This window comes from Xanthomonas sp. A1809 (genome assembly GCF_017746015.1).
In the GTDB taxonomy this organism is placed as follows: domain Bacteria; phylum Pseudomonadota; class Gammaproteobacteria; order Xanthomonadales; family Xanthomonadaceae; genus Xanthomonas; species Xanthomonas euvesicatoria.
In genome coordinates, this window is the sequence record NZ_JAGHWZ010000002.1 from 2,278 (window position 1) to 59,325 (window position 57,048).

Here is a 57,048-nt window from a genome sequence, read left to right on the forward strand (position 1 = left end):
GGCATGAGCGCCAGTGCGCTGCGATATTGCCCGCGCGAAGATCGCAACGTCGAACTGCACGAACGCATCTGTGCGTTGGCGCATCGCCATCGCCGTTATGGTGTGGGGATGATCTATCTCAAATTACGACAGGAAGGACGCATCGTGAACTACAAGCGTGTGGAGCGGTTGTACCGCGAGCAGCAGCTGCAGGTCCGGCGCCGCAAGCGCAAAAAGGTGCTGATAGGAGAGCGTCAGCCGCTGCTGCGGCCATCGCAGGCCAATCAGGTGTGGTCGATGGATTTCGTGTTCGACCGCAGCGCCGAAGGCCGAGTGATCAAGTGTCTGGTGATCGTGGACGATGCAACCCACGAAGCGATCGCCATCGAGGTGGAGCGCGCAATCTCGGGCCATGGCGTGACACGCGTGCTGGATCGGCTGGCGCACAGTCGCGGCTTGCCACAGGTGATCCGCACAGATAACGGCAAGGAGTTTTGCGGCAAAGCGATGGTGGCCTGGGCACATGCGCGTGGCGTGCAGTTACGGCTGATCCAGCCTGGCAAGCCAAACCAGAACGCCTACGTCGAATCGTTCAATGGCCGGCTGCGCGACGAATGCCTCAACGAGCACTGGTTCCCAACCCTGCTGCATGCGCGTACCGAGATCGAACGCTGGCGACGCGAATACAACGAGGAGCGACCCAAGAAGGCCATTGGCGGCACGACGCCATCTGCGTATGCCCAACAGCTGGCCAACACCGATATCATCAACCCCGGACTCTAAACCCGGCCGCTACTCAGAGCGGGGGGACGTCGCTGCCTCGACGAGGTGCGCGAAGCCGCCCACTGGTGGATGATCGACTATAACGAAGCAAGATCCCATGATTCCCTTGGCGGAATGACCCCGGTCGAGTACCGCAACAAGTACGCCGAAAGCTCTACTTTTGAAGTGCCTGCTTGACGGGGGAGCTTACGCAGGGTGGTAAGGAAATTCCACTGCCCTGGCAGTGTTAAGGTTGTTGGCGTCGACGGAAATTGGCAATGAACACAGATTGGTTTAAAGAGAACTTCTTATCTTTTATGAAAGGTTGCGAATTTATCTACAGTGAATTCAAGAATGGTGATTTCGGAGATCTTCAGAGAGTGGAGGTTGAAAGTTTTAACAAAATGGGGGCAGTTGAATTTTGGTCCTCAGGCTGGGTAGGAATTGATCTTGTCGATTGCGTTTCTGGAACCCAAGAAATCAGTGTGCTGCTTTCTCCGGAACAGCGAGATCTCGTTGATGGTGAGTTAAGAAGATTTTCCGACCTGATGGCGCGACGCTGACCAACGCTGATGCGAGGCTACAGCAGTCATGACCCAAGATCGTTTCAAAAAATCGCAATGGTTCGGCCTTCTCGGCTGGTTGGTGCTTTGCTATGCCGCAGCCGCGCTGGGCGCAACTGCATCGATCCAGGCCGCCAGCTTTTATGCGCAGCTGCAGCGGCCGGCATGGGCGCCGCCGGGGTGGTTGTTCGGGCCGGTGTGGATGGCGCTGTACGGGATGATGGCGCTGTCGGCGTGGTTGGTGTGGCTCCGTGGGCGATGGGCTGGCGCGCGTGTGGCGCTGACACTTTTCCTGGTGCAGCTGGCGCTCAACGGGCTGTGGAGTTGGTTGTTCTTTGCATTGCACTTGGGAGCGTGGGCGTTTGCGGACATCGTGGCGCTGTGGCTGGTGCTGGCGGCGACCATCGGTGTGTTTGGGAAGAGGCAAGCTTCGGCGGCGTGGTTGTTGGTGCCATATCTGGCGTGGGTGAGCTTTGCGGCGGCGCTCAATTTTTCGGTCTGGCAACTCAACCCTCGGGTGCTTGGCTGATCTGCGCTGCTGACCTTGGTTCGCACCGATTCGGGGTTGCGATAGCGACGATCTGTTGCTTGATGCGAAGTTGTCTGTTGCTTGATGCGACGTGCTGCCTGCAGCGATGTGATGCATCGAGTGCTGGCCATCCAGTCAGCCTATCGCGTCGGCCGAGCACACGACTCGAGCAATGAAGGTTAGAAAGCTGCGCAGCATGGCTCTGCAAGGCCGATCCAAAAGTTTCCATAGCAATCAATTGCTTGCACGCACAGTGCTTAAATCCCTGAGCAAAAAGGATTTCTGTTCCGTGCGCCCAACGCATGCGCCTGCCCATTCACGCAATGCTTGACAGGCCTCGGCCCGGTGATGTCTTTTGCATGCATGGGTAACGCCTCCGCCACCGCTTCGCTTCTCTGCCAGCCGCTACTGCGGGCAGGTGCGGGCGTGGCCGGCATTACCACCATCATTACCACCGCCACCATTCGCCCGGTGCGGTCCGTCGTCTTCGCGTAACTTCCGAAAACAACGGCCCCGCACCCGGATCAGGATGCGGGGGCTTCCCTCTCTCATCCGATGCGGACGGGGCCTCCCCCCAACGAGGTCTGTCTATGTCATCGCCCGCTGTTTCGTTCGAACCCGCTGCTGTTCTTGCGTCCTCTGCGCGCACTGTCGTGCACAAATTTGGCGGCACCTCGGTGGCCGATGCCGAGCGCTATCGGCATGTGGCGCAGCTGCTGCTTGCACGCAACGAGACGGTGCAGGTCACCGTGGTCTCGGCAATGAAGGGCGTCACCGATGCCTTGATCGAACTGGCCGAACTGGCGGCGAAAAATCGCCCCGAATGGCGCGAGCGGTGGCACGAAACACGCGCACGCCATCGCGGTGCGGCAGTGGCGTTGCTCGGCGAGCATTCCGGGCCAACGGTGGAGTGGCTGGACGAGCGCTTCGAACATCTGTCGCAGATCCTCGGCGCGCTTGCGGTCATCGGCGAATTGCCGCGCGAAGTGCTCGACCGCGTGCAGGGCCTGGGCGAGGTGTATTCGGCGCAGCTGCTGGGCGATCACTTCCGCGCGATCGGCGAGGACTGCGCGGTGCTGGACGCGCGCGACGTGCTGGTGGTCAATCGCGGCGAACTGGGTGTGGATGTGGACTGGGAGGCGAGTGCGCAACGTCTGGCAACCTGGCGGCAGGCGCATCCGCAAACGCGCGTGGTGGTCACCGGATTCGTGGCGCGCGACCGCGCCGATCGCATCACCACGCTGGGCCGCAACGGCAGCGATTATTCGGGTGCCATCTTTGCCGCGTTGTTCGATGCCGACGAACTGCATATCTGGACCGACGTGGACGGCGTGCTGTCGGCCGACCCGCGCGTCGTGCCTGAAGCGGTGCAACTGGAAACGCTGAGCTACGACGAGGCCTGCGAGCTGGCGTACTTCGGCGCGAAGGTAGTGCATCCGCAAACGATGTCGCCGGCGATCGAACGCGGCCTGCCGATCATCATCCGCAACACCTTCCAGCCCGAGCATCCCGGCACGCGCATCACTGCCAGCAGTGCGGTGAGCGGGCCGATCAAGGGGCTGACGTTGAGCCCGGATCTGGCGGTGCTGAATCTGGAAGGCACCGGTCTGATCGGGGTGCCGGGCACGGCCGAGCGCGTGTTTGCAGCGCTGCGCACCGCGCAGGTGTCGGTGGTGATGATCTCGCAAGGTTCCTCGGAACATTCGATCTGCTGCGTGGTCAAGCAGCGCGAGTCCGAGCGTGCACGCAATGCATTGCTGCAGGCGTTCGCGCATGAACTCACGGTCGGCCAGGTGCAGCGCGTGCAGCTGACCACCGGCATCAGCGTGCTGGCAGCGGTGGGCGATGGTATGGCCGGCCAGCCGGGTGTGGCGGCACGGCTGTTCGAATCGTTGGGCCGCGCGCAAGTCAATATCCTGGCGATTGCGCAGGGCTCATCGGAACGCAACATCTCGGTGGCCATCGATGCGGCGCACGCCACCAAGGCCTTGCGGGCGGCACATGCAGGTTTCTGGTTGTCGCCGCAGACGTTCTCTGTGGGCGTGATCGGGCCGGGCAATGTGGGCGCAGCGCTGTTGGATCAATTGCGCACTGCGCAGCCACAGTTGCTGGGCAAGGCCAATCTGGATCTGCGCCTGCGTGCGGTGGTCTCACGCGGTCGCATGCTGCTGGACGAACGCGGGCTGGTCGGCGACTGGCGCGATGCGTTTGCATCTGCCGCCACGCCCACCGATCTGGAACGCTTCACCACGCATCTGCTGTCTGCGCATCTGCCGCATGCGGTGATCATCGATTGCAGCGGCAGCGCCGAAGTGGCCGACCGTTATGCGGGCTGGCTGGCCGCCGGCATCCATGTGGTCACGCCGAACAAGCAGGCCGGTTCCGGCCCGCTGGCGCGTTATGAGGCGATCCGCACCGCGGCCGATGCCAGTGGGGCGCGCTTCCGTTATGAAGCCACCGTGGGCGCCGGGTTGCCGGTGATCACCACGCTGCGCGACCTGGTCGATACCGGCGATGCAGTCACCTCCATCGAAGGCATCTTCTCCGGCACATTGGCGTGGTTGTTCAATAAATACGACGGCAGCGTGCCGTTCGCCGAACTGGTGACGCAGGCGCGTGGCATGGGCTACACAGAACCGGATCCGCGCGACGATCTGTCCGGCGTGGACGTGGCGCGCAAGTTGGTGATCCTGGCGCGCGAAGCAGGGCGCTCCATCAGCCTGGAAGATGTGCAGGTTGAAAGCCTGGTGCCGGAAGGGCTGCGTCAGGCCAGCGTGGACGATTTCATGGCGCGGCTCTCCGAAGTGGATGCGGTGTTCGCGCAGCGCCTGCGCGATGCGCGTGCGCGCGGCAACGTGCTGCGCTATGTGGCGCAGCTGCCGCCGGACCGCGCGCCCAGCGTGGGCCTGGTGGAATTGCCCGCCGATCACGCCTTCGCCAATCTGCGCCTCACCGACAATGTGGTGCAGTTCACCACGCGTCGCTACTGCGAGAACCCGCTGGTGGTGCAAGGCCCGGGCGCGGGGCCGGAAGTGACCGCGGCAGGCGTGTTCGCCGATCTGCTGCGCGTGGCGGCGGGCGAGGGCGCGCGGCTATGACGCAGACTGTTGTCAGCCATGCCGGCGTGAGCCAGGCAGCGGTGGCGCAGGCGCATCGCTGCGATCGCGCATCTTTGGACAAACACGGCTTGCACGAAGCGCGCGCCTTCGCACCAGCATCGGTTGCCAATGTCGCGGTGGGATTCGATCTGCTCGGCTATCCGATCGATGGCATCGGCGACACCGTGACCGTGCGCCGTATCGAAGCGCCGGTGGTGCGCATAGCTGCGATTCGCGGCACGACGGTGGCGCTGCCCCTGGATGCCGAGCGCAACACTGCAGGCGCTGCACTCATTTCGCTACGTGCCGCCTTGCAGCTGCCTTATGGGTTCGAAGTCGAGATCGACAAAGGCATCGCGCTGAGCTCGGGCATGGGCGGGTCTGCCGCGTCATGCGTCGCGGCCCTGGTTGCGGCAAACGCGCTACTGGCCTCGCCATTGGATCACCACCAGCTCTACCAATACGCGCTCGATGGCGAAGCGGTAGCCAGCGGCAGCCGCCACGGCGACAATCTGGGGCCGCTGTTTGTAGGTGGTTTGGTGTTGTGCACGCTGGAACGCCTGGTGCCAATCGCGGTGCCACCCGCTTGGCATAGCCTGCTGGTGCATCCGGACGCAGTGCTGGAAACGCGGCGCGCGCGCGAAGCCTTGGCGGGCAATTATCAATTGCGCGAGTTCGTCGCGCAGAGCACCAATCTGGCGTTGGTGTTGGCCGGTTGCCATGCCGGCGATCCAGACCTGGTACGCGCAGGCCTGCGTGATGTCCTGATCGAACCGCGTCGCGCCCCATTGATCGCCGGCTTCGCAGACGCCAAACAGGCAGCGCTGGACCACAACGCCCTCGGCGCCAGCATTTCCGGCGCCGGGCCAAGTGTGTTTGCCTGGTTTGAATCGCGTGCCGCTGCAGAGGCTGCGGCAACCGCAGTGCAGGCCGGGTTTGCGGCTGCAGGGTTCGATAGCCAGGCCTGGGTCTCGCCGATCGCAAGTCCTGCGGCGCGGTTGCTCGGATGAATCGGGACGCATGCACTGCAAACGCGCCGCAGGCAGCAGGCAGCAGGTCTGGCCTGCAGCTCGCCAGGCGCTGTTTAGTCGACGACGACTTCGCTGATCTGCATCACCGGGGTCAGGTCGGTGTAGTTGGCGATGTCGCCCAGGATCTCCGCCGCATGCGGCCCGAAGCTGGCATTGAAGGCTTCCTGCGACGCGCAAAAGATGTGGCACATCCCGATGAACGCCGGCGGGCTGCCGGCCTCGCCGCCGCTGATGCCTTTGTCCACCGTATATTTCAAACAGGCCGGCCCCATGCGCGCGCTCACCAGCGGCATGTGCTGGTCGCGGTAGTAGGCGTGATCGAAGCGGGCGCCTTCGCGGTACGGATACATCACACTGACCTTGATCATCTGCCGACTCCACGGAAGGGTGCGCGCAGCATAGCCCCGCGCCATCGACCGTGCGCACCCCTTCGGCCAAATGCCGGCGCAGCCCGACGCCCGGCTCCGTCACACGCGGCACCGCTTGTCATGGGTACCGCCCAGCCTTCGCTTTATCTGGAGTCATGCTGATGTTTATCTCCACCCGTGGCGGTGCCCCTGCCGCAAGCCTGAGCCAGGCCATCGCCGCCGGGCTGGCGCCCGATGGCGGCCTCTACGTGCCGCAGACCCTGCCGCCTGCGCGTACGCTGGTTGCGGCCGCCGGCCTGGCCGACACCGCCACTGCGCTATTGCAGCCATTTTTCGAGGGCGACGCACTGGCCGCCGAACTGCCTGCCATCTGTGCTGAAGCCTTCGATTTCCCGGCGCCGTTGGTGGCGCTGGGTACGCCGGGCGATTACGCACTGGAGCTGTTCCATGGGCCCACCGCCGCGTTCAAGGATTTCGGTGCGCGCTTCCTGGCCGCCTGCCTGACCCGCCTGCGCCGTGCCGAAGATCGCCCGCTCACCATCCTGGTCGCCACCTCCGGCGACACCGGTGCCGCCGTGGCCGCCGCGTTCCATCGCCAGCCCGGCCTGCGCGTGGTAGTGCTGTATCCGGACGGCCGCGTGTCGCCGCGGCAGGCGCATCAATTGGGGTGTTTCGGCGACAACATCCAGGCCCTGCGCGTGGCCGGCTCGTTCGACGACTGCCAGGCAATGGTCAAGCAGGCCTTGAACGATGCCGCATTGCAGGCGCAGGTGCCGCTGAGTTCGGCCAACAGCATCAGTCTGGGCCGGTTGCTGCCGCAGATGAGTTACTACGCACATGCCGCGCTGGAGCACCATGCAGCCTCGGGCAGCGCGCTCAACCTGGTCGTGCCTACCGGTAACCTGGGCAACGCGCTGGCGGCGATCATCGCGCGCGCACTCGGGGTGCCATTGGGCCGCATCGCGCTGGCGTCCAACGCCAATCACGTGCTGCCGGACTATTTCGCGGGAGATGCCTACGCACCGCAGCCCAGCGTAGCCACGCTCGCCAATGCGATGGACGTGGGCGCGCCGAGCAATTTCGAGCGGCTGCGTTGGCTCTATAACGGCGACGATGCCGCCTTGCGCGAGGAATTCCGGGCCTTGTCGGTGGACGATGCGGCGATTCGCAACACTGTGCAGCAGCGCTTCGCCCGCTACGGCGAGGTGCATTGCCCGCATACCGCCACCGCGGTGCATGTGCTCGAACAACTGCGTGCCGAAGGCGCGGAGGGCGGCACTGGCGACTGGGCGGTAGCGGCCACCGCGCATCCGGCCAAGTTCGAGGGGGTGGTGGAGCCATTGATCGGCCGCGCGGTGGAGGTTCCGCCGGCGCTGGCCGCGCTGCTGCAGCGCCCGGCGCGTGCCGAAGCACTGGCGCCGGACTACGCAGCCCTTCGGCAGCGCTTGCTTGCCGATGCCGCCTGACCCAACGCGTTCAGACACCGGGGTTGGAAAGTGGCCCGCATGCGGCTATTTCTAGCCGGGTGCGGCCCCGTCGTGGCGCCGCGTCCGCTGTGGGTTGTTGCATGTCTTATCGAATGATCGCCGTTGCCGGCTTCTTGTGCGGGTGGGCAGCGGCTGGTGCGGCCAGTGCGGCCGATGCATTGGCTGGATCACCGGTCGCGCCACTGGGCGCTCCGCGTGTGGGTCTGGTCGAGGCGCTGGCGCGCCAGGCGCCGTCGCTGGACCGTCAGGTGCTGGCCCTGGCCACCGAGGCGCTGCAATGCGCCCGCCAGAGCCAGCAGGTGGGTGCCGAACGGGTGCTCAGCGTCATCGACTACAGCCGCCCCTCGACCGAGCGCCGGCTCTGGGTGTTCGATTTGGACAAGCAGCGCCTGTTGTATCGCGAATGGGTCGCGCACGGACGCAATACCGGCGAGAACCTGGCGGCGAAGTTCTCCAATGACGATGGCAGCTTCCAGTCCAGCCTGGGCGCGTTCACCGCGCAGGAGTCGTACACAGGGCACAACGGTTACTCGTTGCGGCTCAAGGGTCTGGAGCCGGGATTCAACGACCACGCGCGCGATCGCGCCATCGTGATCCACGGCGCGCCCTATGTCAGCGAAGCCGTCATCCGCAGCCAGGGCCGGCTCGGCCGCAGCCTGGGCTGCCCGGCGGTGCGGCCAGCGGTGGCCAAGCAGTTGATCGATACCTTGCGCGACGGTGCGTTCGTGTTTGCCTACTACCCGGACCGGGCCTGGCTGCGCCAGTCGCGGCTGCTGAGTAGTGGCTGTGGCGGTGCGGCAGCGCGTGCAGTGGCCGGGCGCTGAGTGATCGCGCGTCACCGACCCGGCCGACTGCGTCGACAGGCACGCACCGACGCATCAATGAAATCCATCAATCAGCCGCCAACCCTTACACCGTATCGCCGGCCAGGCGGCGCAGTGCGGCGTAATCCAGGATCTGCACCAGCTGCAGTTGCGGTAGCGCGATCAACTGCTGCTGCCGCAGCTTGGTGAAGGTGCGGCTCACCGTTTCCACGGTCAGCCCCAGATGGTCGGCAATATCGCCGCGGCTCATCGGCAGCGCCACGGTGTCGCCGCTGGCGCCGGGCTGGGTGGAGCGAGCGGCCAGCCGCAGCAGGAAATGCGCCAGCCGTTCGCTCGGTTGCAGGCGTGCCAGCAGCAGGCCGGTGTCCTGCGCTGCAGCCAGCTCCATGCTGGCACGTTGCAGCAGCTTGCGTTCCAGCTGCGGGTAGCGCTCGCGTAGCTGGCGCATTTGCGCCATCGGCGTGCGGCACACCCGGCTGTCGACGATGGCTTCGATATCGTGGCGGTGCTGCGCGGTTTCGGTGAGCCCGACGTAGTCGCCGGGCAGCACGAAGCCGGTGATCTGGCGGCGCCCGTCGGCCAGCGTGCGCACCATGCGCAACGCACCGGAGGTCACGGTATAGACGTTGTGCCGGGTCTCGCCCGCACGCACCAGGGTGCTGCCGGGCGCGTAGGCCGCCGCGTGGGTGACCTGGTCCAGCGCGTCCATCTCCTGCGCCGACAGCGCCGCACAAATGGCCCGGCCGCGCACGGCGCAAAGGGCGCAATCTGAGTTGGGCGTGCCACTGGCGGATGCCGTGCTGGGCGCCGGGCAGGTCGCGCTGGGGTCGGAAAGCTGCCGGTACATGGGCCATGCACTGCTGGGACGCATTGAATGATACGCCATGCGGTCAGCGCGGCCGCCCAGCCGGTAGAATTGTGCGTTCGCCACATTGTCCTGCAGGAGTTTCGCTCGTGATCAAGCCCCGTACGCCGCCCGGCATCATGGAATTGCTGCCGCGCGAGCAGATCGCGTTCCAGCGCATGCTGGACGTCATCCGCCGCAACTACGAGCGGTTCGGGTTCCTGCCGGTCGAGACCCCGGTGTTCGAGCTGTCGGATGTGCTGCTGACCAAATCCGGCGGCGAAACCGAGCGCCAGGTGTATTTCGTGCAGTCCACCGGCGCGCTGGCCAATGCTGCTGCGGCAGCCGATGCGGGCGCCGAGAACGGTGGCCTGCCCGAGCTCGCGCTGCGCTTCGACCTGACCGTGCCGCTGGCGCGCTACGTCGCCGAGCATGAGCACGAGCTGAGCTTCCCGTTCCGGCGCTACCAGATGCAGCGCGTGTATCGCGGCGAACGTGCGCAACGCGGGCGCTTCCGTGAGTTCTACCAGTGCGATATCGACGTCATTGGCAAGGATGCGCTGAGCATCCGCTACGACGCCGAAGTGCTGGCGGTGATCCATGCGGTGTTCGCCGAGCTGGGCATCGGCGATTTCAAGGTGCAGTTGAACAACCGCAAGCTGCTGCGCGGCTTCTTCGAAAGCCTGGGCGTGGCTGAGGGCGAGTTGCAGCTTGCCGTGCTGCGCGAAGTCGACAAGATCGACAAGCGTGGCGCCGACTATGTGCGCGACACGCTGGTGGGCGAGGGCTTCGGCATCGCCGCCGAGCAGGTGGCCAAGATCCTCGCCTTCGTGGCGGTGCGCTCTAACGGGCATGCCGATGCGCTGGCGCAGTTGCAGGCGCTGGAAGCCTCGGTCGGGGCCAGCGCGACGCTGGGCGAGGGCATCGCCGAGTTGCGCGAAGTACTGGAGCTGGTCAAGGCGCTAGGCGTGCCCGAGAGCGCGTACTGCCTGAATTTCTCCATCGCGCGGGGGCTGGATTACTACACCGGCACCGTCTACGAAACCACGCTGACCGACCACCCGCAGATCGGCTCGATCTGTTCGGGCGGCCGTTACGAGAGCCTGGCCAGCCACTACACCAAGTCCAAGCTGCCGGGCGTGGGCATTTCGATCGGCCTGACCCGCCTGTTCTGGCAGCTGCGCGAGGCCGGCCTGATCCAGGGCATCGCCGAAAGCAGCGTGCAGGCGATGGTGGCGCTGATGGACGAGACCCGCCTGGACGACGCGCTGGATATCGCGCGCCGGCTGCGCATCGGTGGCATCAACACCGAGGTGCAGATGGAGCCGAAGAAGGTCGGCAAGCAGTTCCAGTATGCGGCTCGTGCCGGCATCCGCTTCGTGGTGCTGGCCGGCGACGACGAACTGGCACGCGGCGTGGTGGCGGTGAAAGACCTGGTGCGAGAGCAGCAGTTCGACGTCGCCCGCGATGAGCTGGCCAGCACCTTGCAGGTGGAACTGGAACAGGCCAGGGCAATGCTGGTGGCTGGCGGCGTCCAGGGCGACTGATATCGTCAGTTTGAAGACGTCACAGGCTTGGTGACCATTTCGCCCGCGACCCATGTGCCGTAGCGCAGAACGCGCCCACTGACATCAGATGTCAGTGGGCGTTTTCGTAACAGGCAGGTGGGCGAGCAGTTTCTCCATGAATGCTTCAATGCGGTCGACTTGTCCCGAGGCAGGGCTTGCGTTAATGTACTAACACGCTATTACATTAACGCAATGAAACAACGACCTGCCCCCCGCGAGAACACCGATGTTGCCGCATCTCTGACGATGCTGGCCGATGCGCTGGCATGCCTGCGCGCGCCCGAGGCGGTCGAATCGTTTCTGCGTGACCTCTGCACGCCTGCCGAGCTGGAAGCCATGGCCGACCGCTGGCGGGTGGTGCCGCTGCTGGTCAAGGGCGTGCCGTATCGCGAAATCCATGAGCTGACCCAGGTCAGCGTCACCACCATCGGGCGCGTTGCGCGCACCCTGGACCACGGTGCCGGCGGCTATGCCGCGGCCTTGCGCGAGCAGTCTTCGCGCCCTGACGCCTCCCATTGAGAGAACGAGATGAGTGCTTCCACGGCAGCGCCGGCACGTGACCGGCTGCGTATCGCCATCCAGAAGAGCGGCCGCCTGGCCGAGCCGGCGCGCAGCCTGCTGGCCGCCTGCGGGCTGAGCTGGCGGCAGAGCCGCGACAAGCTGTTCTGCTACGGCGAATCGTTGCCGGTGGACCTGCTGCTGGTGCGCGACGACGACATCCCCGGCCTGATCGCCGATGGCGTCTGCGATCTGGGCATCGTCGGCCAGAACGAACTGGAAGAGCAGGCCGCCGAGCGTCGCCGCAACGGCTTGCCGGCTGCCTATCACGCCGTGCGTGGGGTCGGCTTCGGCCAGTGCCGCCTGATGCTCGCCGTGCCGGAAGAATGGGACTGGCACGGCGTGGGGCAACTGGCGGGCAAGCGTATCGCCACCAGCTACCCGGCGATCCTGGCCGATTGGCTGGAGCGGCAGGGCATCGACGCGACGGTGGTGGAGTTGTCCGGTTCGGTGGAAATCGCACCGCGCCTGGGCACTGCCGATCTGATCTGCGATCTGGTCTCCAGCGGCGCCACCCTGGCCGCCAACCAGCTCAAGCCGGTCGAGCTGGTGATGGAAAGCGAAGCGGTGCTGGCCGGCGCGGTGCGCGAGCCGGCCGATGCGCGTGCCGGCCTGCTGGCAATGCTGCTGCGGCGCATGGACGGCGTACTCAAATTGCGCGACAGCAAGCTGCTGATGTTCCGCGCCGAGCAGACCAATGTCGATGCGCTGCGCCGCCTGCTGCCCGATGCCGACCCGCTGGTGCAGTTGCCCGATGATGGCAACGGCGCGCTGCGCTTGCAGACCATGTGCCATGGCGCGGTGACCTGGCAGCGCCTGGAAGAACTCGAACGCGCAGGTGCGCAAGGCTTGATGGTGTTGACGGTGGAGCGCTCGCTGGCATGAAGATTCTCGATTGGTCCCAACTCGACGGTGCCGCGCGAACCGATGCACTGACCCGCCCGGTGCAGACCGTGGCCACGCAGACGCGCGACGCGGTGGCTGCATTGATTGCCGATGTGCGTGCACGCGGCGATGCCGCCTTGCGCGAGATCACCGCGCGTTTCGATGGCGTATCGCTGGAGAGCTTCGCCGTGGGCGAAGCCGACTTCGCTGCCGCCGAAGCGGCCGTGGCGCCGGAGCTGCGCCAGGCCATGCAGGATGCGGTCGCACGCATCGACGCCTTCCACCGCGCCGGCATGAGCGAGGGCTATGCGGTGGAAACCGCGCCCGGCGTGGTGTGCGAAAAGATCGTGCGGCCGATCGGACGTGTGGGTCTGTACGTGCCGGCAGGCAGCGCGCCGTTGCCATCAACCGCCTTGATGCTGGGTGTGCCGGCGCGTCTGGCCGGATGCCGCGAGGTGGTGTTGTGCACGCCGCCGCGCAAGGACGGCAGCGTGGACCCGGCGGTGCTGGTGGCCGCGCAACTCACCGGCGTGCGCCGCGTGTTCAAGCTCGGTGGCGCGCAGGCGATCGCGGCGATGGCGTATGGCACCGAGTCGGTACCCAGTTGCGACAAGCTGTTCGGCCCGGGCAATAGCTATGTCACCGAAGCCAAGCAGCAGGTGGCCCAGTCCGGAGCGGCGGCGATCGACATGCCGGCCGGCCCCTCGGAGGTCTTGGTGATCGCCGATGCGGGCGCGCAGCCGGCCTTCGTGGCTGCTGATCTGTTGTCGCAGGCCGAACACGGGCCCGATTCGCAGGTGCTCTTGCTCTCCGACAGCGACGCATTGATCGATGCGGTGCAAGCGCAGCTGGAAGTTCAGCTGGCGCAGCTGTCGCGTGCCGACATCGCGCGCCAGGCGCTGGCGCAATCGCGGCTGATCAAGGTGCAGGCGCTGGATGAGGCGTTTGCGATCAGCAATCGCTATGCGCCGGAGCACCTGATTCTTGCGCTGCGCGAACCGCGCGCGTGGCTGGCGCAAGTCGAAGCGGCCGGTTCGGTGTTTCTTGGCGATTACACGCCCGAAGCGCTTGGCGACTACTGCAGCGGCACCAATCATGTGCTGCCGACCAGCGGTGCGGCGCGCGCCTACAGCGGCGTGAGTGTGGCCAGCTTCCAGAACATGGTCAGCGTGCAGGCAGCCAGCAAGGCCGGCATCGACGGCATCGGTCAATGCGCATTGATCCTCGCCCGCGCCGAGGGGCTGGATGCGCATGCCAACGCGGTGGCGCTGCGCATGGGAGTGGCGGCATGAGCGCGTCGTCGATTCTGGATCTGGTACGCGAAGATCTGCGTGCATTTGCGGGCTATTCGTCGGCGCGCACCAGTGCGTTGCAGGGCGATGTGTGGCTCAACGCCAACGAGTCCGCGTGGGCGAATCCCGCCGATGCCGACGCCAGCACGCGGCGCTATCCCGACCCGCAACCCCAGGGCCTGCGCAGCGCGCTTGCGGCGCTGTACGGTTGCGCGCCGGAGCAGCTGTTGATCGGCCGCGGCAGCGACGAGGCGATCGATCTGCTGGTACGCGGCCTGTGCGTGCCAGGGCGCGATGCAGTGCTGGTGACGCCGCCGGTATTCGGCATGTACGCGGTGTGCGCGCGGTTGCAGAACGCACCCTTGGTGGACGTGCCGCTGGTCGATGGGCCAGATGGTTTCCGTGCAGATATCCCTGCAATAGTGGCGAGGGCATTGGCCTCGAACGCCAAGCTGGTGTTTCTGTGTTCGCCATCCAATCCCGCTGGTTCGGCCATTGCGCTAGACCAGATCGAACAAGCGCTGCAGGCCTTGCAAGGCAAGGCGCTGGTGGTGGTGGACGAGGCATATGGCGAATTTTCCGATGTGCCTTCGGCGGTCGGTCTGCTCGGGCGTTACGACAATCTCGCGGTGTTGCGTACGCTTTCCAAGGCGCATGCGCTGGCGGCGGCGCGTATCGGCACGCTGATCGCCAATGCCGAGTTGATTGCCCTGCTGCGCCGCTGCCAAGCGCCGTACCCGGTGCCCACACCCTGTGCGGCCATGGCCGAGCAGGCCTTGTCTGCGCCGGCGCTGGAGGTGACCCGCCGGCGTATCGCCGAGGTGCGCAGTGAGCGCGAGCGCGTGCACGAGGCGCTCGCGCAGCTGGCCGGTGTGCGGCAGGTCTATCCCTCGCAAGGCAACTTCTTGTTGGTGCGTTTCGATGATGCCGAGGCGGCGTTCCAGGCGTTGCTCGATGCCGGTGTGGTGGTGCGCGATCAACGCGCAGTGCCGCGCCTGGCCGACGCGCTGCGCATCACGCTGGGCACGCACGAACAGAACCAACGCGTGCTGAGCGCGCTGCAACGCACGCAGGAGGCCGTCGCATGACCCCGATTCTTTTTGTCGACCGCGACGGCACGCTGATCACCGAGCCGGCCGACTACCAGATCGACGCGTACGAGAAACTGCGCTTTGTCGATCACGTGATTCCGGCGATGCTCAAGCTGCGCGATGCCGGCTATCAGTTCGTCATTGTCAGCAACCAGGATGGGCTGGGCAGCGAGAGCTACCCACGCGCGTCCTTCGACGGCCCGAACAACCTGATGCTGCAGATCTTCGCCAGCCAGGGCATCGAATTCCGCGACGTGCTGATCGATTGCAGCTGGCCTGCCGACAATGCGCCCACGCGCAAGCCCGGTATCGGCCTGATGGTGCCGTATCTGCAGGACCGCAGCATCGATTGGGCGCGCTCGGCGATGGTGGGCGACCGCATCACCGACATCCAGTTCGCGCACAACCTCAACATTCGCGGGTTTCAGCTGCGCACCGACGAGTTCGGCGGCGAGTGGGACTGGCCCGGCATCGCCCATGAACTGGCCGACGCACCGCGTCGCGCGGTGGTCCAGCGCAACACCAAGGAAACCAGGATTCGCGTCGAACTGGATCTGGATCGCGTGGCCGAACCGAAGACCGCCACCGGTCTGCCGTTCTTCGACCACATGCTGGAACAAATCGGCAAGCACGGCGGCTTTGCGCTGGAGATCCGGGCCGAAGGCGATCTGCATATCGATGAGCACCACACCATCGAAGACACCGGCCTTGCGCTGGGTCAGGCGCTGCGTGAAGCGCTGGGCGACAAGCGTGGCATCGGCCGCTATGGCTTCGATCCGGAAAGCAGCCCCTGGCGCGTCGCCGGCGACAAGGCGCAGCATGGCTTCACGTTGCCGATGGACGAAACCATCGCAAGCGCGGCGCTGGATTTCAGCGGCCGGCCGTATTTCGTCTTCGACGGCGAGTTCAAGCGCGAGCGCGTCGGCGACATGCCGACCGAGCTGGTGCCGCATTTTTTCCGCTCGATCTGCGATGCGTCCGGCTTGAATCTGCATCTGACCGTGCGCGGTGAGAACGATCACCACAAGGTGGAAGCCTGCTTCAAGGCCCTGGCGCGTGCATTACGCCAGGCGATCCGCCGCGAAGGCACCGCGTTGCCGACCACCAAGGGTGCGCTATGACCGATGTTGCGTTGATCGATGCCGGTGGCGCCAACCTGGGCTCGGTGCGCTATGCATTGGAGCGCTTGGGCGTGGACGCACGCGTGGTGCGCGATGCGGCAGGTCTGCACAGCGCACAGCGCGTGATCCTGCCCGGCGTCGGTGCGGCGCCAGAAGCGATGTCGCGTCTGCGCACGCAGGGCTTGGTCGAGCCGTTGCGCGCGCTGCAGGTGCCGTTGATCGGTATCTGCCTGGGGATGCAACTGCTGTTCGAACATTCCGAAGAAGGCGATGTCGAGTGCCTGGGCCTGCTGCCGGGCATCGTACGGCATATGACGCCGGCACTCGGTATCCGTGTGCCGCACATGGGGTGGAACCAGCTGGTGCCGATGCGCGAATCCGCGTTGCTGGCCGGTCTGCCCGAGCGCGCAAGTGCGTATTTCGTGCATGGTTACGCTGCGCCGGTGACCGCCGACACCGTGGCCGCCTGCGATCACGGCGGGTTGTTCACTGCCGTCGTGCAGAACGGGCTGCGCTGCGGCGCGCAATTTCACCCTGAGCGTTCGGCCGACACCGGTGCACGCATCCTGCGCAATTTTCTTGAGATGAGCTTCCCATGAGTTTCACCGTTTACCCGGCGCTGGATATCCGCAACGGCCGCGTGGTGCGCCTGCTGCAAGGCGATTACGCGCGCGAGACGCAGTACGGCGACGACGTGCTGCCGCGTGCGCAGGCGTTCGCCGATGCCGGTGCGCAGTGGATGCATCTGGTCGATCTGGATGCGGCCAAGGCGGGCGGCTACACCTTGGCCGGCACGCTCGGCGAGATCGCGCGTGCCACCGGCTTGCGCGTGCAGACCGGCGGCGGTGTGCGCTCGCGCGAGGATGTGGCGCGCATTCTCGATGCCGGCGCCGCACGCGTGGTGATCGGCTCGTTGGCAGTGCGCAACAGCGAGATGGTGGTTGGCTGGCTGCAGGAATTCGGTGCCGACCGCCTGACCATTGCACTGGACACGCGCCAGGATGCCAATGGCATCTGGCAGTTGCCGGTGCACGGCTGGACCGAAACTGCAGACGCTACGCTGGATCAATTGGCCGTGCGCTACGCGCAGGCCGGGCTGCAGCATCTGCTGTGCACCGACATCGCGCGCGACGGCATGCTGTCCGGTCCCAATATGGCGCTGTATGCGCATCTGCGCGCGCTGACGCCGCAGTTGCAGGTGCAGGTCTCCGGTGGCGCGCGCAATCTTGCCGATGTCGCCGCGGCCAAGGCCGCAGGCTGCGCCGGCATCGTGCTCGGCAAGGCGCTGCTCGAAGGGCATCTGGATCTCGAAGAGGCACTGGCATGCTGAGCCGTCGCATCATTCCGTGCCTGGACGTGCGCGATGGCCGCGTGGTCAAGGGCGTCAAGTTCCGCGACCACATCGACATGGGCGACATTGTCGAGCTGGCCTTGCGCTACCGTGCGCAGGGCGCCGACGAACTGGTGTTCTACGACATCGGTGCCAGCCCGGAAGGGCGTTCGGTCGACTACACCTGGGTCGAGCGAGTTGCACGGCTGATCGATATTCCGTTCTGCGTGGCCGGAGGTATCGGCGATGTGGAAACGGCCCGAGCGGTATTGCATGCCGGCGCCGACAAGATTTCCATCAACTCGCCCGCGTTAGGCCGCCCGCAATTGATTTCCGAACTGGCCGATGCCTTTGGCGTGCAATGTGTCGTGGTCGGCATCGATTCGATTCGTGAGGAAGATGGTCAATGGCGCGTGCGTCGCTACACCGGTGATCCGAGCAAGACCCAGGCGTTGCCGATGCGTACGCTGGACTGGGTGGCCGAAGCGCAGCGACTCGGCGCGGGCGAGATCGTGCTCAATTGCATGGATAACGACGGCGTGCGCCGCGGTTACGATATCGCCCAACTGCGCCAGGTGCGTGCGTTGTGCCGGGTGCCTCTGATCGCTTCCGGCGGTGCAGGCGAGATGCAGCACTTTGCCGACGTCTTCGACCAGGCCGATGTGGATGGCGCACTGGCCGCCAGCGTGTTTCACAGCGGCGCGATTCCGATCCCGGAACTCAAGCGATTCTTGCGCGCGCAACAGATCGAGGTACGCGATGGGCAGTGACGAAGTGGCGACGGGCGACGCGCTCGCAAGCCTGGATTGGAGCAAGGGCGATGGCCTGTTGCCGGTAATCGTGCAGGACGCCGACACCCTGCGCGTGCTGATGCTGGGCTACATGAATGCCGAAGCCTTGGCCGTCACCCGGCAGCGCGGTGACGTCACGTTCTTCAGCCGCAGCAAGCAGCGCTTGTGGACCAAGGGTGAGAGTTCGGGAAATGTGTTGCGCGTGGTGTCGATCCAGACCGACTGCGACGCCGACACATTGCTGGTGCAGGCGCGCCCGCATGGTCCGACCTGTCACCTGGGCCGCACCAGCTGTTTCCCGTCTGCGCCCGGGCAGTTCCTGGGTAGCCTGGATGCCCTGGTGGCCGAGCGCGAGCGCGAGCGGCCGCACGGTAGCTACACCACCAAGCTGTTCGAACAAGGCATCCGCCGCATCGCGCAGAAGGTGGGCGAGGAGGGCGTGGAAACCGCGCTGGCCGGCGTGGTGCAGGACGATGACGCGTTGCTCGGCGAATCGGCCGATCTGCTCTATCACCTGATCGTGCTGCTGCGCGCACGTGGGCTGGGCCTTGGCGATGCGGTGGCGTTGCTGGAATCGCGGCATCAATAACGCAGCCGCTTAGCAACGCGCCCGGGCGCAACGGTCGTTATTGGGAACGCCCGTAGCGTCCGGGTGCGCTCCTACGGATATGCGGTCATGCCTTCCAACCTGCGTACTCGCGCTGTGCGCCTGGCGATGGCATGTACAATTTCCGCGGATCTTCGCGCGGGAAAACGCATGCAACCTCGCTTCGCTTTGTTGGCACTGGGCTTGCTCGCGGGAAGCGCATACGCGCGCGACACCGCGGTCGATGGCATCGTCTACGAAGAACGCGACGGGCGCGCCGGCCGCAGCGCCGATGAGCCGGGGGTGGCCGATGTGGCGGTTTCCAATGGCGAGCAGATCGTGCGTACCGATGCGCAGGGCCGCTACCGCCTGCCGGTACGCGACGGGCAGGCGGTATTCGTGATCAAGCCTGGCGACCGCCGCTTTTTGCCCGCCGCCGATGGCCTGCCTGCATTCTGGCGCCACTACGCACCGCGTGGCTCGGCCAAGCATCAATACGGCGGTGTCGCCGCGACCGGCCGCAACACGCACAACTGGGATTTCGCGCTGACGCCACGCGCAGACACCGCGGCCGATGGCTTCCAGATGCTGGTGTTTGCCGACAGCCAGACCGCCAGCCTTGCCGACGTTGGCTACTACCAGCGCGACATCGTGGAACCGATCATCGGCAAGACCACCGCCAGGCTGGGCACCACACTGGGGGACATCGTCAGCGACGATCTGAGCTTGTATCCGGCCTTGAACAAGGTCACCACGCAGCTGGGCGTGCCGTGGTTCCATGTGCCGGGCAACCACGATCTCAACCTGGACGCGCACGACGATGCGCAGTCGCTCGACAGCTGGCACGCAGTCTACGGCCCGGACACCTATGCGGTGGAAGAAGCCAATGCCAGCTTCGTGTTCCTGGACGATGTGATCTATACGCCCGGCGGCAGGCAGGCCTACATCGGTGGCCTGCGCGACGATCAATTCGCGTTCCTGCAGAATTACCTGGCGCAGCTGCCACGCGACCGACTATTGGTGCTGGGCATGCATATCCACCTGTTCGATGCAGTGCCGGGGCAGGAAACCTTTCGGCATGCCGATCGCCGCCGCCTGTTCGCATTGCTGAAAGAGTTTCCGCACGTGTTGGTGCTCAGTGGTCATAGCCACACCCAGCGCCAGGTGGATCACGGTGCCGACGAGGGCTGGCAGGGTGCACGACCGCTGCACGAATACAACGTGGGTGCGGCCTGCGGTGCGTTCTGGTCGGGTGCCAAGGATGCCGACGGCATTCCCGATGCGACGATGAGCGATGGCACTCCCAATGGCTATGCGGTGCTGCAGGTTGCGCCCAGCGGCAGCTACACGCTGGCTTATCACGCTGCGCGCGCGGCCGACGATGCGCAATTGCTGCTGCACGCGCCCAAGGTACTGCGCAAGGGCGCGTATGCGGCGTGGGGCGTCTACGCCAATGTTTTCATGGGCCAGGACGACACCTTGGTCGAGATGCGCATCGATAACGGCCCATGGCAGCCGATGAAGCGGGTAGAGCGTGGCGATCCGCGTGTGCTGGCAGAGAATGTGCGTGATGATGCGGCCGACGCGTTGCGCGGTTACGACCGCTCGCCGGAGGCCACGCCGTCTACGCATCTCTGGCGCGGTGCATTGCCGACCACCCTGGCGGTGGGCGAACACACCGTCCAGGTGCGCGCAAACCTACCCACCGGGCAGTACAACGCCAGCACCGTGTACCGCCTGCAAACTGCTGAGCCCTGAGGCGGTTAACGATGTCGGTCGTCCAACGCCGCCCTTCTGGCACCGGGAGAGGGTGCCCCAAAGGGATGGATGAGGGTGCACACAGTGCCTGACATCGCCCAATACTGGGGTTGGGGTATCTGGCGCCAAGAAAATCTAGATCGCACCAAGCGATTGCTGGTGACGTTGTGTAGCGGCTCTTGAGCAACGATACGGAACCATGTCGTCGTGATCTCGGCACGGACAGAAGCGCGGCTGCGATAGCGCGACGGTCAAGCATGTGTCAGCTGCGCAGCAGTCTCCTGATCGCCACAAACACAAACGCCTCCACAAGGGAGGCGTTTTGGGATCCGGGCTGGCAGGCGTTGGCGCGCTGGCGAAGATCGTGCTGGCTGGCGGTTGCTGGCTGGCTGGCTGGCTGGCCGGGCGAGTGTAGCGAGGCCCGGTTGGTGCTGACGAAATGAGAATTAGTCTCAGCACCCGCTCTGGGTTATCGATTGGATGCTGCAGGTGCAGCTGGGAGCGTGCTTGAGGGCTTTGCGGTTGCCGGGGTATTCGAACGCGGCACGTCGCTCACCGGCGCAGCGTCCGCTGAGTCGGTTGAATCCACGCCCTGGTCCGACGCGGCATCCATCTCCACCGGCGGATACGGATACGCCACCGCCGGCCCCAGATGCACGCCCGCACGCCAACGCGCCAGCACTGGCGCGATGCGCTTGCCCAGCGATTGCTGCGGCAACGAGGGGAGCTCGCCTTCCTGCTTCTCGCGTGCGGTGATGGCGGCCTTGGCAATGTCGAATGCGGCCAGCGGGTCGTCGCTCTGGTTCATCGCATCGATCAACCATGCCTGCCCAAAATAGGTGGCGTTGGAGGTATTGCCGCAGCCGAACGAGGGCCGGTCGGCACGCGCAGCGGTGAGGATCAGCGTTTGCGGCGAACGCAGTGCGGGAATGAAACCTCCCGAATAGCAGGCCGACAGCACGATGATGCGATTGTCGATGCCGGCATCGTCCAGCGCCTGGCGCAGATCCTGCGGGCTGATGAAATCCTCTTCCTTGTCGTCGACCTGCACGTACAGGCTGTGATCTTCGGTACCGTGGGTGGTGACGAACAGCAACAGCGCGTCTTCCTTGCGATCCATGCGCTTGCCGATCGCGGCCAGCGTGTCGTAGAGATTGTCGTAGGTTGCCAGCGGAGCGTATGGATGCTCGCCCAGATTGTCCGGGTTGTTGACCAGCGTGACCACGCGCCCGCGCGCATCGAAGCGTTGCTCGAACAGCTGTTTGAGGTAGAGCGTCTCGTTGCGGAAGACATCGTCGCTGGCATCGCCGGCAAAACCGACTACGTACAGATCGGTGACGCCGGGGCGCTGCGGTTGCAACGCTTTCAATGCGTGCGCCAGAGCGGCCTGATCGACCGGATCGCCTGCATCGTGGCTCTCGGCAGGCTGGGCCTGCAGCGCAGCACCAGCGTCCGGATGGCAGCCGGCCATCAACGCCACCACGACGATCAGCGTGGAAAGTCGTCGCCATACTGCATGTGGTGCGAAAGGGGAAGGCAGCGACATGGCGCGCGCAGAAGTCCAGGAAAGACGGGTGGGGTGGCCGAGCGCGGTGCCCGCAGTGCAGGCCATTATCCCGTCAGATAGCTGCATGCGGCGCGTCGCAGCCGGAGCATATCAGCGGCCTGCGCGGCGCCAACCACCGATTGCGCTCAAACGGCAACGAGCGCAATCGGCTTGCAGATCGTGCTTACAGCACCAACTGGCTAAAACTCTCCACGCGCTGGTGACTGCCGACATCGTCGGCCGAACGCGGCGTGGGATAGTCCTCCCGGCGGTCCAGAAGCGCGGTGCGCATGCCGGCACGTTTGGCGGCATCGAGCTCTTCGATCACATCCGACAGGAACAGGATCTCCGGTCCCGGCACGCCAATGCGCTCGGCGATGCGGCGGTAGCTGGCGCTTTCGCGCTTGGGGCCGACTTCGGTGTCGAACCAGTCGGTGATCAGTCCGCTCAGGTCGCCCGCGTCGCTGTGCGCGAAGAACAGTTTCTGCGCCGGCACCGAGCCGGACGAATATACGTACAGCGGAATGCCCGCCGCGTGCCAGGCTTTCAACTGGATCGCCGCATCGGCGTAGATATGCGCAGTGAAGTCGGCCGTCTTGTAGCCGTCGCCCCAGATCAGGCCCTGCAAGGCCTTGAGCGCGGTGTGCTTGCGGTCCTCGTCGATCCAGGTCTGCAGCGTGGTGATCAGCACCTCGTCCGGCACGTCCTCGCCGATTTCATCGGCCACCTGGTTGAGCCAATGGCGCACCTGCGGATGATTGCCGTGTTCGCGCACGTAGGCCGGCATGGCGCGGCGCGCATACGGGAACAAGACGTCCTTGACGAACGAAATGCTGCTGGTCGTACCTTCGATATCGGTGAGGATCGCTTGCGGTCGTGTCATCGTCAGCTGGCCTTGTGAGGTTTCTCGGGGGCGTAGCGGGGGAATTGTTTGGCGATTTCGGTGCCGGTGAAATGTCCGACCCAGCCGTCCGGCTCGGTGAAGAAGCGGATCGCCACAAAGTGCGGCTCCGGCCCCATGTCGAACCAGTGCAGGGTGCCGTCAGGCACGGCAATCAGGTCGTCCTTGACGCATTCGATCTCATAAACCTTGGCATCGACGTGCAGCGTGAACAGGCCTGAGCCGGCGACGAAGAACCGTACCTCGTCTTCCTTGTGGAAGTGCTCGTCCAGAAACTTGGCGCGCATTTCTTCGCGCTTGGGGTTGTCCGGCGCGATGCTGACCACGTCCACGGTCTTGAAGCCGCGCTCGGCGCTGATGCGATCGATATCGGCACGGTAGGCGTCCATCACCTGCTCGGGCGTGGCGCCCGGTTCGACCGGCGCGCTGGCATGCCAGCGTTCGAAGGTCACGCCAATCTTCTGCAACTGAGCGGCGATCGCATCGCCGTCGCGGCTATCGAACTCGGGAGTGGCGGGATTGGTGTCGGCAAAGATACGCAGTCGGCTCATGGCGGTCTGGCTCACGAATGGGGGACGGACAGTACTCAGCGCGTGCCGCGCAGTTTCAGCAGTTCGAGTTCGCAATGCAGCAGGAATTCGAACGCTTCCAGGTGACGACGTGCCTCGGCCATGTTGCGGCCCCAGGCATACAGGCCGTGTCCTTCGATGAGATACCCCCACATGCCCTGTTTGTCCAGCAAGGCATCGACCTGCGCGGCCAGCACCTGCATGTCCTGGGTATTGGCGAACACCGGCACTTCCACTGCGGTTTCGTGGGTGGTGTTGCCATCGAAGGCCTTGAGCAATTCGTAGCCTTCGAGCCGAATCACACCGCTGCCTGCATACAGGCGGGAGGCAATCGTCTGCACCGGCGAGTGCGTATGCAGCACGCAACCGATCTCCGGGAACCGGCGATACAGCTGGGTGTGCAGCAGGGTTTCGGCAGACGGGCGCAACGGGCGGCCGACGGCCAGGCCATCGAAGTCCACCACCATGATGTCTTCTTCGACCAGGCGACCCTTGTCGCGGCCGGAGACGGTGATGGCCGCGTGCTGTTCGTCCAGACGGTGGGAGAAATTGCTGCTGGTCGCAGGCGTCCAGCCGGCATGGGCCAGCTCGCGGATATTGGCGATCAGCAGGTGCGCCAGCTCGTGCAGACGCGTGGTGCTGTAGGGCAGGGGGGCAGTGGTCGCATTCATGGACCTATTCTACTGCGCCCCCGGTGCATGGGCAGGTGCAGCGCAGCAGGCATCGTCCTGCCGCGCCAGACGCCCGATCATGCGTGGGCTCAGCGGCCGTCGCGCAGACGGCTGTGGCGATACCCATAGCCGAAGTAGATCACCAGCCCGACCAGCGTCCACAGGCCCATCAGCATCCAGTTGTGCAGCGTCATCGCCGACAGCAGCGCAAGGCAGCTCAACACGCCGGCGCTGCAGATCAGCCAGGCGGCCGGCATGCGGAACGGACGCGGCAGTTCCGGGTGCGTGCGACGCAGGATCAGCACGCCGGCGCAGACCGCCGCGAAGGCGATCAGCGTACCCATCGACGTCAATTCGCCCAGCACATCCAGCGGGAACACCGCTGCCAGCAGCGCGATGCCGACACCGGTGATGACGGTATTGACATGCGGGGTGCGGTACTTGGGGTGGATGCGGGTGAAGATCGAGGGCAGCAGGCCATCGCGCGCAATGATCATGAAGATGCGCGGCTGCCCGATGATCATCACCAGCACCACCGATGACAGCCCGATCAACGCGCCCACTTCCACGACCACGCGCAACCAGGTCAGCTGCGGATGCGCCGCCACCGCGGTCACCACCGGCTCGTCGGTGCCGAGCAGGGTGTACGGCACCAAGCCGGTCATGACCGCCGCCATCGCGATGTAGAGCACGGTGCAGATCACCAGCGACAGGATCATGCCGATCGGCAGGTCGCGTTGCGGGCGATGCGATTCCTGCGCCGCCACCGACACCGCTTCGAAGCCGATATAGGCGAAGAACACCATCGCTGCGCCGCGCAGCACGCCTTCCATGCCGTACTTGCCCGGGCCTTCGTTGGCCGGGATGAACGGGTGCCAGTTGGAGGTGTCCACGTATTTCCAGCCCACCGCGATCACCAGCAGGATCAAGCCCGTCTTGAGGATCACCATGGCCATGTTCATTGCCGACGACTTGCGGATGCCGACATAGCACAGCCAGGTCAGCAGCAGCACGATCCCGGCCGCCGGCAGGTTGGCGATCGCCCCGGTGGGTTGCAATTTGCCATCCAGCGGCGCGCTGACGAATGCGGCCGGCAGGTGGATGTCGAAATGCTCGAGCAGGCTCAAGAAGTAGCCGGTCCAGCTGACCGCCACTGCCGAGGCGGACACGCCGTATTCCAGCACCAGCATCCAGCCGATGAACCACGCGGCCAGCTCGCCGAAGGTGGCGTAGGTGTAGGTGTAGGCGCTGCCGGAGACCGGCACCATCGCAGCGAATTCGGCGTAGGCCATCGCACAGAACGCACAGCACACCGCTGCGAGCACGAACGAGAGCATGATCGCCGGGCCGGCATGGTCGGCCGCCGCCTGGCCGGTGATGACGAAGATGCCGCCGCCGATCACCGCGCCGATTCCCAGGGCGGTCAGCCCCCAGGGGCCAAGCGCGCGTTGCAGGCCCAGCCCGTCGGCCGCCTCATGGCTGGCGTGCGGGTGTTTGGTGGCCCAAAGTTGTTTGAACATGAAGCGGTTCCGGCTTGGCGCTACGCGCGGTCATTGAACAAGAAGACCGGCGTCGCGCGCCGGTCTTGAGAGAAGCTTAGGCCCGTTTCGCGAGGCGACTGTGGTGGATGCCGTAGCCGAAGTAGATCGCCAGGCCAATCACGGTCCAGCCCACGAACACCTTCCAGTGTTCCTGGAAGGCCTGGAAGAACAGGAACAGACAGGCCAACGCGCCCAGGGGACAGATCACCATCGCCAGCGGCACCCGGAACGGGCGCGGCAGGTCGGGCTTGGTGAAGCGCAGCACCAGCACGCCGGCGCAGACCGTGGCGAAGGCGAGCAGGGTACCCATCGAGACGAGTTCGCCCAGCACGTTCAACGGGATCACCCCGGCCAGCAGCGCGGCGACCACGCCCACGAACAGCGTGCCGACGTAAGGCGTGCGGAATTTCGGGTGCACCTTGCCGAACAGCTTGGGCATCAGCCCATCCTTGGCCATGGTGTAGAAGATGCGCGGCTGCGCCATCAGCATCACCAGCACCACCGACGACAAGCCGGCAATGGCACCGATTTCCACCGCGGTCTTGAGCCAGGTCAGTTGCGGGTGGGCTTCCAGCGCGGTGGCCACCGGCTTGGCGGTGCCGAGCTGGGTATAGGGCAGCAGGCCGGTCAGCACCGCGCAGACGATGATGTAGATGACGGTGCAGATGGCCAACGACACCAGGATGCCGATCGGCATGTTCTTCTGCGGATCCTTGGTTTCGCCGGCCGAGGTGGAAACCGCGTCGAAGCCGATGTAGGAGAAGAACACGATGGACGCGGCGCGAAATACCCCGTCCCAGCCGAACTGGCCAGGGCCGGTGTTTTCCGGGATGAAGGGGTGCCAGTTCGCCGGGTCGATATAGGAAATGCCAAAGCCCACGAACAGGCAGATCACCACGACCTTGATCGCCACCACGATCGCGTTGGCGAACGCCGACTGGGTGACGCCGACGTAGCACAGGATGCTCACCGCCGCGACGATCAGCACGGCCGGCAGGTTGACCACATTCCCGGAGCTGACAAAGCCGTGGCCGTTCCAGGCCAGCGGCGCACCCGCCAACTCTGCGGGGAACGGCACCCCCAGGGTGCCGGTGATGAAGCTGATCAGGTAGGCAGACCAGCCGACGGCAACGCTGGACCCGGCGAACAGGTATTCCAGCACCAGACACCAGCCGATGAACCAGGCGATGCCTTCGCCGAGCGTGGCGTATGAATACGAATAGGCGCTGCCGGAGACCGGCATCATCGCGGCGAATTCGGCGTAGCACAGGCCGGCGAAGGCGCAGGCGATACCGGCGAACACGAACGACAGCATCACCGCCGGGCCGGCGTGATTGGCCGCGGCCTGGCCGGTCAGCACGAAGATGCCGGCGCCGATCACCGCGCCGATACCGAGCATGATCAGATGCTTGGCTGTGAGGGTCCGCTGCAGCGTCGCTTCGCCTTGCAGGCTGCCTTCGACCGGTTCGCCTGCATCGACGTGGCCAGCGGGCTCGATCGGTTTGACCCTCAACAGAGACTTCAGCATTCGGTACATCCCTAAGTGGCAAAGCTTGAAGGCGCGGGCGCCCGGACGAATTGGTGCGCCGCATCCCGGTGGGACAGGCAAGCGGCCTACCTTGCCAAAGCTACACGCTCACGACAAGCGCGTACGCAGCATGAATGGCGATAATGGCCGCCTGGCCCGCACCGGGCGACCGAGAACGACAGATGGTGGATGCAACCCTGCAGCAACAACTGGCGGCGTACCGCCTGCGTTGGCCGGAGGAGGCCGCGCTGGCCGAGCAGTTCGCGCAATTGCTGGACGATGCCACCGACCCGTTCGTGCGCGAGCGTGTCGAAGGTCATTTCACTGGCTCGGCGTGGGTGGTTAGCGCCGACGGCACACGCACCTTGCTGACCCATCACCGCAAGCTGCAGCGTTGGCTGCAGCTGGGCGGGCACGCCGATGGCGACCGCGATCTGGCGCAGGTGGCATTACGTGAAGCGGAGGAGGAATCCGGACTCGTCGGCTTGCGGCTGGCCGACGGAGAGTTGTTCGATCTGGACCGTCACTGGATTCCGGCGCGCGGGGATGTGGCGGGGCATTGGCACTTCGATGCGCGCTACGTGGTGCTGGCCGGTGCGGACGAGGCGTTCAAGGTCAGCGAAGAATCGCTGGCGCTGGCCTGGCGCCCGATCGCCGAGCTGCTTGCCGATCCCGAGCTCGATCCATCGCTGCGGCGGATGGCGGAAAAGTGGCTGGCGAGCCGGGCGTGGTGATTCAGGATTCGGGATTGGCAGAAGCGGTGGGCCGGCGCCCATCCACCTAGCGGGCCATGTCTGCTCCCACAGCGTGGTTGGACCGATGAACCCACCGGCTGCGGCGAACCGCTGTTACCAATGCCGAATCCCGATTCCCAAATCCCGCTCAATACAGGACCCGCGTCCGCAAGGTGCCGGTGATCTGTCCCAGCTCGTCCTTCAGCACGCCGGCAAGCTCCTCGCTGGCGCTGACATCGATGACCACATAGCCCACCTTGGGGTCGGTGCGCAGGAACTGGCCGTCGATGTTGACGTTATGGCGCGAGAACAATTCGTTGATCTGCGACAGCACGCCCGGCACGTTGCGATGGATGTGCAACAACCGCAGGCTTTCAGCGTGCTCGGGCAGGGTGACCTCCGGAAAGTTCACTGCCGACAAGGTGCTGCCATTGTCGCTATAGCGCACCAGTTTGGCGGCGACCTCGATCCCGATGTTGTCCTGCGCCTCCAGCGTGCTGCCGCCCACGTGCGGGGTCAGGATCACATTGTCGTGCGCGGTGAGCGGCGATTCGAACGCATCGCCATTGCCCTTGGGCTCGATTGGAAAGACATCCACCGCCGCGCCGCCGATGTGGCCGGAGGTGAGCGCCGCATCCAGCGCGTCGATGTCGATGACGGTGCCACGCGAGGCGTTGATGAGATGCGCCCCGGGTTTCATGCGGGCGATTTCAGGCGCGCCGATCATGTCCTTGGTCGACGGGGTTTCCGGCACGTGCAAGGTGACCACGTCCGAGCGCGCCAGCAGGTCGTCCAGGTCGATGGCCGCGCGTGCGTTGCCCAACGACAGCTTGGTTTCGATATCGTGGAAGATCACCTGCATGCCCAGCGCTTCGGCCAGCACGCCGACCTGGGTGCCGATATGCCCGTAGCCGACGATGCCCAGCACCTTGCCGCGCGTTTCGTGGCTGCCGGCGGCCGACTTGGACCAGCCGCCGCGATGGCATTGCGCGTTCTTCTGCGGAATGCCACGCAGCAACAGGATCGCTTCGGCGATGACCAGTTCGGCCACGCTGCGGGTATTGGAGTAGGGCGCGTTGAACACCGGGATGCCGGCCAGCTCGGCCGCGTCCAGGTCCACCTGGTTGGTACCGATGCAGAAGCAGCCGACTGCGATCAGGCGCTTGGCATGCGCCAGCACCTCGGCGCTCAGCTGGGTGCGTGAGCGGATGCCCACAATGTGTGCGTCGGCGATGCGGGCGATCAACTCGTCTTCCGGCAGCGATTTGGCGTGCAGTTCGATCTGCGAGTAGCCGGCGGCGCGGAACACGTCCACGGCGGTCGGGCTGATGCCTTCCAGCAACAGCACGCGGATGTCCTGCTTGGGAAACGAGGTTTTCTTCGGCGACATGGGGGAACGCAATGCAGCAATCGGGCCGGCAACTATGCCAGATGGGGTGCGCGATTGGGTGGGCGCGATGTGGTGTTCGCACCGGCGAAGCCCTTGCGGCGCAACGGTTTCAGCTGAATCCAACGCTGCGTCGGCCGTGAGTGCGCCGGCTGGACGATGCAGGCCGGCGCTGGCACGCTGTGCGGTTCCTACCGCAGCGCCGCGTGCCATGACCGATCCCCGCCTCCTTTCGTTGCAACAGGCCGTGCCTGCGTTGCGTGTGAAGACCGACCCGGCCGACCTGGAGCATTACGGGCGCGACTGGACACGCCGCTGGACGCCGAACCCACTCGCGATCGCCTTGCCGGGCTCGGTGGAGGAAGTGCAGGCGGTCGTGCGTTGGGCAAATGCGCAAGGCGTGGCGGTGGTGCCGTCGGGCGGGCGCACGGGCTTGTCCGGCGGCGCAGTGGCGGCCAACGGCGAATTGGTGTTGAGCCTGGAGCGTTTGAACAAACCGCTGGATTTCAACGCAGTGGATCGCACGCTCACCGTGCAGGCCGGCATGCCGCTGGAAGCGGTGCACAACGCCGCGCGCGAGCATGGGCTGGTGTACCCCGTAGATTTTGCGGCGCGCGGTTCGTGTTCGATCGGCGGCAATATCGCCACCAATGCCGGCGGCATCCGGGTGATCCGCTACGGCAATACGCGCGAATGGGTGGCCGGGTTGAAGGTGGTCACCGGTGGCGGCGAGTTGCTGGAACTCAACAACGCGCTGGTCAAAAATTCCAGCGGCTACGACTTCCGCCATCTGATGATCGGCTCCGAAGGCACGCTCGGCATCGTGGTCGAAGCCACGCTGCGGCTGACCGACCCGCCGCCGCCCAGCAACGTGATGTTGCTTGCGTTGCCCTCGTTCGAAGTGCTGATGCAGGTGTTTGCCGCGTTTCGCGCGCAGTTGCGCCTGGAGGCGTTCGAATTTTTCACCGATCGCGCGCTGGAACATGTGCTTGCGCATGGCGCGCAGGCGCCGTTCGCTGAGGTTCACCCGTATTACGTGGTCACCGAATTCGCCGCAGGCGATGAGGCGCAGGAGGCGGCTGCGATGGCGGCCTTCGAGACCTGCATGGAGCAGGGCTGGGTCAGCGATGGCGTGATCAGCCAGAGCGATGCACAGGCCGCGCAACTGTGGCGCCTGCGCGAGGGCATCACCGAAGCGCTGGCGCGCTACACGCCGTACAAGAACGACGTGTCGGTGCGCATCTCGGCGATGCCGGCGTTCCTGGCCGAAACCCAGGCGTTGCTGCACGATGCGTATCCGCATTTCGATGTGGTGTGGTTCGGCCATATCGGCGATGGCAACCTGCACATCAACGTGCTCAAGCCCGATGGCACCAGCCAGGTCGATTTCGTTGCGGCCTGCGATCAGGTCACCAAGTTGCTGGCGCAGGCCCTGCAGCGTTTCGACGGCAGCATTTCCGCCGAACACGGCATCGGCCTGGTCAAGAAGGCCTATCTGTGGAGCACGCGCTCTGCCGAGGAAATCGCCCTCATGCGCGGCATCAAACATGTGCTCGATCCTCATCTTTTGCTGAATCCCGGCAAGCTGTTCGAGATGCATGACGCACCTGCCAACACGCCCGCCGGTTAGTCTTCCCGCACCTTCACACGGAATCGATCAGCCCATGATGCGCTCCCTCGTGTTCTGCGCTTTGACGCTGCTGCCGCTGGCAGCGTTCGCATCCAGCCTGGCCGGGACGTCGGCAGGTGCCTCGTCGGCTGGCTCGTCCAATTCGTCCGGCAGCAGCTCCGGCGACGACAAGGTGGTGGCCGACGCCCGCGAAGATGCGGCCGGTTTTGTTGCCAGCGATGGCGTCATCCGTGGTGCGCGTCTGGAAGCGGCGTTGCTGCAGTTGCGTAGCCGTAGCGACGCTGCGCGGCTGGCCAGCGACCTGGAGCTGGCGCAGTCCATTCTGGCCCGGTGAGTCTGCGCCGGCGGTGCGGCTGGCTGCTGCTGGCCGCCTTGGTCGCACCGCAGGCGCAGGCCGAATTGTTGGTCGAGGTGGTTCGCTCGGACTTGCCTGCGGCGGAGATCGAAGCAAGCAACGCGCTGGTGCAGTTGGTCGCACGGCGATTGCCGCAGGGCTGGACGCAGCGGATGGCCGCCCCGATCCAGCTGCAATGGCGCACCGATCTGCCGGCGCAGGTACACGGCCGTGCAATCGGCAATCGCATCCTGCTCGATCGCGCGCTGCTGCAGGCGTGGAGCGCGCAATCCGACGACGCACGTTCCGATCAAAACGCAGCTGCCACGCGCGCGGCGATGGCAGCGCTCATACACGAACTTGCGCATGTGTTCGATCGCGGCGCACGCAGCGCGTGGTCGCGCGATCGGCGCCTGCGCGACCTTGCCGGCTGGCAGGTGCGGCCGTGGCGGGTGGGGCGCAGCGACAATCGGTTCAGCGACCGCAGCCCGGACGAATACGAACGCCGCAGCCCGGCCGAGTTCGTTGCGGTCAATTTCGAGCATTACGTGCTGGACGCCGACTACACCTGCCGGCGCCCTGCGCTGGCGGCCTGGTTTGCGCAACGCATCGGTCCGCCGCAGGGTGTTACGCCCTGCGAGACCGCGCTGCCGTACCTGCAGGCCGACAACGACGCCGGTGCGATGTCGTTGCTGACGCTGGATCCGGCTCGCGTGTACGCGGTGGACTATCTGCTTGCCGAGGGTAACGAGCAGCCGATGAGCCGCTGGGGCCATAGCATGTTGCGCCTGGTGATCTGCGCACCCGGCCGTGCGCCGGGCCCCGCATGCCGGTTGGATCTGCAATACCACCGCGTGCTGTCGTTCCGCGCGTTCGTGGGCGATGTGCAGATTTCCAGCTGGCGCGGGCTCACGGGTTCGTACCCGTCGCGGCTGTTCGTGCTGCCGTTGAACCAGGTCGTGGACGAATACACCAAGGTGGAATTGCGCGCCCTGTCGTCGGTGCCGCTGGCCCTGACGCCCGACGAGGTCGCGGCCCTGCTCGAGCGCGCCGCGCAGGTGCATTGGAGTTACGACGGGCGCTATTACTTCATCGGCAACAACTGCGCGGTGGAAACCTACAAGTTGCTGCATGACGGGGTGCCGCGTCTGGCTGCAGCGAACTTGTCCTCGATCACGCCGCGCGGTCTGCGGCAACGATTGCAGCGTGCCGGCATCGCCGATCTGCAGGTGCTGGACGACCCTGCACAAGCCATCCGCCAGGGCTATTACTTCGAATCGGCGGCGGCGCATTACCAGGCCATGTTCGACGTCCTTCGGCGTGGCATCGCAGTGCCGCAAACAACCGTCGCGCAGTGGCTGGACGCCGCGCCCGAGGTGCGCGCGCAATGGTTCGATCGCGGTGGTCTGCGCGAAACTGCAGCGGCATTGTTGCTGGAACAGGCAGCCCTGCGTCGAGAGGAATTGCTGGCGCGCGATGCGCTCAAGCGCCTGTTGCAACCGGGCATGGGCGCGCGCGACGCGGTGCAGGGACAGCTGCAAGCGCTGTTCGCGCGCCAGGCGCAACTCAGTCATCCGGCGGTGCTGTTGGGCAGCGCGGGGTATGGCTTGCCACAAGCGGACGAGCAGCAACAGCTGAGCGCGCGCGTGGCGCAGGAAAGCGCGGTGTTGGTCGATGGCTGGAAACAGCTGCAGCTGGCTGGACGCCAGCAATTGCCAGCCAACGTGCGCACGGGATTGCAGCAGGGCGAAGCGAATGTGGAGCGTTTGCGCGCGCGCCTGCGCGTGCTTGCGCGCGGTGATGCCGCCGCCGACAAAGCGCACTCGGAGGTGCGCATCCCTATGCAGGTGCAATAGCACGCGTGCCGGCCCCTCTCCCGCTGGGAGAGGGTTGGGGTGAGGGCAGGGGCAGCCCGGATTCTCCGAATTGCCTCGCCCTCATCGAGCGGGCGGCGCGCCACCCTCTCTTGGCGAGAACGGAACGGCTGCAGTCTTCAGCCGTGAGTTGTGGCGACGCTGCCACTAGCAGGAGTAATCCACCTCACTGGCACGCAGCTGTCAGATCAGCCGATGCATCTCAGCCGGCCGGTTGCAGATCCGCTTGCTTGGAATACTGGCGCAGCCATTGGCTGACATGCGCATCCTTGCGGTACTGCCGCATCAACCTGGCCAGGCGTTCCGGTGCCGGCGTGCAGAACTGTGCCACGGCGACTTCGATTTCGTGCCGGCGGTCGGCGTCATACGGCTCTTCGCCGGCGAAGTGCTCGCAGGTGTCGTAGTCGTCGACCAGTTTGCGCACATCCTCCGGCATGCCGCACAGGCCTGCCGGATGCTGCAGCCATTCGTCTTCCACCTTGGGATCGGTGCAGGCCACCGGCGCAGGCGTTGCGGCCTGCGTCGGTGTTTGTTGCACGCTGCAGGCCGCCAGCACACCCACGGCCACGACAACAGCAACGCGACGCATCAGTCGGCGCGACCGGCAAATTCGCCCGTGGTGGTGTTGACCAGCACGCGTTCGCCATTGGTAATGTACTCGGGCACCATGATTTCCATGCCGGTGTTGAGCTTGGCCGGCTTGGGCCGCTTGGTGGCGGTGCCGCCCTTCAATTCCGGCGGAGTCTCTACCACTTCCAGCGTCACCGTCTGCGGCAGTTGTACGGCCACCGGCTGGTCGTCGATCACTTGCACATAGATGCCGGTCAGACCATCGGTGATGTAGCCGGCGTCGGTGCCGATCACGTCCGCATCCAGCGTGTACGGGGTGAAGTCTTCGTCGTCCATGAACACGAACGCTTCGCCATCCTTGTACGAGAACGTGGACTGCCGGCGCAGCAGCTCCACTTCCGGCAGGTTGTCGTCGGCATCGAAGCTGGCGTCGGTTTTCACCCCGCCCGGCACGCTGTACATGATGAAACGAAAGCGCACATTGCCGCCGCGGCCCTGCGGCGAGCTGCGTTCGATGTCGCGGATCTGGTAAATGCCGCCGTTGTATTCGACGACGTTGCCTTTCTTGATGTCGTTGGCTTTCATGGGAATCGGGAGTAGGGAATGGGAAATCGAAAAAGCCGGGGCCGGGGTGCTGAGAGCAGGGCGCCGTTACGATTCCCCATTCCCGATTCCCCAATCCCCGCTACTTGGGTACCAACCGCACGCCGCCGTCCAGGCGAATCACTTCGCCGTTGAGGTAGCGGTTGCGCAGGATGAAGGCGACGGTGTCGGCGTATTCGTCGGGCTGGCCCAGACGCGAGGGGAACGGGATGGAGGCGGCCAGCGATTGCTGCACGGCCTCGGGCATGCCGTCGACCATCGGGGTCCAGAACACGCCCGGCGCGATCGTCATCACGCGGATACCGAAGCGCGCCAGTTCGCGTGCCATCGGCAAGGTCATGCCGACCACGCCGCCTTTGCTTGCCGCATACGCTGCCTGGCCGATCTGGCCCTCGAATGCCGCCACCGAGGCGGTATTGACGATCACGCCGCGCTCGCCGTCATCGCCGGCGGTGTTGTGTTGCATGACATCGGCAGCGGCCTTGGCCACGTTGAAGCTGCCGACCAGATTCACCAGCACGGTGTTGCGGAAGGTGGCCAACGGCATCGGCGCTTCCTTGCCCAGCACGCGACCGGCGCCCAGGATGCCGGCGCAATTCACCACCAGGTTGAGCCCGCCCAGCGCCTGTGCAGCCTGCGCCACATTGGCGGCCACCTGCGCTTCGTCGGTGACATCGGTGGCGAAGTAATGCGCGTTGCCGGCACCGAGCAGCGCCAGCGCCGACTCGGCCTTGTCGGCGTTGACATCGAACAACGCGACCTTGCCGCCGTCGACCACCAGACGCTGTGCGACCGCCAGGCCGAGGCCGGAAACGCCGCCGGTGACGATGGCAAGAACAGAAGAGGGCTGCATGCGGTGGTTCCCTAAAATAGCGTTGGTGGCCGGTGTTGGCGGCAAACGAACGATCGGCGGAGCGGTCGGCAATTCTAGCCCAAGCCCCTGCGTGATCGCGGTGGTCGGTGATGCACGATTGCGCGGGCAGGAAAACCTCAGCCGGCGGCAGCCAACGCCTTGCCGACCTTGCTGCCGGTGTCGCGACCGAGCAGCTGCGCCAGCCAGCGGCCGGTGCGGGCCAGGGCAGGCAGGTCGATGCCGGTGGGCATGCCCAGCCCCTGCAACAGGTACACCACGTCTTCGCTGGCGACGTTGCCGCTGGCGCCCCTGGCATACGGGCAGCCGCCCGCACCGGACACGGCCGCATCGATCACGCGTACGCCTTGCTCCAGGCATGCGGCGATATTGGCCAGCGCCTGCCCATAGGTATCGTGGAAATGCACCGCCAACGCCTGCATCGGCACCGCCTGCGCCACCGCGGCCAGCATCTGACGCGCCTTGACCGGCGTGCCTACGCCAATGGTGTCGCCCAGCGAGATTTCATAGCAGCCGAGTGCGTGCAGACGTTGCGCCACATCGACCACATCGGCCACCGGCACTTCGCCCTGGTACGGGCAGCCCAGCACGGTGGAGACGTAGCCGCGCACGCGCACACCATCGAGCGCGGCCTGCTGCAGGATCGGCCGAAAGCGTTCGATCGATTCGTCGATGCCGGCGTTGGTATTGGTGCGATTAAACGCCTCCGACGCCGCGGTGAAGACCGCCACTTCCTGCGCCCCGGCCGCGCGTGCGCGTTCGTAGCCCTGCAGGTTGGGCACCAGCACCGGATATGCGATGCCCGGCACCTGCGCGATGCCGGCAAACACCTCGGCGGCGTCGGCCAGCTGCGGTACCCAGCGCGGGCTGACGAAGCTGGTTGCTTCGATCGTGCGCAGCCCGGTGGCCGAGAGTTGATCGATCAACGCGATCTTGTCGGCAGTGGCGATCGGCTGCGCTTCGTTTTGCAGGCCATCGCGTGGGCCAACTTCGACAATGCGGACGAAGTCGCTCATGCGCTCACATCGCGGCGCGCATGACGTCGTGCAGGCATCGCCGCAACCGCGTGCGGGGTGGCGGCCGAATGCGCGGACAAGGAAACCAGGGACATCGGAAAGAGACTCATGCGGGGAGGTGGCAGACCGCTTCGCAATTGTGGCCATCGGGATCGAGCACGAAGGCGCTGTAATAGTGTGGGTGGTAATGCGGGCGCAGCCCGGGCGCGCCGTGATCGCGGCCACCGGCGGCCAGCGCAGCACGATGAAACGCATCCACGCTGTGGCGGTCGCTCGCCGTCAGCGCGACATGGGTGGTGCCCGGCGCCTGCGCGTGGGAGCCCAGCCAGAGAAACGGGCGCTCGGTGCCGAAGCCGGCATGCGCGCGGCCGCCGGTTTGCGCGGCCGTCAGTTCCACCAGCAGCGTAATGCCCAGGGGCGCCAGCGCGGCCCGGTAGAACGCGGTGCTGGTTTGCAGGTCGCTGCAGGCCAGGCCGATATGGTCGATCGCGCTCACGCCATGCTCTCCGGCATCCACGCGGCGCTGCGCTTGTCCAGAAACGCACCCAGGCCTTCCTGGCCTTCGGGCGACACGCGCAGACGGGCAATCAAGGCCGCATTGGCGGCATCGATGGCATCGCGGTCGGCAGTTGGCAGCACCGAGCGCACCAGCGCCTTGGCGCTGCTGGTGGCCAGCGGCGCCGCTGCCAGCAACAGGCGAACCTGGCGTTCCACTGCGATATCCAGCTGGTCGGCGGCCACCAGCTGGTGCAGCAGACCCAGCAACTGCGCGGTGCCGGCATCGAAGATCTCGGCGGTTGCGAACCAGCGCCGCGCCTGGCGCGCGCCGATCGCTGCAACCACATAGGGCGAAATGACCGCCGGCAGCAGGCCGAGCTTGCTTTCGGTCAGGCCGAAGCGCGCCTCGGTACAACCGATGGCGATATCGCAACACGCCACCAGGCCGACACCGCCGCCGAAAGCAGCGCCGTTGACGCGCGCGATGGTGGGCTTGGGCAGTTCATCCAGGGTGCGCATCAGCTGCGCCAGCGCCAGTGCGTCGGCGGCGTTCTCGGCTTCGCTGGCGCTGGCCATGCCGCGCATCCAGTTCAGGTCTGCGCCGGCCGAAAAGGCCGCGCCATCACCGGTCAGCACGACGACGCGGACCTGCGACGCCCGGCCCGCCTCGCGTAATGCATCGGTCAACGCCGCGATCAGCGTCGCATCGAAGGCGTTATGTACTGCGGGCCGATGCAATCGCAAGGTGCGGACCGCTCCGTGGTCTTCGACGATCAAGCCGGTGTCCTGCATTGCGTACGTCCATGAATGGGATGCGAACCATGATAGCGGGCCGGGTCGCCGGAGCCATGACGCGGTGCGTCGATGCTAGAATTGAGAACCATTCCTAACAATCAGGCCGTCTTTGTGACGCTGTCCGACATGCCTTTGCATCGCGCCGCCATCGTGGACTCCGTGGAGGATCGTCTCCCCAACGACACGATCGCCCGGCGCTTGCGGGAGTTGGGGTTTGTCGCGGGCGAGGAAGTCACGGTGCTGGCCACCGGGCCGGTCGGCCGCGAACCGTTGTTGGTGCAGGTGGGCTATACGCGTTTTGCCCTGCGGCGCAGCGAGGCTGCGCGCGTGCAGGTGCGCCATGCGGGAGGATCGGCATGAGCGCGGCCACCGTTCCGCTGCGTCTGGCGCTGGTTGGCAACCCCAACAGCGGCAAGACCGCACTGTTCAACCAGCTGACCGGCAGCCGGCAGAAAGTGGCCAATTACACCGGCGTCACCGTCGAGCGTAAGGAAGGCCACTTCCGCGCACCGTCCGGGCGCGACTTTGCGGTGCTGGATCTGCCCGGCGCCTACAGCCTGCAACCGGCGAGCCTGGACGAGGCGATCACCCGCGACCTGTGCCGTGGCTTTTATCCGGGCGAGCCGGCGCCGGACGTGCTGGTCTATGTGATGGATGCGACCAATCTGCGCCTGCATCTGCGCTTTGCGTTGGAACTGCGCGAGCTCGGCCGGCCGATGATCGTGGCGCTGAACATGATGGATGCCGCACAGCGACGCGGCATTGTCATCGACCTGCCGGCGCTGGAGCAGGCGCTCGGCGTGCCGGTGGTCGAAACGGTGGCGGTGCGGCGCGGTGGTGCCAAGGTGCTGGTCGAGCGGCTCGACGCGCAGGCGGCACGCCTGACGGCGCCCGCCGCCAATCCGCCGGCCGACGGTAATTATCACGCGCTGGTGCGGCAGATCCTGGGCGCAGCGGTGACCATGCCCACCCGCACCTCGCGCGTGGACGATGCGCTGGACCGCTGGCTGCTGCATCCGATCTGGGGCCTGGTCACGCTGGCGGTGGTGATGTTCATGATCTTCCAGGCGGTCTATGCCTGGGCTGCGCCGGTCATGGACCTGATCGACGGCGGCACCGCCGCCTTGGGCGAGTGGGTCGGCGCGACGTTGCCGGAAGGTCCGCTCAACAGCTTGCTCAAGGATGGCGTCATCGCCGGGCTGGGCGGGGTGATCGTGTTCCTGCCGCAGATCCTGATCCTGTTCGCCTTCATCCTGGCCTTGGAAGAATCCGGCTACCTGCCGCGTGCGGCGTTTCTGCTCGATCGCATGATGTCGGTGGCCGGTTTGTCGGGGCGCTCGTTCATTCCGCTGTTGTCGAGTTTTGCCTGTGCGGTGCCGGGCATCATGTCCACGCGCAGCATCCAGGACCCGCGCGACCGGCTCGCCACCATCATGGTCGCGCCGCTGATGACGTGTTCGGCGCGGTTGCCGGTGTATGCGTTGTTGATCGGCGCCTTCATTCCGCAGAAGACCGTGTGGGGCATCTTCAACCAGCAGGGACTGGTGCTGTTCGGTCTGTACGCTGCGGCCATCGTCAGTGCGCTGCTGGTCTCGTGGACGATGAAGAAATGGCGGCGCGACAAGAGCGAGCACCCGTTGATGCTGGAGCTGCCGTCCTACCGCGTGCCGCAGGTACGCGACTTGGCGCTGGGGCTGTGGGAGCGCGCCTGGATCTTCCTCAAGCGCGTGGGCGGCATCATCCTGGCGCTGACCATCCTGCTGTGGTTCCTGCTGTCGTTTCCCGAGGCGCCGGCCAATGCCACCTTGCCGGCAATCGACTACAGCTTCGCCGGTCGTATCGGCCACGCAATGGCAGTGTTCTTCGCACCGCTGGGCTTCAACTGGCAGATCTGCATCGCATTGATTCCCGGCCTGGCCGCACGCGAAGTGGCGGTGGCCTCGCTGGCCACGGTGTACGCGTTGTCTGCTGCCGACGACGACGCGGCAGCGCAGGCGTTGTCGCCGTTGATCAGCGACGGGTGGTCGCTGGCTACCGCGCTGTCGCTGCTGGTCTGGTACATCTACGCACCGATGTGCATCTCCACGCTGGCCACGATCAAGCGCGAAACCAACTCGTGGAAGCAGATGACCATCAGCGCGGTGTACCTGTTCGCGCTGGCCTACCTGGCGTCGCTGGTGACCTACCAGCTGGCCGTGCTGCTGGGGGCCGGCTGAGATGACGCTTTCGCTTACGCTGCAATACCTGGTGATCGCCATCGCAGTGCTGGTCAGCCTGTGGGTGGTGATGAAGAAACAGTTTCCCGGTGTGCTGCGTCGCCTGCGTGGCGCGCTCGCGCTTGGGCTGCTGCGCAGCGGGCGGCCGGCATGGGTGCAGGCACTGGGGCGTCGCGTAGCACCGCCTGCCGCCCAAAACGTCTCCGCCTGCGGTGGTTGCGACAGCTGCGGCCCGACACCGCCCCGCAGCCATTGACCCCCGTCGTCTGGTCTACACTTGCGCGGCCGCAGGACGCGGCCAGACAAGGGGGCGGTGATGCGTTTGCTGGTGTTGTTGGCGGTGCTGGCCGCCGTTGCGGGTCTCTATAACTATGGCGGCAACGCGCTCGACGAGAAGCAGGTGCGCGATTTCTATGCCGCGCACGACAAGGCGATGTTGAGCCAGGACGGCGAGGCGCTCTGCGCAATGACCGCGCCGGAATTCGAAATGGTGGTGCTGTACCGCATGGATTCCCATCAGCAGCGGCAGACCGCCAACCGCGAGAAATATTGCAAATCCAACGGCGAATGGGCGCAGGTGCTGCGGCAGATGAGCCACGTGGCCGATCCGGAAGAGCTGATCGACTACAAACAGTCCATCACCAAGATCGATATCGCCGCAGACGAACATTCGGCGATGGTCGAAACGCGTGCCACGCTCGGTCTGCCGGGCGTGCGCATGACCTTTCGCACACGCGACAAGGTGATCCGCAAGCGCTGGAAGACGCTCATCGCCCACAGCGAAGGCACGGCCTGGGTCGGCCCGGCGTATCAATAAGCGCAGCTGACCAAGCGACTGCGCTTGCCCCAGCGGCGCGGTCGTCGCTGGATGCGGCCTGTGCGATGCGGACAGGGCAGCTGCAATGCGCGCTCCACGGTTGGCTGGCGATTGCCGGCGACGTGCTGCCGGTCTCCCGGCTCCGTGCCGGGCCAGGCGAGCGGCCAGCGCTCCGTCGCTGCACTGCACAGCGCCGCAACCACTGGCGTTCGCTATGCTTGCGCCATGACGACTTCCTTCCAGATCTCCCGACGTGCGCAGGCGCTGACCAGTTCGGCGATTCGCGAAATCCTCAAGGTGACCGAACGGCCGGAGGTCATTTCCTTCGCTGGCGGCCTGCCGTCGCCGGCCACCTTTCCGGTGGAGCGCATGCGCGCTGCCAGCGACAAGGTGCTGCGCGACGCCCCGCAGGCGGCCTTGCAATACGGCCCAACCGAAGGTTATGCGCCGCTGCGCGAATGGGTGGCCGCGCGGCTGAGTCGCGATGGCGCCAGCATCCGGCCCAGCCAGGTGCTGATCACCACCGGCTCGCAACAAGGCCTGGACCTGCTCGGCAAGGTCTTCATCGACGAAGGCAGCAAGGTGTTGGTGGAAACGCCGAGCTACCTGGGCGCGCTGCAGGCGTTTTCGTTGTTCCAGCCCGCCTTCGTTGGCATGCCCTCGGACGAGGACGGTGTGGTGGTGGATGCGCTGGATCCGGCGCTGCTGGCCGATGCGCGCTTTCTGTACTGCCTGCCGAATTTTCAGAATCCCACCGGCCGGCGCTTGCCGCTGGCGCGTCGCCAGGCCTTGGTGGCGCGTGCTGCCGAGACAGGCGTGCCGATTGTCGAAGACGACCCGTACGGCGAGCTGTACTACAGCGGGCAGCCGTTGCCGAGTCTGTTGTCGATGAACCCCGAAGGCGTCATCTACATGGGCTCCTTTTCCAAGGTGCTCGCGCCCGGCCTGCGGCTGGGCTACGTGGTGGCGCCCGAAGCGGTGTTGGGCAAGCTGATCCAGGCCAAGCAGGCGGCCGATCTGCATACCCCATCGTTTACCCAGCGCGTGGTGTACCAGACACTGCAGGACGATTTTCTCCAGACCCATATTCCGCAGATCCGTGCGCTGTACGCGCGCCAGTGCAGCCTGATGCTGGAGGCGCTGGACCGGCACTTCCCGTCGCAGGTGCAGTGGAATCGCCCGGAGGGCGGCATGTTCTTGTGGGTGACCTTGCCGCCAGGGTTGGATGGGACCGCGTTGCTGGCGCGGGCCATCGCACGCAATGTCGCGTTCGTACCCGGCGCGCCGTTTTTCGCCACCTTGCCGCAGACCAATACGCTGCGTCTGTCGTTCGTCACCGTACCGGGCGAGAAGATCGATGCCGGCATCCAGGTGCTGGGCGAGTTGCTGCGCGAGGCGCTGGCCGAATTGCCAGGGCTGGGTGCGTGACGATGGCGACCGCAGAGCAGGGTGCGCCGATCGCGATCAGGATCGACCACGTCGCCATCGGCAGCGCGCGCGACTTCACTCGACCTGGCAGCCGCAGTGCGATCGACAAACGTCCGCTGCAGGGAGCGGTGCAGGTCGGCCTCGAAGGCCTGGAGGGCGACGAGCAGGGCGACCGGCGCGTGCATGGCGGGCCGGACAAGGCCATCCATCATTACCCGCGCGATCACTACGCCGCCTGGCGCGACGAACTTGGTCCGCACGTGCTGCTGGAGGCGGCAGGTGCCTTCGGCGAAAACCTCAGCAGTGTGGGCGTGACCGAAGCCGATGTCTGTCTTGGCGATCGCTTCACCTTGGGCACGGCGGTGGTGGAGGTGTCGCAGTTGCGACAGCCGTGCTGGAAGCTGTCGGACCGTTTTGGTGTGCGCGAGCTGGCGCGCCGTGTACAGGAAACCGGCCGAACCGGTTGGTATTACCGCGTGCTGCAGCCGGGCAGCGTCGCGGCCGGCGACCTGCTGACCCTGCAGGCGCGGCCGCATCCGGATTGGCCGCTGTCGCGTCTTCAGCAGGTGCTGTACGCCCGTCAGGTCGATGTTGCAGCTGTCACCGCGGTATTGCAGCTGCCGCTTGTGCCGTCCTGGCGCACGCTTTTCGAACGCCGCCTGCAGCGTAGCGAAGTGGAAAGCTGGAGCAAGCGGCTGGAAGGTGTCGGCGATTAGAGCGCGTTATGCACGTTGGGATGGGGTGCGTCGGCCGCCAGCGGCACGGAGCAAATGCGGAGCGGCGCCGGCTTGGCTGGCGCCAACGCAAGCCGCGCGGCGCGCGCTCCGTGCCGCTGGCGGCCAACCCTCCGGGAAGCGCCCTCTGACGCGCCGATGCCGCGTTGCGCGCCTTGCCCAGGAGGCCAGCCTTGGTAAGGCGCACGCCTTCTTAACGCGCCACGGGACGCTTCGCGCTCACCGCAAGGCGCATAAAACGCTCTAAGCGCGGCTGACAAAGCTGCTGCGCAGTGTCAGGCGGATGTGGTCGCTGCGTCCTTGGCTAATGCAGCACGTCACGCGCTTGCGCCGCGCAGTCCACGCCCGCGTGACGATGGCGCGCTACGTTGCGATAGCCACGCGTAGAGCGGCCGACATCACCGCTTACATGGTTGGGTGCGTGCCGGGTGCGGAGTCGGCAAAGTCCGGTTGCATTCCCGCGGCTCGCTACTTCTCAGCACCCATCCAGGAGCCGTTCGCCAGGCCTCGTCGCCCGCCCCGAAGGCGACCGGTCGCCTCACCACGCAATGCCGCATCGTGCGCAATGCGGCGCCGCGGTGACGACTCGCTAATCGCAAATCCCCAATCCCGGCTATCGTGTACCACCCCCATCGCCAAACCAGCCGCCGCCATGACAACCTCTGCTGTGAAAGTTCTGATCCACGGGGCCTCCGGGCGGATGGGCAAGGCGTTGCTGCGATTGGCCGCCGAAGACCAGACCTTGCAGGTGGTTGGCGCCGTGGTGGGCCGCTCGCCCTCCCAGCGCGTGGTCGATGGGGTGCCGTTCTTCGCTGCCAGCGAACTCGGCGGCGCGCCTGCGTTCGATGTGGCCATCGATTTCAGTCTGCCGCAGGGCTTCGCACCGATCCTGGCGTTGTGCGCACAGCGCGGCAAGCCGTTAGTGTCCGGTACTACCGGGCTCGACGAGGCGCAGCGTGCGGCCTTGCGCGATGCCGCCCAGCAGATCCCGCTGGTGTGGGCCTCCAACTTCAGTCTCGGCGTTGCGGTGCTGACAGAGCTGGTGGAGCGCGCGGCCGGCACCTTGCCGGGTTGGGACTGCGACATCCTCGAAGCGCATCACGTGCACAAGCAGGACGCGCCCTCCGGCACCGCGTTGACGCTGGGCGAAGCGGCGACCGGCAGCGGCGCGCAGCCGCGCTATGTCAGCTTGCGTGCCGGCGACATCGTCGGCGAACACACAGTGCAGTTCACCGGGCTGGGCGAGCGGGTCGAACTGGTACATCGCGCAACCAACCGCGACATCTTCGCGCGCGGTGCCCTGCATGCGGCCAAGCGGCTGATCGGCAAGCCGGCAGGCAGCTACCGCGTGCGCGATCTGGTGCTGTAAGCACGCCTGCAGCCATGCATGAACGGTAGCCGCACGCCGCGGCCTATTCATGCCTCGGCATTGCTGCCGCGACTGCATCCGGTGCTCTTCAGACTGGCATGGCGGGGCAGTTGCCTTTACAATTCTCGCTTGCCCGAACCAGCGTCGGACCGGTCCCCAGCACCGCGTCCGCGCTTTGCTGCAACCGGAATTTGGCCGGGAGCGCATCGGAGTCCCAGGCAGCCAGAGCGAGACCCCCACGTGACCCAACCCGCAATCCTTGTCCTCGAAGACGGCACCGTGTTCGAGGGCGAATCCGTAGGCGCCAACGGGCTTTCCGTCGGTGAAGTGGTGTTCAACACCGCCATGACCGGCTACCAGGAAGTCCTGACCGATCCCTCCTACGCCCGCCAGATGGTCACGCTGACCTATCCGCATATCGGCAACACGGGCTTCACCGATCAGGACGACGAAGCCCGCAAGATCTGGGCGGCCGGCCTGATCGTGCGCGATGTGCCGCGCCGCCCCAGCAACTGGCGCAGCCAGGTGGCCTTGCCGGAATGGCTGCAGGCCCGCGGTGTAGTCGCCATCTCCGGCATCGACACCCGCAAGCTGACCCGCCTGCTGCGGCAGAAGGGCGCCCAGAACGGTGCGCTGATGGCGGGCGAGATCGACGTCGAAAAAGCACTGGAAGCGGCGCGCAAATTCCCCGGCCTGAAAGGCATGGATCTGGCCAAGGTGGTCTCGACCGAGAAGACCTACCTGTGGACCGAGGGCCAGCTGGATCTGGATGCCAACGCCTTCGTCAGCGTGCCGGCCAAATACAAGGTCGTGGCCTACGACTACGGCGTGAAGCTCAACATCCTGCGCATGCTGGCCGAGCGCGGCTGCGACGTCACGGTGGTGCCGGCGCGCACGCCGGTGGCAGAGGTACTGGCGCTGCAACCCGATGGCGTGTTCCTGTCCAATGGCCCGGGCGACCCGGAGCCGTGCGACTACGCGATCGATGCGATCAAGGAATTGATCGCGCAGAAGGTGCCGACCTTCGGCATCTGCCTGGGCCATCAGTTGCTGGCGCTGGCCGCCGGCGCCAAGACGCTGAAGATGACCACCGGCCATCACGGCGCCAACCACCCGGTGCAGGATCTGGACGGCGGCCGGGTGATGATCACCTCGCAGAACCACGGTTTTGCGGTGGATGAAAGCACCTTGCCGGCCAATGTGCGGGTGACCCATCGGTCGTTGTTCGATGGCACCAACCAGGGCATCGCGCTCACCGACGCACCGGCGTTCTCGTTCCAGGGCCATCCGGAAGCCTCGCCGGGACCGCGCGATGTGGGGCCGTTGTTCGATCGGTTCGTGGATCTGATGGCGGCACGCGCCTGATGAAAACGGGGCTGGCCTCGCTGCCGCGCACACGCCATTGGCGGGTGTTTGCGTTGGCGATGCTGGCGCTGTCCGCGTATCCGGCCTTCGTGTTGGTTGCGGTGTATTCGCAGTGGCTGGGTTCAGGCCTCCCCGGCGGGCGCAACGGCCCGGCCGATGCCTACCGACACAGTCTTGCGAGCGCCATCGTCGCCTACAGCTTGTCCCCGCGTTGCGTGGATTGGGTGACTGCCGTGATGGAACGCGGTGGCGTTGGCACGCCGAGCCGCGCGATGGATGCGCATAACAACGGGATTGGCGCGCGCATCGGCGCCGCCGCTCCCAGCTGGGCCGCGATGCAGCGAGAGGTTCGCGCCGCGGTCGACCATGGCGCGATCAATGCCCGATCGCCCGACCAAATTACCTGGCTCGCCGCTACGGCGTGGCAGGACCGACTTTACTGAGGACCCCCATGCCAAAGCGCACCGACCTTAAAACCATCCTCATCATCGGCGCCGGCCCGATCGTCATCGGCCAGGCCTGCGAGTTCGACTACTCCGGCGCGCAGGCGTGCAAGGCGCTGCGCGACGAGGGTTACCGCGTGGTGCTCGTCAACAGCAATCCGGCCACCATCATGACCGACCCGAACATGGCAGACGCCGTGTATATCGAGCCGATCAACTGGCAGACGGTCGAAAAGATCATCGCCAAGGAAAAGCCCGATGCCCTGCTGCCGACCATGGGCGGGCAGACCGCGCTGAACTGCGCGCTGGACCTGGCCGACCACGGCGTGCTGGAGAAGTACAACGTCGAGCTGATCGGCGCCAAGCGCGAAGCGATCCGCATGGCCGAAGACCGCGAGCTGTTCCGCGTGGCGATGGGCGAGATCGGGCTGGATTGCCCGACGGCGGCGGTTGCCCACACGCTGGAAGAAGCGCTGGAGATCCAGACCCGCGTCGGTTACCCGACCATCATCCGCCCCAGCTTCACCCTGGGCGGTAGCGGCGGCGGCATCGCCTACAACCGCGAAGAGCTGATCGAGATCGTTGGCCGCGGCCTGGAACTGTCGCCGACCACCGAAGTGCTGGTGGAAGAATCGGTGCTGGGTTGGAAAGAATTCGAGATGGAAGTGGTGCGCGACACCGCCGACAACTGCATCATCGTCTGCGCCATCGAAAACCTGGACCCGATGGGCGTGCACACCGGCGACTCGATCACCGTGGCGCCGGCGCAGACGCTCACCGACAAGGAATACCAGCGCCTGCGCGATGCCTCGATCGCGGTGCTGCGCAAGATCGGCGTGGATACCGGCGGCTCGAACGTGCAGTTCGGCATCAGCCCGACCACCGGCCGCGTGGTCGTCATCGAAATGAACCCGCGTGTGTCGCGTTCCTCGGCGCTGGCCTCCAAGGCCACTGGTTTTCCGATCGCCAAGGTCGCCGCCAAGCTGGCAGTGGGCTACACGCTGGACGAATTGAAGAACGAGATCACTGGTGGTCTGACCCCGGCCTCGTTCGAGCCGTCGATCGACTACGTGGTCACCAAGATTCCGCGCTTTGCGTTCGAAAAATTCCCGCAGGCCGATGCGCGCCTGACCACGCAGATGAAGTCGGTGGGCGAGGTGATGGCGATGGGCCGCACCTTCCAGGAATCGCTGCAGAAAGCGCTGCGTGGCCTGGAAACCGGCAAGATCGGCCTGGATCCGACCGGCCTGGACCTGAGCAGCGAAGACGACATCGCCACGCTCAAGCGCGAGCTCAAGGCACCGGGCCCGGAGCGTTTGTTCTACGTGGCCGATGCGTTCCGTGCCGGCATGACGGTGGCCGATGTGTATGCGCTGTCGTTCATCGACCCCTGGTTCCTGGACCAGATCGAAGAAATCATCAGCCACGAACAGCAGCTGGCCGACGACGGCATGGCGGCGCTGGATGCACCGCGCCTGCGCATGCTCAAGCGTGCCGGGTTCTCCGATGCGCGCATGGCGCAGCTGATCGGCAGCAACGAAGAATCGGTGCGCACGTTGCGCCGCGCGCTGAAGGTGCGGCCGGTCTACAAGCGCGTGGATTCGTGCGCTGCCGAATTCGGCACCAGCACGGCCTATCTGTACTCGACCTACGAGGACGAATGCGAGGCGCTGCCGACCGATCGCGACAAGATCATGATCCTGGGCGGTGGCCCCAACCGCATCGGCCAGGGCATCGAGTTCGATTACTGCTGCGTGCACGCGGCACTGGCGCTGCGCGATGATGGTTTCGAAACCATCATGGTCAACTGCAATCCGGAAACCGTCTCCACCGATTACGACACCTCCGACCGCCTGTACTTCGAGCCGCTGACGCTGGAAGACGTGCTGGAAATCGTCGAGCTGGAAAAACCCAAGGGCGTGATCGTGCAGTACGGCGGCCAGACTCCGCTGAAGCTGGCGCGTGCGCTGGAAGCCAACGGCGTGCCGGTGATCGGTACTTCGCCGGACTCGATCGACCTGGCCGAAGACCGCGAGCGTTTCCAGCAGTTGGTCGACAAGCTCGGCCTGAAGCAGCCGCCAAACCGCATCGCCCGCAATGCCGAAGAAGCCTTGGTGCTGGCACGCGAAATCGGCTACCCGCTGGTGGTGCGCCCGAGCTACGTGCTGGGCGGCCGTGCGATGGAAATCGTCTACGGCGAGTCCGACCTGGCGCGCTACGTGCGCGATGCGGTCAAGGTCTCCAACGATTCGCCGGTGCTTCTGGACCGCTTCCTGGACAATGCGGTGGAAGTGGACGTGGACATCATTGCCGACAAGGACGGCAACGTGCTGATCGGCGGGGTGATGGAACACATCGAGGAGGCCGGCGTGCATTCGGGCGATTCGTCGTGCTCGCTGCCGCCATATTCGCTCTCGCCGCAGACCCAGGCCGAGCTGCGTCGCCAGGTGGTGATGCTGGCCGAAGGCTTGAACGTGGTCGGCCTGATGAACACCCAGTTCGCGGTGCAGGTCAACGAAGCGGGCGACGACATCGTGTACCTGCTGGAAGTGAACCCGCGTGCCTCGCGCACGGTGCCGTTCGTGTCCAAGGCGATCGGCATGCCGCTGGCCAAGATCGCTGCACGTTGCATGGCCGGCAAGACGCTGGCCGAGCAGGGCGCCACCAAGGAAATCGTGCCGGACTATTACTCGGTGAAGGAAGCGATCTTCCCGTTCGCCAAGTTCCAGGGTGTGGACCCGATCCTCGGGCCGGAGATGCGCTCCACCGGCGAGGTGATGGGCGTGGGCCGCAGCTTCAGCGCCGCGTTCGCACGCGCGCAGGAAGCCGGTGGCATCAAGGCGCCGCCGGTCGGCAAGGCCTTCGTCTCGGTGCGCGACCCGGACAAGCAGCGCGTGCTGCCGGTGGCGCAGGCGCTGGTGGAGCGTGGCTTCACGCTGGTGGCCACGCGCGGTACCGGTGCGTGGCTGCAGCAGAACGGGCTGAGCTGCGAAATCGTCAACAAGGTGGCCGAAGGCCGCCCGCACATCGTCGATTCGATCAAGAACGGCGAGATCGTCTACATCGTCAACACCACCGAAGGTCGCGCCGCCATTTCGGATTCGTTCTCGATCCGCCGCGAAGCGCTGCAGCATCGCGTGACCTATTCGACCACTGTCGCCGGCGCCAAGGCGCTGGTGCAATCGCTGGAATTCCGCGGCACCGGCCCTGTGTGGTCGCTGCAGGAACTGCACAAGGAGCTGGAAGCATGAGAGCACCCATGACATCGAAGGGCGCGCAGCGCCTGCGCGAAGAGCTGGAGCATTTGAAGTCGGTCAAGCGCCCCGAGGTGATCAATGCGATCGCCGAAGCGCGTGCGCACGGCGACCTGAAGGAAAATGCCGAATACCACGCCGCGCGCGAGCAGCAGAGCTTCATCGAAGGCCGCATCAAGCAGCTAGAAAGCGAGCTTTCGCATGCCGAAATCATCGATATCACCAAGTTGTCGGCCGGCACCAAAATCGTGTTTGGCGCCACGGTGACGCTGGCCGATACCGAAACCGACGAAGAGAAGCGCTACCAGATCGTTGGTGATCTGGAGGCGGACATCAAGATGGGCCTGATCGCGATCTCCTCGCCGCTGGCGCGCGCGCTGATCGGCAAGCTGGAAGGCGATTCGGTGACCATCGATGCGCCGGCCGGCCAGCGCGAGTACGAAGTCGTCAGCGTCGCCTACCTGGACTGACCGGCATCACTGCGCGATGACCACCGCCACGCTGCTGCTGCCGGAAAAACGCCGTCTGCCCGGAACCCTGGGCGACACGGCAGTGGCGCGTGCGCTTGCGCGCGCCGACGGACACAGCGCCGATGCCGGCGAAGTGGCGCAATTGCAGCGCCATTTCAGCCTGACCCCGGCGCACTGGCCAGTGGCGGCGTTGACGCGCCAGCTGGATGCCGGCGATGCCGCCGGCGCCACCTGGGTGCGCGCGGATCCGGCCTATGTGGTGCCGGACATGCAGGGTGCGCGGCTGATGGGCTACGGCGAGGCGCTCGGCCCCACCGCCGACGATCTGGCGGTGCTCTTGCCCATCCTCAAGCCGATGTTCGGCGATGCTGGCTTTCTGCTGGATGCGCCCACGCCCTCGCGTTGGTATCTGCGCCTGTCGCCGGATGCGAAGTTGCCGGACTTCGCACCGCCGGATGTCGCCATTGGCGACGACTTGTTCGAGCACCTGCCGGCCGGCGACAGCGGGCGCCGCTGGCGGGCCCTGCTGACCGAAGCGCAGGTGCTGCTGCATCAACATCCCTGGAATGAAGGTCGCGTCGCCAGCGGCAAGCCGGCCATCAATTCGCTGTGGTTCTGGGGTGGCGGCGTCCTGCCGCACGCGGTGAGTTCGCCGCATCGCCAGGTGCGCAGTCGCGAATCGCTGCTGCGCGCGCTGGCGCTGGCGGCAGGTGCCGATGCGCAGGGCGAACAACGCGTCGATGCGCTGGTGGATCTGCGTCATCTGCGTTCGCTGCAGCAGTTCAGCGACGATGCGGTGGCGCCGCTGCTGGCGGCGATGGCGCGCGGCGAACTGGATCGGCTGGTGCTGGACTTCCAGGACGGCGAAAGCGTAGCGCTCACGCATGCGCAGCGCTGGCGTTTCTGGCGCAAGCCGCGGGTGCAGCTGGCGCAATGACGTCGCCTCCGCGGATCGTCCGGCGCCCCTCCGGGCAGGCCGGCAGCTGGCCCGATACCATGTTGCCGCTGCTGCGTCGCATCTATGCAGCGCGTGGCGTCACCGATGCGCAAGGCGCGCAGCCGCGACTGGGCCAGTTGTTGTCGCCGGAATTGCTGCACAACAGCGGCGTGGCCGCCGAGCTACTGGCCGATGCGATCGCGCAGCAACGGCGCATTCTGGTGGTGGGCGATTTCGACTGCGATGGCGCCACCGCCTGCGCCGTAGGTGTGCGCGGCCTGCGCATGCTCGGTGCGCTGGATGTGCACCACGCCGTGCCCAATCGCATGGTGCACGGCTATGGCCTGTCGCCTGCGTTGGTCGACGAACTGGCGGCGTTGCAGCCGGATGTGCTGGTCACCGTCGATCACGGCATCGCCTGTCACGCCGGCGTGGCCGCAGCCAAGGCGCGCGGCTGGACGGTGCTGGTCACCGACCACCACCTGCCGGGCGAGATGCTGCCGCCGGCCGATGCGATCGTCGACCCGAACCTGGCCGAAGACACCTTTCCCAGCAAGACCCTGGCCGGGGTCGGGGTGATCTTCTATGTGTTGCTCGCATTGCGCAGCGTGTTGCGCAAACGCGGCGCCTTCGCCGGGCGCGCCGAGCCGGATTTGTCGGTGCTGCTGGATCTGGTCGCAGTCGGTACCGTTGCCGATCTGGTACCGCTGGACACCAATAACCGTGCGCTGGTGTCGGCCGGATTGCGTCGCCTGCGTGAGGGCAAGGGCTGCATCGGGTTGCGGGCCTTGATCGATGCCAGCGGCCGCGATGTGGCGCGGTTGAGCGCCAGCGATATCGGGTTTGCGCTCGGGCCGCGCCTCAATGCCGCCGGTCGGCTCGAGGACATGGCGCTGGGCATCGAACTGTTGCTCAGTGAAGACTGGAGCCAGGCCCGCGAGATCGCCGGCACGCTGGAAGAGATCAACGCCGAGCGCCGCGCGGTGCAGCAGTTGATGACCGACGATGCCGAGCACGCCGTCACCAAGGTGGTGCTGGATGGCGATGGTGCATTGCCGATCGCCGCATGCCTGTTCGATGCCGAATGGCACCCGGGCGTGATCGGTCTGGTGGCCTCCAAACTCAAGGACCGCCTGCACCGCCCGGTGATCGCCCTGGCACCGGCCGAGCCGGGCAGCAGCCAGTTGCGTGGCTCGGCGCGTTCGATTCCCGGCCTGCATATCCGCGATGTGCTGGCGGCGGTGGACGCGCGGCATCCCGGGCTGATCCAGAAGTTCGGTGGCCATGCGATGGCGGCCGGGTTGAGTATCGACCATGCGGTATTGGCCACGTTCGAGCAGGCCTTCCTGGCGCAGGTGACGGCGATGGTGGATGCCTCGCTGCTGCATGCCCAATTGCACAGCGACGGCGAACTGGCCGCGCACGAACTCGATCACCTGCATGCCGAAGCGCTGCGCGTGGCCGGTCCGTGGGGGCAGGGCTTTCCAGAACCGCTGTTCGATGGTCAGTTCGAGGTGCTGCAGCACCGCGTACTCAAGGACCGCCACCTCAAGTTGACCCTGCGGTGCCCCGGGCGCGCCGAGCCGCTCAATGCCATCCACTTCAACGGCTGGCGCGGCAGCGACCCAGCGCGCTTGGTGCGGCTGGCGTATCGGTTGGTCGCCGACGACTACCGCGGCGGCACGGCGGTGCAGTTGATCGTGGAGCATTGCGAGCCGGTGACCGTCACTGGCTGATCTGCGATCTGATCGCCGCCCAGGTTTGTGACAGTCGCTTGGCGTCGTCTCGAACGTGCGATTGGCGAGATTGTTACGACGCGACTGCCGTAACACCGAGCCGGCGCGGCGCAGCCTGCGTGCGCCCACGCAAGCCGAACAACGGCCGCAACCAACGCACCCGCCGGATCACGTACTCATGCAGCGCCAGACAGCCGATCACCGTGGCGGCGATCACCAGGATCGGTTCCAGCCAGGCGTTCAACTGCAACGGCATCAACCAGTACAGCGCCACAATGATCAGGCTCTGATGCAGGATGTACCAGGGGAACACCGCTTCGGTGCAATACGGCAGCCAGTGGAACGGCTGGTTCAAACGCTGCTTGGCCCAGCCCAGCAAGGCCAGCAGCGCCAGCCAGGTGTAGGCCGCGCGTGGGTGTGTTCCAGGCTTTCCCATGGCAGCGCGGCCAATGCCGGCGGCAGCTGCGCGGGCTGCACGTGCATGCCCAGATAACGAATGCCCAACTCTGTGGTAATGGCCAGCACCGCAGTGACCAGGGTGAGCCAGCGCAGTTGCACGGCCAGCTGCCAGAAGCGTTCGCTGCGTGCCAACAGATAGCCCAAGAGGAACAGCGGGAACGATTCGGCATGCACGAACCAGTCGCCCACCAACGCATGGGTCGGCGGATGGCGCGGCATCACCCACATCACGCAGAACGCTTCCCACAGGATCGGCAACACCAGCAGGGCGGGCACCACCACTGCGGCGGGAAGCGGCGGTAAGGCCGGCAGCCGCACCAGCCTGGCCAGCGACACCAGCGCCATCAGGGCCACCGTGTAGGGCAGCAGGTAGGCCAGGTACCACAGGTGATTCCAGGTAATGCCGTGTTCCCAGCCATCGAAACTGCCGGCCGGCCAGGGGCGCACCTGCCAGTAGCGCAGCAGGAAGCTGCCGAAGCCGGTGGCGACCTTGCCCTTGCTCACGCCCTGGCAGTAGGCCTGCACCGCCACCACCACGAACATGCCGAACAGCAAGGGCGGCAGCAACCGCCCGCAACGACGCAACGCGAAGCGCCACGGCGCGGCTTGCGGCTGCGACAACCCGATCGCAATGCCGGAGATCATGAACAACAACGGCATGCGCCACCGGTTGAGCACGATCATCGGCCACTGCAGCCACTCGGCCGTGTGCACGCTCTTGAGGTGGAACCCCCAGTCGGACACATAGGCCATGCCCACGTGGTAGAGGATCAGCAGGGCGAAGGCGAAAACGCGCAAGGCGTCGATATCGTGGCGGCGCTCGGTCATGGTCGGTAGCTGGTGAAGAAGTGGATGCATCCTGCCCGCGGCCCCGCTCCAGCAGTGGTGTCAGGGGTGGAAAGCCCGGCCCGCAGTGACCAGTCGTGCCCACCCGGGGACGAATCGGGATGGCAGGGATGGCGGTTTCGCCTTGCCGCGCAGGCCTCTATGATCGGCAGCTGCCAACAGCGGACGTGTGCAATGCAATCGACCGGGACGCGCCCGCCAATCCTCCACGACAGCGCCAGCCGCGCTGCCACGCGCTGGGCGGTGGTGATCTGGTCGCTGGTGTTCTATCTGAGCGCGCTGGGCAACGTCTGGACCGCCTGGCTTGCCGCGCGCCGCGATGGCCAGCCCATCGTGGTGTGGCAGGTGCTGAGCTGGGAGCTGAGCAGCGCCACCGCAGTGCTGTTGCTGTTGCCGGCGGTGGTGTGGCTCTGCGCACGCTGGCCGTTGCATGCCGATGTCTGGGTGCGACGCCTGCCGGCGTATGTGATGGCGGCACTGGGCTGGTGGCTGCTGCATGTCGCTGGCATGGTGGTGCTGCGCATGCTGGTCTATGCCCTGGCCGGCGCACACTACGATTTCGGCGGCTGGCTGCAGTGGGTCTACGAGCTGTCCAAGGACCTGCGCACCTTTGCGCTGCTGGTGGCGGTGCAGCACACACTGGCCTGGTACGCACGGCGCCGTCAGGGCGAGGCGCACCTGCTCGCCGCACCTGACGAAGGCCCGCCAGTGGAGCCGCTGGATCGCCCGGAGCGTTTTCTGGTGCGCAAGCTGGGACGCGATTTCCTGGTCGCGACCGCCGATATCGAGTGGATCCAGGCCTCGGGCAACTACGTCAACCTGCATGTGCGCGGTCACGATTACCCGTTGCGCAGCACCATGGCGGCAATCGAGGCGAAGCTGGACCCGGCCGTGTTCGTGCGCATCCACCGCAGCTATCTGGTCAATCTGGGGCAGGTGCAGGCGATCGAGCCGTCCGATTCCGGCGACGCGCGCGTCCATCTGCGCGATGCCAGCGTGCTGCCGTGCAGTCGCAGTCACCTGGCAGGTCTGCGGACCCATGCCGGGCAGGGCGCTGCTGCTCCGAGACCTGACGCACTGGTGGTCTGACCCCTGCTGCGCGCCCGGGGTGACCAGCGTCTGGTCCCAACTTCGTCCCTGGCCCAGGTGCCCCCAGGTCGCAGCTGCTGCGACACCGACGCGCGACGGTGGCCATCGACGGAACCTGCGTTCGCGCGTGGCAGCCAGGCGCCTGGGGTGTGGCGGGTGTTGCAGCGCGCGCGGCCACGGTTCCACCGCGTTCCGCCGTCGCCGCCCGCTTGCTAAACTATCCCGCTTGTTTGCCGGAAGTCCGTCATGATCGAAACCAATCCGATCCGCCAGCGCATCACCGATCTCAACGATCGCGTGCTCTCGCTCAGGGGGTATCTTTGACTACGACGCCAAGAAAGAGCGTCTAGAGGAAGTCAGCCGGGAGCTCGAAAGCCCGGATGTGTGGAACGACGCCGAACGCGCGCAGGCCCTGGGCCGCGAGCGGTCGATGCTGGAAAAAACCGTGATCGGCATTGCCGATGTGCTGTCGGGCCTGGCCGATGCAGGCGACCTGCTGGAGCTGGCCGAGAGCGAACAGGACGAAGACACTGCGTTGGCGGTGATCGCCGATCTGGACAACTACCAGGCGCATGTCGAAAAGCTGGAATTCCAGCGCATGTTCTCCGGCCAGATGGACAGCGCCAACGCGTTCGTCGACATCCAGGCTGGCGCCGGCGGCACCGAGGCGCAGGACTGGGCCGAAATCCTGCTGCGCATGTATCTGCGCTGGGCCGAATCGCGCGGCTGGAAAACCGAGCTGATGGAAGTCTCCGGTGGCGAAGTGGCGGGCATCAAGTCGGCCACCGTGCGCATCGAGGGCGAATACGCCTACGGCTGGTTGAAGACCGAGATCGGCGTGCATCGGCTGGTGCGCAAATCGCCGTTCGACTCGGACAACCGCCGGCACACCAGCTTCACCTCGGTGTTCGTGTCGCCGGAAGTGGACGACAACATCGAGATCGACATCAACCCGGCCGACCTGCGTACCGACGTGTATCGCTCCTCCGGTGCCGGTGGTCAGCACGTCAACAAGACCGAATCGGCGGTGCGTATCACGCACATCCCGACCAATACCGTGGTCGCTTGCCAGACCGGTCGCAGCCAGCACCAGAATCGCGACAACGCGATGAAGATGCTGGCCGCCAAGTTGTACGAACTGGAAGTGCAGAAGCGCAACGCCGAGAAGGACGCCTTGGAAGCGACCAAGTCCGACATCGGCTGGGGCAGCCAGATCCGCAATTACGTGCTCGACCAGAGCCGCATCAAGGACCTGCGCACCGGCATCGAACGCAGCGATACGCAGAAGGTGCTCGACGGCGACCTGGACGAATTCGTCGAGGCCAGCCTGAAGGCCGGTCTGGCAGCAGGGTCCAAACGCCTGGACGCCTGACCGCCGCGCCAGGTCGCCGTTGCGACGGCATCCTGGCGCATCGCTGCAGTGCCTGTGACGCAGCGTTGCCAATGCGATGCGGCTTTCGGGTAACCCGGTGACCGCGTGCCTTCGTCACGTCATCGTTGTAAATAAGCGTGCCGGCACCGCCGGTTCCTCATTCCCCCGGGCACCCGCCCGACCCAAGCAGACCGATCCCCGCCATGACCGAGCAGACCCCCGCGCCGCAGATCCCCGCCGACGAGAACAGCCTCATCGCCGAGCGTCGCGCGAAACTGGGCGCGTTGCGCGGGCAGGGCATCGCCTACCCGAACGACTTCGTGCGCGAACACTTCGCCGGCGACCTGCAGGCAGAATTCGCCGACGCCGACACCTGGACCCCTGAAGCGCTGGAAGCCAGCGGGCGCACGGTCAGGATGGCTGGCCGCCTGATGGCCAAGCGGGTGATGGGCAAGGCCAGCTTTGCGCAGATCCAGGACGAATCCGGGCGTGTGCAGCTGTTCCTGCAGGGCAATGTGCTCGGCGATGCCTATACCGCGTTCAAGGGCTGGGATGTGGGCGACATCGTGGCGGTGGAGGGTGGGCTCACCCGCACCAAGACCGGCGAACTGTCGGTCAAGGCCGGCGCGCTGCGCCTGCTGACCAAGTCGCTGCGCCCGTTGCCGGACAAGTGGCATGGCCTGTCGGACGTGGAGCAACGTTACCGCCAGCGGTATGTCGACCTGATCGTGACGCCCGAAGCGCGCGAGGTCTTCATCAAGCGCTCCAAGATCATCCGCGCCATGCGCGCCTGGCTGGACGCGCGCCGCTTCCTGGAAGTGGAAACGCCGATGATGCATTACATCCCCGGCGGCGCCACGGCCAAGCCGTTCACCACCCACCACAATGCGCTGGACCTGGATCTGTACCTGCGCGTTGCCCCCGAGCTGTATCTCAAGCGTCTGGTGGTCGGTGGGCTGGAGCGTGTCTACGAGATCAAC

The 57,048-nt window shown here is 65.7% G+C and carries 53 protein-coding genes and 2 pseudogenes (1 of these 55 only partly in view); 39 read left to right on the plus strand and 16 right to left on the minus strand.

All coding sequences use genetic code 11. The features are described 5' to 3' along the window. The 6 genes and pseudogenes from J7396_RS00535 to J7396_RS00560 all read left to right on the plus strand — a co-directional run. Nucleotides 1-762, plus strand: a 762-nt coding sequence (locus tag J7396_RS00535; protein WP_209260799.1) for an IS3 family transposase, incomplete at its 5' end; no start/stop codon positions are given. 33 nt (nt 763-795) lie between these two features. Continuing rightward, a pseudogene (locus J7396_RS00540) lies at nt 796-939 on the plus strand (integrase core domain-containing protein); the annotation flags it as partial. Nucleotides 940-1,019: 80 nt separating this feature from the next. Continuing rightward, nucleotides 1,020-1,304 (plus strand): hypothetical protein, encoded by a 285-nt coding sequence (locus J7396_RS00545; RefSeq protein ID WP_223866278.1) that lies wholly within the window; start codon nt 1,020-1,022, stop codon nt 1,302-1,304. Nucleotides 1,305-1,332: 28 nt separating this feature from the next. Continuing rightward, nucleotides 1,333-1,833, plus strand: a complete 501-nt coding sequence (locus J7396_RS00550) for a TspO/MBR family protein (protein ID WP_209260800.1) — start codon at nt 1,333-1,335, stop codon at nt 1,831-1,833. Nucleotides 1,834-2,423: 590 nt separating this feature from the next. Next, entirely contained in the window at nt 2,424-4,931 is a 2,508-nt protein-coding gene (thrA, locus tag J7396_RS00555; RefSeq protein ID WP_209260801.1) for a bifunctional aspartate kinase/homoserine dehydrogenase I, read from the plus strand. Beyond that, complete coding sequence (locus tag J7396_RS00560; RefSeq protein ID WP_011347177.1) at nt 4,928-5,941, plus strand: homoserine kinase; 1,014 nt, start codon at nt 4,928-4,930, stop codon at nt 5,939-5,941. The genes thrA and J7396_RS00560 overlap by 4 nt, the downstream gene beginning before the upstream one ends. A 74-nt stretch (nt 5,942-6,015) precedes the next feature. Here the strand turns inward: J7396_RS00560 and J7396_RS00565 are convergent, their stop codons facing one another. Next, on the minus strand, nt 6,016-6,330 hold the full coding sequence (locus J7396_RS00565; protein ID WP_008571555.1) for an EthD family reductase: 315 nt from the start codon (nt 6,328-6,330) through the stop codon (nt 6,016-6,018). Nucleotides 6,331-6,485: 155 nt separating this feature from the next. Between J7396_RS00565 and thrC the strand changes: the two genes are divergently transcribed. Further along, nucleotides 6,486-7,796, plus strand: coding sequence for a threonine synthase (thrC, locus tag J7396_RS00570; RefSeq protein ID WP_181388296.1), 1,311 nt, complete (start codon nt 6,486-6,488; stop codon nt 7,794-7,796). A gap of 101 nt (nt 7,797-7,897) precedes the next feature. Further along, on the plus strand, nt 7,898-8,641 hold the full coding sequence (locus J7396_RS00575) for a murein L,D-transpeptidase catalytic domain family protein (protein WP_209260802.1): 744 nt from the start codon (nt 7,898-7,900) through the stop codon (nt 8,639-8,641). An 85-nt stretch (nt 8,642-8,726) separates the two neighbouring features. Here the strand turns inward: J7396_RS00575 and J7396_RS00580 are convergent, their stop codons facing one another. After that, nucleotides 8,727-9,392, minus strand: coding sequence for a helix-turn-helix domain-containing protein (locus tag J7396_RS00580; protein ID WP_008571434.1), 666 nt, complete (start codon nt 9,390-9,392; stop codon nt 8,727-8,729). 203 nt (nt 9,393-9,595) lie between these two features. Here J7396_RS00580 and hisS point away from each other — a divergent pair, with 203 nt between their 5' ends. The 11 genes from hisS (at nt 9,596) to J7396_RS00635 (ending at nt 20,465) form a co-directional block, all read left to right on the plus strand. After that, complete coding sequence (gene hisS, locus J7396_RS00585; RefSeq protein ID WP_209260803.1) at nt 9,596-11,032, plus strand: histidine--tRNA ligase; 1,437 nt, start codon at nt 9,596-9,598, stop codon at nt 11,030-11,032. A gap of 213 nt (nt 11,033-11,245) precedes the next feature. After that, the gene (locus J7396_RS00590; protein WP_011347183.1) at nt 11,246-11,572 is read left to right on the plus strand and encodes a YerC/YecD family TrpR-related protein; all 327 of its coding nucleotides are present in this window, start codon (nt 11,246-11,248) and stop codon (nt 11,570-11,572) included. A gap of 9 nt (nt 11,573-11,581) precedes the next feature. Then, nucleotides 11,582-12,496: an ATP phosphoribosyltransferase gene (gene hisG, locus J7396_RS00595; RefSeq protein ID WP_011347184.1), complete on the plus strand. Its 915-nt coding sequence runs from the start codon at nt 11,582-11,584 to the stop codon at nt 12,494-12,496. Further along, entirely contained in the window at nt 12,493-13,788 is a 1,296-nt protein-coding gene (hisD, locus tag J7396_RS00600) for a histidinol dehydrogenase (RefSeq protein WP_209260804.1), read from the plus strand. The genes hisG and hisD overlap by 4 nt, the downstream gene beginning before the upstream one ends. Beyond that, nucleotides 13,785-14,876 carry a histidinol-phosphate transaminase gene (gene hisC, locus J7396_RS00605; protein WP_209260805.1) on the plus strand — a complete coding sequence of 364 codons (1,092 nt, stop codon included), beginning with the start codon at nt 13,785-13,787 and terminating at the stop codon, nt 14,874-14,876. Before hisD ends, hisC begins: the two co-directional genes overlap by 4 nt. Continuing rightward, entirely contained in the window at nt 14,873-16,000 is a 1,128-nt protein-coding gene (hisB, locus tag J7396_RS00610) for a bifunctional histidinol-phosphatase/imidazoleglycerol-phosphate dehydratase HisB (protein ID WP_031422401.1), read from the plus strand. Before hisC ends, hisB begins: the two co-directional genes overlap by 4 nt. Further along, entirely contained in the window at nt 15,997-16,599 is a 603-nt protein-coding gene (hisH, locus tag J7396_RS00615) for an imidazole glycerol phosphate synthase subunit HisH (protein WP_209260806.1), read from the plus strand. Before hisB ends, hisH begins: the two co-directional genes overlap by 4 nt. Further along, entirely contained in the window at nt 16,596-17,330 is a 735-nt protein-coding gene (hisA, locus tag J7396_RS00620) for a 1-(5-phosphoribosyl)-5-[(5-phosphoribosylamino)methylideneamino]imidazole-4-carboxamide isomerase (protein WP_209260807.1), read from the plus strand. The genes hisH and hisA overlap by 4 nt, the downstream gene beginning before the upstream one ends. Further along, nucleotides 17,324-18,100 carry an imidazole glycerol phosphate synthase subunit HisF gene (hisF, locus tag J7396_RS00625; RefSeq protein WP_008571446.1) on the plus strand — a complete coding sequence of 259 codons (777 nt, stop codon included), beginning with the start codon at nt 17,324-17,326 and terminating at the stop codon, nt 18,098-18,100. Before hisA ends, hisF begins: the two co-directional genes overlap by 7 nt. After that, entirely contained in the window at nt 18,090-18,710 is a 621-nt protein-coding gene (gene hisIE / locus J7396_RS00630; protein WP_008571447.1) for a bifunctional phosphoribosyl-AMP cyclohydrolase/phosphoribosyl-ATP diphosphatase HisIE, read from the plus strand. Before hisF ends, hisIE begins: the two co-directional genes overlap by 11 nt. A gap of 168 nt (nt 18,711-18,878) precedes the next feature. Then, nucleotides 18,879-20,465 (plus strand): calcineurin-like phosphoesterase family protein, encoded by a 1,587-nt coding sequence (locus tag J7396_RS00635; RefSeq protein WP_209260808.1) that lies wholly within the window; start codon nt 18,879-18,881, stop codon nt 20,463-20,465. Between the two features lie 469 nt (nt 20,466-20,934). Here J7396_RS00635 and J7396_RS00640 read toward each other — a convergent pair whose 3' ends face one another. The 6 genes from J7396_RS00640 to J7396_RS00665 form a co-directional block, all read right to left on the minus strand. Continuing rightward, nucleotides 20,935-22,011 (minus strand): C13 family peptidase, encoded by a 1,077-nt coding sequence (locus J7396_RS00640; RefSeq protein WP_057680759.1) that lies wholly within the window; start codon nt 22,009-22,011, stop codon nt 20,935-20,937. Between the two features lie 184 nt (nt 22,012-22,195). Next, on the minus strand, nt 22,196-22,894 hold the full coding sequence (gene mtnC, locus J7396_RS00645) for an acireductone synthase (RefSeq protein ID WP_008571450.1): 699 nt from the start codon (nt 22,892-22,894) through the stop codon (nt 22,196-22,198). 2 nt (nt 22,895-22,896) lie between these two features. Continuing rightward, a complete protein-coding gene (locus J7396_RS00650; RefSeq protein ID WP_008571451.1) occupies nt 22,897-23,463 on the minus strand; it encodes an acireductone dioxygenase in 567 nt (188 codons plus the stop codon). Between the two features lie 35 nt (nt 23,464-23,498). Beyond that, entirely contained in the window at nt 23,499-24,152 is a 654-nt protein-coding gene (locus J7396_RS00655) for a methylthioribulose 1-phosphate dehydratase (protein ID WP_008571454.1), read from the minus strand. A gap of 89 nt (nt 24,153-24,241) precedes the next feature. Then, complete coding sequence (locus tag J7396_RS00660; RefSeq protein WP_209260809.1) at nt 24,242-25,672, minus strand: amino acid permease; 1,431 nt, start codon at nt 25,670-25,672, stop codon at nt 24,242-24,244. A 76-nt stretch (nt 25,673-25,748) separates the two neighbouring features. Beyond that, a complete protein-coding gene (locus tag J7396_RS00665) occupies nt 25,749-27,221 on the minus strand; it encodes an amino acid permease (protein ID WP_164738791.1) in 1,473 nt (490 codons plus the stop codon). Between the two features lie 143 nt (nt 27,222-27,364). On the opposite strand from J7396_RS00665, the gene J7396_RS00670 reads away from it, so the two are divergent. Then, complete coding sequence (locus J7396_RS00670; RefSeq protein ID WP_209260810.1) at nt 27,365-27,955, plus strand: NUDIX hydrolase; 591 nt, start codon at nt 27,365-27,367, stop codon at nt 27,953-27,955. A gap of 148 nt (nt 27,956-28,103) precedes the next feature. Here the strand turns inward: J7396_RS00670 and serA are convergent, their stop codons facing one another. Then, on the minus strand, nt 28,104-29,345 hold the full coding sequence (serA, locus tag J7396_RS00675; RefSeq protein ID WP_071118607.1) for a phosphoglycerate dehydrogenase: 1,242 nt from the start codon (nt 29,343-29,345) through the stop codon (nt 28,104-28,106). A 208-nt stretch (nt 29,346-29,553) separates the two neighbouring features. Here serA and J7396_RS00680 point away from each other — a divergent pair, with 208 nt between their 5' ends. From J7396_RS00680 to J7396_RS00690, 3 genes are read left to right on the plus strand one after another with little or no spacing between them, the layout of a single operon-like run. Further along, entirely contained in the window at nt 29,554-30,972 is a 1,419-nt protein-coding gene (locus J7396_RS00680; protein WP_071118606.1) for an FAD-binding oxidoreductase, read from the plus strand. 34 nt (nt 30,973-31,006) lie between these two features. Then, a complete protein-coding gene (locus J7396_RS00685; RefSeq protein ID WP_008571460.1) occupies nt 31,007-31,306 on the plus strand; it encodes a DUF2388 domain-containing protein in 300 nt (99 codons plus the stop codon). Beyond that, nucleotides 31,303-33,162, plus strand: a complete 1,860-nt coding sequence (locus J7396_RS00690; protein WP_209260811.1) for a DUF4105 domain-containing protein — start codon at nt 31,303-31,305, stop codon at nt 33,160-33,162. Before J7396_RS00685 ends, J7396_RS00690 begins: the two co-directional genes overlap by 4 nt. 220 nt (nt 33,163-33,382) lie before the next feature. On the opposite strand, the gene J7396_RS00695 is transcribed toward J7396_RS00690, so the two are convergent. The 6 genes from J7396_RS00695 to J7396_RS00720 form a co-directional block, all read right to left on the minus strand. Next, a complete protein-coding gene (locus J7396_RS00695) occupies nt 33,383-33,769 on the minus strand; it encodes a hypothetical protein (protein WP_209260812.1) in 387 nt (128 codons plus the stop codon). Next, nucleotides 33,769-34,335 (minus strand): elongation factor P-like protein YeiP, encoded by a 567-nt coding sequence (gene yeiP, locus J7396_RS00700; RefSeq protein WP_008571463.1) that lies wholly within the window; start codon nt 34,333-34,335, stop codon nt 33,769-33,771. The genes J7396_RS00695 and yeiP overlap by 1 nt, the downstream gene beginning before the upstream one ends. 100 nt (nt 34,336-34,435) lie before the next feature. Continuing rightward, nucleotides 34,436-35,206 (minus strand): SDR family NAD(P)-dependent oxidoreductase, encoded by a 771-nt coding sequence (locus tag J7396_RS00705; RefSeq protein ID WP_011347201.1) that lies wholly within the window; start codon nt 35,204-35,206, stop codon nt 34,436-34,438. 137 nt (nt 35,207-35,343) lie between these two features. Further along, nucleotides 35,344-36,240: a hydroxymethylglutaryl-CoA lyase gene (locus J7396_RS00710; protein WP_008571466.1), complete on the minus strand. Its 897-nt coding sequence runs from the start codon at nt 36,238-36,240 to the stop codon at nt 35,344-35,346. Between the two features lie 106 nt (nt 36,241-36,346). Continuing rightward, nucleotides 36,347-36,736, minus strand: a complete 390-nt coding sequence (locus J7396_RS00715; protein ID WP_008571467.1) for a VOC family protein — start codon at nt 36,734-36,736, stop codon at nt 36,347-36,349. Next, complete coding sequence (locus J7396_RS00720) at nt 36,733-37,530, minus strand: enoyl-CoA hydratase-related protein (RefSeq protein WP_029819287.1); 798 nt, start codon at nt 37,528-37,530, stop codon at nt 36,733-36,735. The genes J7396_RS00715 and J7396_RS00720 overlap by 4 nt, the downstream gene beginning before the upstream one ends. A 114-nt stretch (nt 37,531-37,644) precedes the next feature. On the opposite strand from J7396_RS00720, the gene J7396_RS00725 reads away from it, so the two are divergent. From J7396_RS00725 to recJ, 13 genes are all read left to right on the plus strand, one after another. Further along, nucleotides 37,645-37,893 (plus strand): FeoA family protein, encoded by a 249-nt coding sequence (locus J7396_RS00725; protein ID WP_003486267.1) that lies wholly within the window; start codon nt 37,645-37,647, stop codon nt 37,891-37,893. Beyond that, a complete protein-coding gene (locus tag J7396_RS00730; RefSeq protein ID WP_031422431.1) occupies nt 37,890-39,749 on the plus strand; it encodes a ferrous iron transporter B in 1,860 nt (619 codons plus the stop codon). Before J7396_RS00725 ends, J7396_RS00730 begins: the two co-directional genes overlap by 4 nt. Nucleotide 39,750: 1 nt before the next feature. Further along, nucleotides 39,751-40,005, plus strand: coding sequence for a DUF6587 family protein (locus J7396_RS00735; protein ID WP_008571471.1), 255 nt, complete (start codon nt 39,751-39,753; stop codon nt 40,003-40,005). A gap of 60 nt (nt 40,006-40,065) precedes the next feature. After that, nucleotides 40,066-40,566: a hypothetical protein gene (locus J7396_RS00740; protein ID WP_008571472.1), complete on the plus strand. Its 501-nt coding sequence runs from the start codon at nt 40,066-40,068 to the stop codon at nt 40,564-40,566. A gap of 225 nt (nt 40,567-40,791) precedes the next feature. Further along, nucleotides 40,792-41,994, plus strand: coding sequence for a PLP-dependent aminotransferase family protein (locus J7396_RS00745; protein ID WP_209260813.1), 1,203 nt, complete (start codon nt 40,792-40,794; stop codon nt 41,992-41,994). Continuing rightward, a complete protein-coding gene (locus J7396_RS00750) occupies nt 41,991-42,710 on the plus strand; it encodes an MOSC domain-containing protein (protein ID WP_033478477.1) in 720 nt (239 codons plus the stop codon). Before J7396_RS00745 ends, J7396_RS00750 begins: the two co-directional genes overlap by 4 nt. A 670-nt stretch (nt 42,711-43,380) precedes the next feature. Then, nucleotides 43,381-44,097 carry a 4-hydroxy-tetrahydrodipicolinate reductase gene (gene dapB, locus J7396_RS00755; RefSeq protein ID WP_071118603.1) on the plus strand — a complete coding sequence of 239 codons (717 nt, stop codon included), beginning with the start codon at nt 43,381-43,383 and terminating at the stop codon, nt 44,095-44,097. A gap of 240 nt (nt 44,098-44,337) precedes the next feature. Then, nucleotides 44,338-45,462 (plus strand): glutamine-hydrolyzing carbamoyl-phosphate synthase small subunit, encoded by a 1,125-nt coding sequence (gene carA / locus J7396_RS00760; RefSeq protein WP_029819292.1) that lies wholly within the window; start codon nt 44,338-44,340, stop codon nt 45,460-45,462. Further along, nucleotides 45,462-45,905, plus strand: coding sequence for a hypothetical protein (locus tag J7396_RS00765; protein ID WP_078537339.1), 444 nt, complete (start codon nt 45,462-45,464; stop codon nt 45,903-45,905). The genes carA and J7396_RS00765 overlap by 1 nt, the downstream gene beginning before the upstream one ends. Nucleotides 45,906-45,913: 8 nt before the next feature. Beyond that, a complete protein-coding gene (gene carB / locus J7396_RS00770) occupies nt 45,914-49,156 on the plus strand; it encodes a carbamoyl-phosphate synthase large subunit (RefSeq protein ID WP_029819293.1) in 3,243 nt (1,080 codons plus the stop codon). 8 nt (nt 49,157-49,164) lie between these two features. Further along, a complete protein-coding gene (greA, locus tag J7396_RS00775; RefSeq protein WP_003486289.1) occupies nt 49,165-49,629 on the plus strand; it encodes a transcription elongation factor GreA in 465 nt (154 codons plus the stop codon). A gap of 16 nt (nt 49,630-49,645) precedes the next feature. Further along, on the plus strand, nt 49,646-50,566 hold the full coding sequence (locus J7396_RS00780; RefSeq protein ID WP_008571480.1) for a hypothetical protein: 921 nt from the start codon (nt 49,646-49,648) through the stop codon (nt 50,564-50,566). Then, on the plus strand, nt 50,563-52,302 hold the full coding sequence (gene recJ / locus J7396_RS00785; RefSeq protein WP_031422444.1) for a single-stranded-DNA-specific exonuclease RecJ: 1,740 nt from the start codon (nt 50,563-50,565) through the stop codon (nt 52,300-52,302). Before J7396_RS00780 ends, recJ begins: the two co-directional genes overlap by 4 nt. A 73-nt stretch (nt 52,303-52,375) precedes the next feature. Here recJ and J7396_RS00790 read toward each other — a convergent pair. Beyond that, nucleotides 52,376-53,589 (minus strand): annotated as a pseudogene (locus J7396_RS00790) (acyltransferase family protein). Nucleotides 53,590-53,748: 159 nt separating this feature from the next. On the opposite strand from J7396_RS00790, the gene J7396_RS00795 reads away from it, so the two are divergent. The 3 genes from J7396_RS00795 to lysS form a co-directional block, all read left to right on the plus strand. Further along, nucleotides 53,749-54,696 carry a LytTR family DNA-binding domain-containing protein gene (locus J7396_RS00795; protein WP_029819297.1) on the plus strand — a complete coding sequence of 316 codons (948 nt, stop codon included), beginning with the start codon at nt 53,749-53,751 and terminating at the stop codon, nt 54,694-54,696. A gap of 246 nt (nt 54,697-54,942) precedes the next feature. Continuing rightward, nucleotides 54,943-56,068, plus strand: a protein-coding gene (gene prfB / locus J7396_RS00800) for a peptide chain release factor 2 (RefSeq protein WP_104613799.1) whose coding sequence is annotated in 2 segments (ribosomal slippage) — nt 54,943-55,017 and nt 55,019-56,068 — 1,125 coding nt in all. Because the reading frame shifts where the segments join, the coding sequence is not laid out codon by codon here. A 203-nt stretch (nt 56,069-56,271) separates the two neighbouring features. After that, a protein-coding gene (gene lysS / locus J7396_RS00805) for a lysine--tRNA ligase (protein WP_008571485.1) crosses the window boundary here: on the plus strand, nt 56,272-57,048 show its 5' portion. The gene runs 741 nt beyond the window's last position; only the first 777 of its 1,518 coding nucleotides appear in the window; its start codon is at nt 56,272-56,274; its stop codon lies beyond the right edge, outside the window.

Coding starts and splice junctions, on each gene's coding strand:
- J7396_RS00545 (WP_223866278.1), top strand. CDS start 1,020: ATGAACACAGATTGGTTTAAAGAGAACTTCTTATCTTTTATGAAAGGT.
- J7396_RS00550 (WP_209260800.1), top strand. CDS start 1,333: ATGACCCAAGATCGTTTCAAAAAATCGCAATGGTTCGGCCTTCTCGGC.
- thrA (WP_209260801.1), top strand. CDS start 2,424: ATGTCATCGCCCGCTGTTTCGTTCGAACCCGCTGCTGTTCTTGCGTCC.
- J7396_RS00560 (WP_011347177.1), top strand. CDS start 4,928: ATGACGCAGACTGTTGTCAGCCATGCCGGCGTGAGCCAGGCAGCGGTG.
- J7396_RS00565 (WP_008571555.1), bottom strand. CDS start 6,330: ATGATCAAGGTCAGTGTGATGTATCCGTACCGCGAAGGCGCCCGCTTC.
- thrC (WP_181388296.1), top strand. CDS start 6,486: ATGCTGATGTTTATCTCCACCCGTGGCGGTGCCCCTGCCGCAAGCCTG.
- J7396_RS00575 (WP_209260802.1), top strand. CDS start 7,898: ATGTCTTATCGAATGATCGCCGTTGCCGGCTTCTTGTGCGGGTGGGCA.
- J7396_RS00590 (WP_011347183.1), top strand. CDS start 11,246: ATGAAACAACGACCTGCCCCCCGCGAGAACACCGATGTTGCCGCATCT.
- hisG (WP_011347184.1), top strand. CDS start 11,582: ATGAGTGCTTCCACGGCAGCGCCGGCACGTGACCGGCTGCGTATCGCC.
- hisD (WP_209260804.1), top strand. CDS start 12,493: ATGAAGATTCTCGATTGGTCCCAACTCGACGGTGCCGCGCGAACCGAT.
- hisC (WP_209260805.1), top strand. CDS start 13,785: ATGAGCGCGTCGTCGATTCTGGATCTGGTACGCGAAGATCTGCGTGCA.
- hisB (WP_031422401.1), top strand. CDS start 14,873: ATGACCCCGATTCTTTTTGTCGACCGCGACGGCACGCTGATCACCGAG.
- hisH (WP_209260806.1), top strand. CDS start 15,997: ATGACCGATGTTGCGTTGATCGATGCCGGTGGCGCCAACCTGGGCTCG.
- hisA (WP_209260807.1), top strand. CDS start 16,596: ATGAGTTTCACCGTTTACCCGGCGCTGGATATCCGCAACGGCCGCGTG.
- hisF (WP_008571446.1), top strand. CDS start 17,324: ATGCTGAGCCGTCGCATCATTCCGTGCCTGGACGTGCGCGATGGCCGC.
- hisIE (WP_008571447.1), top strand. CDS start 18,090: ATGGGCAGTGACGAAGTGGCGACGGGCGACGCGCTCGCAAGCCTGGAT.
- J7396_RS00635 (WP_209260808.1), top strand. CDS start 18,879: ATGCAACCTCGCTTCGCTTTGTTGGCACTGGGCTTGCTCGCGGGAAGC.
- J7396_RS00640 (WP_057680759.1), bottom strand. CDS start 22,011: ATGTCGCTGCCTTCCCCTTTCGCACCACATGCAGTATGGCGACGACTT.
- mtnC (WP_008571450.1), bottom strand. CDS start 22,894: ATGACACGACCGCAAGCGATCCTCACCGATATCGAAGGTACGACCAGC.
- J7396_RS00650 (WP_008571451.1), bottom strand. CDS start 23,463: ATGAGCCGACTGCGTATCTTTGCCGACACCAATCCCGCCACTCCCGAG.
- J7396_RS00655 (WP_008571454.1), bottom strand. CDS start 24,152: ATGAATGCGACCACTGCCCCCCTGCCCTACAGCACCACGCGTCTGCAC.
- J7396_RS00660 (WP_209260809.1), bottom strand. CDS start 25,672: ATGTTCAAACAACTTTGGGCCACCAAACACCCGCACGCCAGCCATGAG.
- J7396_RS00665 (WP_164738791.1), bottom strand. CDS start 27,221: ATGCTGAAGTCTCTGTTGAGGGTCAAACCGATCGAGCCCGCTGGCCAC.
- J7396_RS00670 (WP_209260810.1), top strand. CDS start 27,365: ATGGCCGCCTGGCCCGCACCGGGCGACCGAGAACGACAGATGGTGGAT.
- serA (WP_071118607.1), bottom strand. CDS start 29,345: ATGTCGCCGAAGAAAACCTCGTTTCCCAAGCAGGACATCCGCGTGCTG.
- J7396_RS00680 (WP_071118606.1), top strand. CDS start 29,554: ATGACCGATCCCCGCCTCCTTTCGTTGCAACAGGCCGTGCCTGCGTTG.
- J7396_RS00685 (WP_008571460.1), top strand. CDS start 31,007: ATGATGCGCTCCCTCGTGTTCTGCGCTTTGACGCTGCTGCCGCTGGCA.
- J7396_RS00695 (WP_209260812.1), bottom strand. CDS start 33,769: ATGCGTCGCGTTGCTGTTGTCGTGGCCGTGGGTGTGCTGGCGGCCTGC.
- yeiP (WP_008571463.1), bottom strand. CDS start 34,335: ATGAAAGCCAACGACATCAAGAAAGGCAACGTCGTCGAATACAACGGC.
- J7396_RS00705 (WP_011347201.1), bottom strand. CDS start 35,206: ATGCAGCCCTCTTCTGTTCTTGCCATCGTCACCGGCGGCGTTTCCGGC.
- J7396_RS00710 (WP_008571466.1), bottom strand. CDS start 36,240: ATGAGCGACTTCGTCCGCATTGTCGAAGTTGGCCCACGCGATGGCCTG.
- J7396_RS00720 (WP_029819287.1), bottom strand. CDS start 37,530: ATGCAGGACACCGGCTTGATCGTCGAAGACCACGGAGCGGTCCGCACC.
- J7396_RS00730 (WP_031422431.1), top strand. CDS start 37,890: ATGAGCGCGGCCACCGTTCCGCTGCGTCTGGCGCTGGTTGGCAACCCC.
- J7396_RS00735 (WP_008571471.1), top strand. CDS start 39,751: ATGACGCTTTCGCTTACGCTGCAATACCTGGTGATCGCCATCGCAGTG.
- J7396_RS00740 (WP_008571472.1), top strand. CDS start 40,066: ATGCGTTTGCTGGTGTTGTTGGCGGTGCTGGCCGCCGTTGCGGGTCTC.
- J7396_RS00745 (WP_209260813.1), top strand. CDS start 40,792: ATGACGACTTCCTTCCAGATCTCCCGACGTGCGCAGGCGCTGACCAGT.
- dapB (WP_071118603.1), top strand. CDS start 43,381: ATGACAACCTCTGCTGTGAAAGTTCTGATCCACGGGGCCTCCGGGCGG.
- J7396_RS00765 (WP_078537339.1), top strand. CDS start 45,462: ATGAAAACGGGGCTGGCCTCGCTGCCGCGCACACGCCATTGGCGGGTG.
- carB (WP_029819293.1), top strand. CDS start 45,914: ATGCCAAAGCGCACCGACCTTAAAACCATCCTCATCATCGGCGCCGGC.
- greA (WP_003486289.1), top strand. CDS start 49,165: ATGACATCGAAGGGCGCGCAGCGCCTGCGCGAAGAGCTGGAGCATTTG.
- J7396_RS00780 (WP_008571480.1), top strand. CDS start 49,646: ATGACCACCGCCACGCTGCTGCTGCCGGAAAAACGCCGTCTGCCCGGA.
- recJ (WP_031422444.1), top strand. CDS start 50,563: ATGACGTCGCCTCCGCGGATCGTCCGGCGCCCCTCCGGGCAGGCCGGC.
- J7396_RS00795 (WP_029819297.1), top strand. CDS start 53,749: ATGATCGGCAGCTGCCAACAGCGGACGTGTGCAATGCAATCGACCGGG.